Source organism: Scandinavium sp. NPDC088450 (genome assembly GCF_044900545.1).
Taxonomy (GTDB): domain Bacteria; phylum Pseudomonadota; class Gammaproteobacteria; order Enterobacterales; family Enterobacteriaceae; genus Scandinavium.
In genome coordinates this window covers 57,672-101,001 of record NZ_JBJDNI010000018.1, presented here as the reverse complement: position 1 = coordinate 101,001, position 43,330 = coordinate 57,672, and the positions used below count along the sequence as shown (strand labels likewise).

General features: G+C 52.4%; 46 protein-coding genes, 1 tRNA gene and 1 pseudogene (1 of these 48 running past the window's edge). 17 read left to right on the top strand and 31 right to left on the bottom strand.

The features are described from left to right. Positions 1-131: 131 nt before the first annotated feature. The 8 genes from proX to ACI2I2_RS16255 all read right to left on the bottom strand — a co-directional run bounded on the left by proX (position 132) and on the right by ACI2I2_RS16255 (position 8,157). Positions 132-1,127, bottom strand: a complete 996-nt coding sequence (gene proX, locus ACI2I2_RS16290; protein ID WP_404658826.1) for a glycine betaine/L-proline ABC transporter substrate-binding protein ProX — start codon at positions 1,125-1,127, stop codon at positions 132-134. Positions 1,128-1,187: 60 nt separating this feature from the next. Then, positions 1,188-2,252, bottom strand: coding sequence for a glycine betaine/L-proline ABC transporter permease ProW (gene proW / locus ACI2I2_RS16285; RefSeq protein ID WP_404658825.1), 1,065 nt, complete (start codon positions 2,250-2,252; stop codon positions 1,188-1,190). Then, on the bottom strand, positions 2,245-3,447 hold the full coding sequence (proV, locus tag ACI2I2_RS16280) for a glycine betaine/L-proline ABC transporter ATP-binding protein ProV (protein ID WP_404658824.1): 1,203 nt from the start codon (positions 3,445-3,447) through the stop codon (positions 2,245-2,247). Before proV ends, proW begins: the two co-directional genes overlap by 8 nt. 355 nt (positions 3,448-3,802) lie before the next feature. Next, on the bottom strand, positions 3,803-4,765 hold the full coding sequence (nrdF, locus tag ACI2I2_RS16275; RefSeq protein WP_404658823.1) for a class 1b ribonucleoside-diphosphate reductase subunit beta: 963 nt from the start codon (positions 4,763-4,765) through the stop codon (positions 3,803-3,805). 10 nt (positions 4,766-4,775) lie between these two features. After that, a complete protein-coding gene (nrdE, locus tag ACI2I2_RS16270) occupies positions 4,776-6,920 on the bottom strand; it encodes a class 1b ribonucleoside-diphosphate reductase subunit alpha (protein WP_404658822.1) in 2,145 nt (714 codons plus the stop codon). Beyond that, positions 6,893-7,303: a class Ib ribonucleoside-diphosphate reductase assembly flavoprotein NrdI gene (nrdI, locus tag ACI2I2_RS16265; protein ID WP_404658821.1), complete on the bottom strand. Its 411-nt coding sequence runs from the start codon at positions 7,301-7,303 to the stop codon at positions 6,893-6,895. The genes nrdE and nrdI overlap by 28 nt, the downstream gene beginning before the upstream one ends. After that, entirely contained in the window at positions 7,300-7,545 is a 246-nt protein-coding gene (gene nrdH, locus ACI2I2_RS16260; protein WP_404658820.1) for a glutaredoxin-like protein NrdH, read from the bottom strand. The genes nrdI and nrdH overlap by 4 nt, the downstream gene beginning before the upstream one ends. A gap of 180 nt (positions 7,546-7,725) precedes the next feature. After that, positions 7,726-8,157: a carboxymuconolactone decarboxylase family protein gene (locus tag ACI2I2_RS16255; protein ID WP_404658819.1), complete on the bottom strand. Its 432-nt coding sequence runs from the start codon at positions 8,155-8,157 to the stop codon at positions 7,726-7,728. An 85-nt stretch (positions 8,158-8,242) separates the two neighbouring features. On the opposite strand from ACI2I2_RS16255, the gene ACI2I2_RS16250 reads away from it, so the two are divergent. After that, positions 8,243-9,595: a PLP-dependent aminotransferase family protein gene (locus ACI2I2_RS16250; protein ID WP_404658818.1), complete on the top strand. Its 1,353-nt coding sequence runs from the start codon at positions 8,243-8,245 to the stop codon at positions 9,593-9,595. Between the two features lie 131 nt (positions 9,596-9,726). Here the strand turns inward: ACI2I2_RS16250 and ACI2I2_RS16245 are convergent, their stop codons facing one another. Continuing rightward, positions 9,727-10,053, bottom strand: coding sequence for a DUF883 domain-containing protein (locus ACI2I2_RS16245; RefSeq protein WP_404658817.1), 327 nt, complete (start codon positions 10,051-10,053; stop codon positions 9,727-9,729). A 150-nt stretch (positions 10,054-10,203) separates the two neighbouring features. On the opposite strand from ACI2I2_RS16245, the gene ACI2I2_RS16240 reads away from it, so the two are divergent. After that, positions 10,204-10,548: a DUF2002 family protein gene (locus ACI2I2_RS16240; RefSeq protein WP_404658816.1), complete on the top strand. Its 345-nt coding sequence runs from the start codon at positions 10,204-10,206 to the stop codon at positions 10,546-10,548. Positions 10,549-10,588: 40 nt separating this feature from the next. Here the strand turns inward: ACI2I2_RS16240 and alaE are convergent, their stop codons facing one another. Further along, complete coding sequence (gene alaE / locus ACI2I2_RS16235) at positions 10,589-11,026, bottom strand: L-alanine exporter AlaE (protein ID WP_404658815.1); 438 nt, start codon at positions 11,024-11,026, stop codon at positions 10,589-10,591. 691 nt (positions 11,027-11,717) lie between these two features. Between alaE and stpA the strand changes: the two genes are divergently transcribed. Further along, complete coding sequence (gene stpA, locus ACI2I2_RS16230; RefSeq protein ID WP_404658814.1) at positions 11,718-12,116, top strand: DNA-binding protein StpA; 399 nt, start codon at positions 11,718-11,720, stop codon at positions 12,114-12,116. 36 nt (positions 12,117-12,152) lie between these two features. Here stpA and ACI2I2_RS16225 read toward each other — a convergent pair whose 3' ends face one another. Then, positions 12,153-12,332 (bottom strand): hypothetical protein, encoded by a 180-nt coding sequence (locus ACI2I2_RS16225; protein ID WP_404658813.1) that lies wholly within the window; start codon positions 12,330-12,332, stop codon positions 12,153-12,155. Between the two features lie 158 nt (positions 12,333-12,490). Here ACI2I2_RS16225 and ACI2I2_RS16220 point away from each other — a divergent pair, with 158 nt between their 5' ends. Then, entirely contained in the window at positions 12,491-12,649 is a 159-nt protein-coding gene (locus ACI2I2_RS16220) for a YqaE/Pmp3 family membrane protein (RefSeq protein WP_404658812.1), read from the top strand. Positions 12,650-12,683: 34 nt separating this feature from the next. Here the strand turns inward: ACI2I2_RS16220 and ACI2I2_RS16215 are convergent, their stop codons facing one another. Further along, positions 12,684-13,292 carry a short chain dehydrogenase gene (locus tag ACI2I2_RS16215; RefSeq protein ID WP_404658811.1) on the bottom strand — a complete coding sequence of 203 codons (609 nt, stop codon included), beginning with the start codon at positions 13,290-13,292 and terminating at the stop codon, positions 12,684-12,686. Positions 13,293-13,390: 98 nt separating this feature from the next. Here ACI2I2_RS16215 and ACI2I2_RS16210 point away from each other — a divergent pair, with 98 nt between their 5' ends. Further along, on the top strand, positions 13,391-14,290 hold the full coding sequence (locus ACI2I2_RS16210) for a LysR substrate-binding domain-containing protein (protein WP_404658810.1): 900 nt from the start codon (positions 13,391-13,393) through the stop codon (positions 14,288-14,290). 1 nt (position 14,291) lies between these two features. Here ACI2I2_RS16210 and ACI2I2_RS16205 read toward each other — a convergent pair whose 3' ends face one another. Then, on the bottom strand, positions 14,292-14,564 hold the full coding sequence (locus ACI2I2_RS16205) for a GNAT family N-acetyltransferase (protein WP_404658809.1): 273 nt from the start codon (positions 14,562-14,564) through the stop codon (positions 14,292-14,294). A 250-nt stretch (positions 14,565-14,814) separates the two neighbouring features. Here ACI2I2_RS16205 and ACI2I2_RS16200 point away from each other — a divergent pair. The 3 genes from ACI2I2_RS16200 to ACI2I2_RS16190 all read left to right on the top strand — a co-directional run bounded on the left by ACI2I2_RS16200 (position 14,815) and on the right by ACI2I2_RS16190 (position 15,586). Beyond that, positions 14,815-14,890 (top strand) — tRNA-Thr (locus ACI2I2_RS16200). Between the two features lie 152 nt (positions 14,891-15,042). Continuing rightward, the gene (locus ACI2I2_RS16195) at positions 15,043-15,321 is read left to right on the top strand and encodes a hypothetical protein (protein WP_404658808.1); all 279 of its coding nucleotides are present in this window, start codon (positions 15,043-15,045) and stop codon (positions 15,319-15,321) included. A 16-nt stretch (positions 15,322-15,337) separates the two neighbouring features. Next, complete coding sequence (locus tag ACI2I2_RS16190) at positions 15,338-15,586, top strand: DUF333 domain-containing protein (protein WP_404658807.1); 249 nt, start codon at positions 15,338-15,340, stop codon at positions 15,584-15,586. Positions 15,587-15,616: 30 nt separating this feature from the next. On the opposite strand, the gene yjdI is transcribed toward ACI2I2_RS16190, so the two are convergent. Then, positions 15,617-15,847 carry a 4Fe-4S mono-cluster protein YjdI gene (gene yjdI, locus ACI2I2_RS16185; protein WP_404658806.1) on the bottom strand — a complete coding sequence of 77 codons (231 nt, stop codon included), beginning with the start codon at positions 15,845-15,847 and terminating at the stop codon, positions 15,617-15,619. Positions 15,848-15,947: 100 nt separating this feature from the next. Further along, positions 15,948-16,814 carry a hypothetical protein gene (locus ACI2I2_RS16180; protein ID WP_404658805.1) on the bottom strand — a complete coding sequence of 289 codons (867 nt, stop codon included), beginning with the start codon at positions 16,812-16,814 and terminating at the stop codon, positions 15,948-15,950. A gap of 189 nt (positions 16,815-17,003) precedes the next feature. On the opposite strand from ACI2I2_RS16180, the gene ACI2I2_RS16175 reads away from it, so the two are divergent. Then, positions 17,004-17,342, top strand: a complete 339-nt coding sequence (locus ACI2I2_RS16175) for a DUF1294 domain-containing protein (protein ID WP_404658804.1) — start codon at positions 17,004-17,006, stop codon at positions 17,340-17,342. Positions 17,343-17,376: 34 nt separating this feature from the next. Here the strand turns inward: ACI2I2_RS16175 and ACI2I2_RS16170 are convergent, their stop codons facing one another. The 3 genes from ACI2I2_RS16170 to ACI2I2_RS16160 form a co-directional block, all read right to left on the bottom strand. Next, positions 17,377-18,447, bottom strand: coding sequence for an ABC transporter ATP-binding protein (locus tag ACI2I2_RS16170; RefSeq protein ID WP_404658803.1), 1,071 nt, complete (start codon positions 18,445-18,447; stop codon positions 17,377-17,379). Then, complete coding sequence (locus tag ACI2I2_RS16165; RefSeq protein WP_404658802.1) at positions 18,440-20,209, bottom strand: ABC transporter permease; 1,770 nt, start codon at positions 20,207-20,209, stop codon at positions 18,440-18,442. The genes ACI2I2_RS16170 and ACI2I2_RS16165 overlap by 8 nt, the downstream gene beginning before the upstream one ends. 139 nt (positions 20,210-20,348) lie before the next feature. Continuing rightward, on the bottom strand, positions 20,349-21,440 hold the full coding sequence (locus tag ACI2I2_RS16160) for an ABC transporter substrate-binding protein (protein WP_404658801.1): 1,092 nt from the start codon (positions 21,438-21,440) through the stop codon (positions 20,349-20,351). 400 nt (positions 21,441-21,840) lie between these two features. Between ACI2I2_RS16160 and ACI2I2_RS16155 the strand changes: the two genes are divergently transcribed. Next, a complete protein-coding gene (locus ACI2I2_RS16155; protein ID WP_404658800.1) occupies positions 21,841-22,335 on the top strand; it encodes a molybdopterin-dependent oxidoreductase in 495 nt (164 codons plus the stop codon). Positions 22,336-22,352: 17 nt separating this feature from the next. After that, positions 22,353-24,281 (top strand): putative bifunctional diguanylate cyclase/phosphodiesterase, encoded by a 1,929-nt coding sequence (locus tag ACI2I2_RS16150; RefSeq protein WP_404658799.1) that lies wholly within the window; start codon positions 22,353-22,355, stop codon positions 24,279-24,281. Positions 24,282-24,318: 37 nt separating this feature from the next. On the opposite strand, the gene catA is transcribed toward ACI2I2_RS16150, so the two are convergent. From catA to ACI2I2_RS16110, 8 genes are all read right to left on the bottom strand, one after another. Then, positions 24,319-24,996, bottom strand: a complete 678-nt coding sequence (catA, locus tag ACI2I2_RS16145) for a type A chloramphenicol O-acetyltransferase (RefSeq protein ID WP_404658798.1) — start codon at positions 24,994-24,996, stop codon at positions 24,319-24,321. Positions 24,997-25,096: 100 nt separating this feature from the next. Next, positions 25,097-25,798 (bottom strand): response regulator, encoded by a 702-nt coding sequence (locus ACI2I2_RS16140; protein ID WP_404658797.1) that lies wholly within the window; start codon positions 25,796-25,798, stop codon positions 25,097-25,099. Continuing rightward, positions 25,776-27,419 (bottom strand): ATP-binding protein, encoded by a 1,644-nt coding sequence (locus ACI2I2_RS16135; protein ID WP_404658796.1) that lies wholly within the window; start codon positions 27,417-27,419, stop codon positions 25,776-25,778. Before ACI2I2_RS16135 ends, ACI2I2_RS16140 begins: the two co-directional genes overlap by 23 nt. Positions 27,420-27,576: 157 nt before the next feature. Beyond that, positions 27,577-28,053 (bottom strand): WbuC family cupin fold metalloprotein, encoded by a 477-nt coding sequence (locus ACI2I2_RS16130; protein WP_404658795.1) that lies wholly within the window; start codon positions 28,051-28,053, stop codon positions 27,577-27,579. Between the two features lie 98 nt (positions 28,054-28,151). Beyond that, positions 28,152-29,177: an ABC transporter ATP-binding protein gene (locus tag ACI2I2_RS16125; protein ID WP_404658794.1), complete on the bottom strand. Its 1,026-nt coding sequence runs from the start codon at positions 29,175-29,177 to the stop codon at positions 28,152-28,154. A gap of 1 nt (position 29,178) precedes the next feature. Next, positions 29,179-30,753, bottom strand: a complete 1,575-nt coding sequence (locus ACI2I2_RS16120; RefSeq protein ID WP_404658793.1) for an ABC transporter permease — start codon at positions 30,751-30,753, stop codon at positions 29,179-29,181. 25 nt (positions 30,754-30,778) lie between these two features. Beyond that, a complete protein-coding gene (locus ACI2I2_RS16115) occupies positions 30,779-31,795 on the bottom strand; it encodes an iron ABC transporter substrate-binding protein (protein WP_404658792.1) in 1,017 nt (338 codons plus the stop codon). 288 nt (positions 31,796-32,083) lie between these two features. Beyond that, positions 32,084-32,530 carry an ester cyclase gene (locus tag ACI2I2_RS16110; protein ID WP_404658791.1) on the bottom strand — a complete coding sequence of 149 codons (447 nt, stop codon included), beginning with the start codon at positions 32,528-32,530 and terminating at the stop codon, positions 32,084-32,086. Between the two features lie 229 nt (positions 32,531-32,759). Here ACI2I2_RS16110 and ACI2I2_RS16105 point away from each other — a divergent pair, with 229 nt between their 5' ends. Further along, the gene (locus ACI2I2_RS16105; RefSeq protein WP_404658790.1) at positions 32,760-32,909 is read left to right on the top strand and encodes a hypothetical protein; all 150 of its coding nucleotides are present in this window, start codon (positions 32,760-32,762) and stop codon (positions 32,907-32,909) included. Between the two features lie 204 nt (positions 32,910-33,113). After that, positions 33,114-33,749, top strand: a complete 636-nt coding sequence (locus ACI2I2_RS16100) for a carbonic anhydrase (RefSeq protein ID WP_404658789.1) — start codon at positions 33,114-33,116, stop codon at positions 33,747-33,749. Between the two features lie 123 nt (positions 33,750-33,872). On the opposite strand, the pseudogene ACI2I2_RS16095 reads toward ACI2I2_RS16100, so the two are convergent. From ACI2I2_RS16095 to ACI2I2_RS16075, 5 genes and pseudogenes are all read right to left on the bottom strand, one after another. Further along, positions 33,873-33,986, bottom strand: a pseudogene (locus tag ACI2I2_RS16095) (IS3 family transposase); the annotation flags it as partial. Beyond that, positions 33,940-34,470 carry a Na+/H+ antiporter NhaC family protein gene (locus ACI2I2_RS16090; protein ID WP_404658830.1) on the bottom strand — a complete coding sequence of 177 codons (531 nt, stop codon included), beginning with the start codon at positions 34,468-34,470 and terminating at the stop codon, positions 33,940-33,942. The gene ACI2I2_RS16090 and the pseudogene ACI2I2_RS16095, both read right to left, overlap by 47 nt. A gap of 36 nt (positions 34,471-34,506) precedes the next feature. Further along, positions 34,507-34,986, bottom strand: a complete 480-nt coding sequence (locus ACI2I2_RS16085) for an Hcp family type VI secretion system effector (RefSeq protein WP_404658788.1) — start codon at positions 34,984-34,986, stop codon at positions 34,507-34,509. Positions 34,987-35,180: 194 nt separating this feature from the next. Further along, on the bottom strand, positions 35,181-35,894 hold the full coding sequence (locus ACI2I2_RS16080) for a hypothetical protein (protein ID WP_404658787.1): 714 nt from the start codon (positions 35,892-35,894) through the stop codon (positions 35,181-35,183). A 208-nt stretch (positions 35,895-36,102) separates the two neighbouring features. Then, positions 36,103-36,279 carry a hypothetical protein gene (locus ACI2I2_RS16075; RefSeq protein WP_404658786.1) on the bottom strand — a complete coding sequence of 59 codons (177 nt, stop codon included), beginning with the start codon at positions 36,277-36,279 and terminating at the stop codon, positions 36,103-36,105. Between the two features lie 713 nt (positions 36,280-36,992). On the opposite strand from ACI2I2_RS16075, the gene ACI2I2_RS16070 reads away from it, so the two are divergent. The 4 genes from ACI2I2_RS16070 to ptsP all read left to right on the top strand — a co-directional run. After that, the gene (locus ACI2I2_RS16070; protein ID WP_404658785.1) at positions 36,993-37,307 is read left to right on the top strand and encodes a PTS fructose transporter subunit IIB; all 315 of its coding nucleotides are present in this window, start codon (positions 36,993-36,995) and stop codon (positions 37,305-37,307) included. Further along, positions 37,300-38,415, top strand: a complete 1,116-nt coding sequence (locus tag ACI2I2_RS16065) for a PTS fructose transporter subunit IIC (RefSeq protein ID WP_404658784.1) — start codon at positions 37,300-37,302, stop codon at positions 38,413-38,415. The genes ACI2I2_RS16070 and ACI2I2_RS16065 overlap by 8 nt, the downstream gene beginning before the upstream one ends. A gap of 104 nt (positions 38,416-38,519) precedes the next feature. Further along, positions 38,520-41,111 carry a glycoside hydrolase family 38 C-terminal domain-containing protein gene (locus ACI2I2_RS16060; protein WP_404658783.1) on the top strand — a complete coding sequence of 864 codons (2,592 nt, stop codon included), beginning with the start codon at positions 38,520-38,522 and terminating at the stop codon, positions 41,109-41,111. A 4-nt stretch (positions 41,112-41,115) separates the two neighbouring features. Continuing rightward, positions 41,116-43,330, top strand: partial view of a phosphoenolpyruvate--protein phosphotransferase gene (gene ptsP / locus ACI2I2_RS16055; protein ID WP_404658782.1) — the 5' portion only. 275 nt of this gene lie beyond the right edge of the window; the window shows 2,215 of its 2,490 coding nt (coding positions 1-2,215); it begins with the start codon at positions 41,116-41,118; its stop codon lies off the right edge, out of view.

Here is a 43,330-nt window from a genome sequence, read left to right as displayed (position 1 = left end):
TCTGTAAAGGCACGATGAGGTCTCTTCTGTTTTGTTAGCGCAACCAGTAGATCACACTTCATCGTGCTTTTCACTTTTGTGGGGATACCTCAGCCACGTGGGAGAGGGTTAGGGAGAGGGGCTGGCACAGATTATTTCTGCGCAGCCAGCGCTTCTTTTACCCAGCCGTCAAACTGCTGCTGGTGGCCTTTGATCCAACCATCAACGTGGCCCTGGATATCCGCTTCTGACGAATGACCTTCGTGCATCATGGCGTTTTGGGCGTTGATATCTGCCAGCGGCAGTTTCATCAGCGAGAACAGCTTCGCGGCCGCCGGGTTTTTCTCAGCCCAGGCAAGGTTGGCCACAATGTGCATGGTGTTCACCGGGAAACCGTAGTTAGCGCCGTTTGGCAGTTTGGTGTCGATGTCTTTCTGCTCACCCGGCATGGAGGAGAACGGCACCTGCAGCCACACCACATCTTTCCCTGGCTTGAGCACATCGCTGACCCAGTAAGGCGTCCAGGTGTAATAGATAACCGGTTTGCCTTCTTTATAACGGGCGATAGTGTCCGCCATCATTGCGGAGTAGTTGCCGTGGCTAACGTCAACGGTTTTCGCCAGGTCGAACGCTTTGTTCTGGTGATTAATCACCGCTTCACAACCCCAGCCCGGTGAGCAACCCATCATGTCGGCTTTACCGTCGCCGTTGCTGTCAAAGAGTTTGGCAATCTTCGGGTCTTTGAGCTGGGCGATATTGGTGATGTGGTACTGATCGGCGGTTTTTTTGTCGATCAGATAACCCTGTGCTGCACCTGTTACGTACACGCCTTCACGGTAAAATTTCTTGTCGCCGCCCGCGGCCTTGTACATGTCGTCATGCAATGGCTGCCAGTTGACGGCGGTAAATGTGGCATCGCCAGAGGCAATGGAGGTGTAACCCACGTTGTAATCGACTTCGCTCGGTGCGTTCACCGTGTAGCCAAGTTTTTCCAGTGCGCGGCTGACCAGCAGCGTCTGGAAGGTTTCTTCAGAAATGGTGCTCTGCACCGGTTGCACGGTAATGCCTTTACCCGGCAGGTCGGCGGCAAAAGTGCTGGTGGAGACAAGCGTGGCAAACGCTGTGGCAAACATTACGCGATGTCGCATCGTTGTTCCTTTTATAAGTTGTAGGCCCGGTAAGCGTAGCGCCACCGGGCAATCGAGGGATTATTTGGTGAAAGGACGAAGGATCAGCCCAAGTGGCCCGGTGGTGTACCAGCGGCGGTTGCCACGGCTGCGTGAATCGCGGCCGACGGCCTGTGTCAGACGGTCAAGAATGATTGCCAGGATGACAATTCCCACACCGCCGACGCTCGCCAGGCCCATGTCGAGACGGCCAATACCGCGCAGGACCATTTGACCCAGACCGCCTACGGCGATCATCGAGGCGATAACCACCATCGACAGCGCCAGCATCAGCGTCTGGTTCACCCCGGCCATAATGGTCGGCATCGCCAGCGGGAGCTGGACTTTGAACAGCATCTGGCGTGGGCTGGCACCGAATGAGCGCGAAGCTTCAATCAAGTCCGCCGGCACCTGGTTAATGCCAAGGATTGTCAGACGCACTATCGGTGGCAGGGCGAAGATAATCGTCACCACCACGCCCGGCACGTTACCGATGCCGAACAGCATAACGATAGGCACCAGATACACGAACGCCGGTGTGGTCTGCATTGCATCCAGCAGCGGGCGAACAATCTTCGATGCCCGAGGACTGCGCGCCAGCCAAATTCCCAGCGGTAGGCCGATAACCACGCAGAAGAACAGCGCGGTCAGCACCAGCGCCAGGGTGATCATCGCCTGTGTCCAGGCTCCGATAGCCCCGATCAGAATCAGTGAAATCAGCGTGGCAACGCCCATTCCCGTGCCACCAATCTGCCAGGCTATCAGCGCGAACAGCGCAATGGCCATCGGCGCAGGCATGCCGGTCAGCAGGTGCTGAAAACCGCCAAGGATGTAGTCCACTGGCATACGGATGCCCTGAAAAACCGGACGGAAGTTGCTGACGATCCAGTCGATACCGTGGGTCACCCAGTTATCGAGGGGGATCAGCGTTTTATGGAACGGGTCCATAATGTTGAAATGTTCAGCCTGTGGCGCGGGTGCGCTGTGCAGCCAGTCAGCACCACTGCCCTCTGTTGGCGCTGGCGCAGGCGTTCCCCATGCGTCAGCCGATTGTGCAGCGCTGTCTGCTGCCGGTGTGGTTGCCCACGGATTGGATTGATCAGCCATTGTTTGTTCCCTCTCGATCTAAAGCCTGCAGCAGCACACTTTTGGAAATGATGCCCACATACTGCTGGTTCTCGTCGACCACCGGCACCGCACAAGGCGCCTGACCGACATGAGAAAGCATTTCGCTCAGTGAAGTCTGAGCATCAACCGCCAGCGGTGTTTCAAGCAGCGCAGCGTCAATGCTCTGGCCTTCCGCCAGCGCGGCTTTCAGGGAATCGATAGAGACAATGCCAACAAATTTATTCCCGCGTTCAATGACATAGCCATATTCACGGTCTTCATCCTGCAGCAGTTTGATGGCAGAACGAGGGCCAAAGCCCGGCGCTTTACGCAGCAGGCCTTTCGGCGTACGGCGGGCGATATCTTTTGCGCTAAAGACCTGGCTAATATCCACGCCACGGAAGAAAGTCCGCACGTAGTCATTGGCCGGATTATTCAGAATTTCATCCGGTGTACCGACCTGAACCACTTCGCCATTTTGCATAATGGCAATGCGATCGCCGATGCGCATGGCTTCATCAAGATCGTGGGAAATAAAGACAATGGTGCGTTGATGTTTAGCCTGTAATTTCACCAGTTCATCCTGCATCTCGGTACGAATTAAGGGATCGAGCGCAGAGAAGGCTTCGTCCATTAATAAGATGTCAGGGTTGATGGCTAATGCACGGGCCAGGCCAACGCGCTGGCGCATCCCGCCAGATAATTCATCCGGCCAGGCGTGAGCGTAATTATCCAGACCGACCTGACGCAGGGCATCGAGGGCTTTTTCCTGACGTTCCTGCGGCGCAATACCGGCTAATTCCATACCGAACGCCGTATTGTCCAGCACGTTCATATGAGGCATCAGCGCAAAGGACTGGAAGACCATCGCAATTTTCTTACGGCGTACTTCACGCAGCTCGGCGTCGGATATTTTGGCGATATCGATACCGTCGATCAGTACCTGCCCGCGAGTGGGTTCAATCAGGCGATTGAGAAGGCGTACCAGGGTGGATTTACCGGAACCGGATAACCCCATGATGACAAAAATCTCGCCTTCTTCAATGGCCAGACTGGCGTCAATAACGCCAAGAGATAAACCTGTTTTTTCCAGGATCTGCTCTTTGTTGAGACCCTTTTCGATATATTTGAATGCGCGCTGTGGATGTTCGCCAAATATTTTATAAAGATTTTTAATTTCTAATTTAATTGCCATGCAATAAACGGATTCCCATTATTTAATTATGTCGATATGTTACCTGATGAAAATAATTGACTGGCCATACCCTAACATACTCAGATTCTGAGACAACCCTCAATTTCCCACTGATTCCTGTCTTTCTGGTGCCCTGGTGGCGCGATGCCCCCATGATATAAGGGCTGAGGGGAAATGAAATCTGGACGATATTTTTTGTCAATGCAGAGAATTTTGGGCGGATTCTGGAAAGTTCAGGCGATATCAGGCGGGAAATTAGGTCAAAGTGCTGAAAGCGATATTTGCGGGTCTTTTAACGGTGTTGAGGTAAATATCCGGGAGGAAAATATGGATATATTTCCTCCCGATATTACCGTCAAAAACTCCAGTCTTCGTCTTCTGTCTCGACTGCCTTCCCCATCACGTACGAGGAGCCCGAGCCTGAGAAGAAATCATGGTTTTCATCGGCGTTTGGCGACAGCGCCGCAAGAATTGCCGGGTTCACGTCTGCCATCTCTGGCGGGAACAGCGCTTCAAACCCAAGGTTCATCAGCGCCTTATTGGCGTTGTAACACAGGAATGCTTTGACATCGTCTTCCCAGCCCGTTCCCGCATACAGCGCCTCGGTATAGGCCAGTTCGTTGTCGTAGAGATCCATCAGCAGATCGAGGGCGAAATTTTTCAGTGCTTCGCGTTCGCTCGGGCTCACCAGCTCCAGCCCTTTCTGGAATTTATAGCCAATGTAGTAACCGTGAACGGCTTCATCGCGGATAATCAGGCGAATCAGATCTGCGGTATTGGTCAGTTTGCCGCGACTGGACCAGTACATGGGCAGCCAGAAACCGGAATAGAAGAGGAACGATTCCAGGAACACGCTGGCGATTTTCTTCTTCAACGGCGCATCTGCTGCATAGTGTTCCAGCATCAACTGTGCTTTGCGCTGCAACGGCCCGTTCTCTTCACTCCAGACGTAGGCCGCATCCACGTCTTTAGTCTGGCAAAGTGTTGAAAAAATGGAGCTATAGGAGCGCGCATGGACAGCTTCCATAAAACTGATGTTCGACATCACTGCTTCTTCATGCGGCGTAAGCGAATCTGGCATTAACGCCGGTGCGCCAACCGTATTCTGGATGGTGTCGAGCAGCGTTAACCCGGTGAAGACGCGGATCGTCAGCTGTTGTTCCTCCGGGCTTAATGACTGCCAGGCCGGAATATCGTTCGACAGCGGCACTTTCTCCGGCAGCCAGAAATTGCTGGTTAAGCGGTTCCAGACTTCCAGATCTTTGTCGTCCTGGAGGGTGTTCCAGTTGATGGCGCTGACCGGTGATAAACGCTTCATCCTTTTCTCCTTACAATGCGCACGACACGCAGCCTTCAATTTCTGTACCCTCGAGCGCCAGCTGGCGCAGGCGGATGTAGTACAGCGTCTTAATGCCTTTCTTCCACGCGTAAATCTGGGCTTTGTTGATATCGCGAGTGGTGGCGGTGTCCGGGAAAAACAGCGTCAGCGACAAGCCCTGATCGACGTGCTTTGTCGCTTCGGCATAGGTGTCGATGATTTTTTCAGGCCCAATCTCATAGGCGTCCTGATACAGCGCCAGGTTGTCGTTGGTCATAAACGGGGCCGGGTAATAGACGCGCCCGGTTTTCCCTTCCTTGCGAATCTCAATTTTCGAGACAATCGGGTGAATACTTGAGGTCGCATGGTTGATATAGGATATCGACCCGGTCGGCGGTACGGCCTGCAAATTCTGGTTATAGATGCCGTAACGCATGACGTCATCCCGCAGCTGCTGCCACATTTCGCGTGTGGGCAGCGTGATGCCAGCTTGTGCAAATAGCGTGCGGACACGTTCCGTTTTCGGCTGCCACTCCTGCTCCAGATACTGGCGGAAATACTCGCCGCTGGCATAACGAGACTGCTCAAACCCGGCAAAACGCTGGTGCCGTTCGCGCGCCATCTGCATTGAAGTGTGCAGCGCATGCCAGGTGATGGTGTAAAAATAGAAGTTGGTGAAATCCAGCCCTTCTTCGCTGCCGTAGGCAATTCCCTCACGAGCCAGATAACCGTGAAGATTCATCTGCCCAAGTCCAATAGCGTGTGACGCAGCATTTCCCGCTTCAACAGACGGTACCGAGCGAATGTGGCTCATCTCCGATACGGCCGACAGGCCACGGATCGCGGTTTCAACCGTGCGGCCGAAGTCCGGTGAATCCATCGTGTGAGCAATGTTCAGCGAGCCTAAATTGCAGGAGATGTCGTGTCCGGTGGCGGCGTAATCCAGGTTCTCATCAAAGGTTGAGGCGCTGTTGACCTGCAAAATTTCGGAACACAGGTTGCTCATATTGATGCGCCCGGCAATCGGGTTCGCGCGGTTGACCGTATCTTCAAACATGATGTACGGATAGCCGGATTCGAACTGAATTTCGGCAAGCCGCTGGAAGAAATCACGAGCGTTGATCCAGGTTTTTCGCACGCGTTCGTCTGCGACTAACCGGTCATATATTTCGCTCACCGCAATATCACCAAACGGTTTGCCGTACAGGCGCTCAACGTCATACGGGGAAAACAGCGCCATCTGCGCATTTTCTTTCGCCAGGCGGAAGGTGACATCCGGGATCACCACGCCAAGCGACAGCGTTTTGATGCGAATTTTTTCGTCGGCGTTTTCACGTTTGGTATCCAGAAAACGCAGGATGTCCGGGTGATGGGCATGCAGATACACCGCGCCTGCACCCTGACGAGCCCCAAGCTGGTTCGCATAGGAGAAAGCATCTTCCAGCATCTTCATCACCGGGATCACCCCGGAAGACTGGTTTTCGATACGCTTAATGGGCGCACCCGCTTCGCGCAGGTTTGAAAGCAAAAAGGCGACGCCGCCGCCGCGTTTGGAGAGCTGCAACGCCGAATTTACCGAGCGGCCAATCGACTCCATATTGTCTTCAATGCGCAGCAGGAAGCAGGAGACTAATTCACCCCGCTGTTGTTTGCCGCAGTTGAGGAAGGTTGGCGTGGCAGGCTGGAAGCGGCCAGAGAGCATTTCGTCAGTGAGCTGACGCGCGAGGGATTCATTGCCCTGTGCCAGCGTCAACGCCACCATCACCACGCGGTCTTCAAAGTGTTCGAGGAACTGTTTGCCGTCGAACGTTTTCAGGGTGTAGCTGGTGTAAAACTTCCAGGCCCCGAGAAACGTTTTGAACTGAAACTGGCTGGCGTGAGCGTGGGCAAAGAGATCGGCAATAAACGCACGGTTGAAGCGTGCCAGAACGCGTTCGTCGTAATAGCCTTCTGCCACCAGCCAGTCCAGGCGCGCGTCCTGATTGGCGAAGGTGCGTGAGTTAGGGCGCACGTAGGCGGCCATAAAAGCGCTCACGGCTTCGGCATCTTTCTCAAACTGAATGCGGCCGTCTTTATCGTACAGATTCAGCATCGCATTGAGCGCATGGTAGTCCGGGGCGCTGTGGATCACACGTTCTGCGGTTGTCGTTGCCAAAATTCGCTCACTCCTTTTCGCACATTGTCGATATCGCTTTGGGTGCCCATCAGTTCAAACCTGTAGAGGTAAGGCACGCTGCATTTCTGCGCGATGACATCTCCGGCGCGGCCAAAAGCTTCGCCGAAATTTCGGTTGCCCGAGGCAATCACGCCGCGTATCAGGGCGCGATTGTGCGGGTCATTTAAAAAGCGGATCACCTGGCGAGGCACCGCGCCTGCCGTGCCGCCTCCGCCGTAGCTGGGCACCACCAAAATATAGGGTTCGTCTACCTGAATGCGTTCCCGTTCATTGAGCGGAATACGCACGGCAGGCAGCCCCAGCCGCTCGATAAAGCGCAGCGTGTTTTCGGAGCTGCTGGAGAAATAGACGAGGGGATTCATGCTCGTGCCGCAATGGCCTCAGGGCGCAGGCGGTTGATCATGTCCGGACGAAAACCAGACCAGCTAACGTCGCCAGCAATTACCACTGGCAGAGAACGAAAGCCTTGCGCACGCAGAGTGTCTGCGGCATCAGGATGGTGGTCGATATTGATCATCTCAAAGTCAAACCCGCGGGACTCCATTGCCCGTTTGGTGGCATGGCACTGAACGCAGTCATTTCGAGTGTAAATAGTAATGCGCATGATTCGTATTTCCGTTTAAAATGAAAAGCGGCGCAAAAATCAGCGTCGGTTTGGGTCAGTCATCTCTAAAGGGAATACTAGATGTAGTTAAGAAAAACATCAACCATACAATATATAGATATTTTATCTTGATTTGCCCCCGCTAACGAGCGTAGCGAGGGCGAGGGGTTTTGGCCGTAATTACATGCGCATACTGACGGCGAGGCGGTTAAAGGCGTTCATCAGGCTAATGGCAAACGTCAGGTCGCTTATCTCTCTGGCGCTGAAGTAAGCCAGCAAAGGTTGATAGACTTCATCTTCCGCGCGGTTGCGGGCAATGTCCGTCAAATCTTCCGCCCAGGCCAGCGCAGCACGTTCGCGATCGGAGAAGTGATGACTCACTCTCCAGCCTGCCAGCGCGTCCAGTTTCACCTGTTCCACACCGCGTTTACGCAGCGCTTTGCTGTGCATTTCCAGGCAGAAGGCGCAGCCGTTGATTTGTGAAATCCGCAGATACACCAGTTCGATAACGGACAAATCCAGTTCGCTGTGTTCCAGCGCTTTTTTCGCCTGGCCCAGGGCGGCATACACTTCAGGGCTCAGTTCATAGTAGGGTTGGCGTAATGTTGTCATGGCAGGTCTCCTCTTTTCGATGAGCACAGTCTGTCACTATAATGGTCTGGTGTAGAGAGCCATCTTTTGAGTAAAAAACCAGACCATGAATTCACACTCCGCAGGGCCACGCTATCAGAGTATTGCGCGTCAGCTTAAAGCAGCCATTGAACAAGGCGAGTTGCTCCCCGGCAAACGGCTGCCCGCCAGCCGGGTGTATGCCCAGGAACTTGGCGTGTCGCGGGCGACCGTGGAATCTGCTTACGGTGAGCTTGTCGCGCAGGGCTGGCTGGAGCGCCAGGGGCAGAAGGGCACTTTCGTCAGCGCCGGTGTCGTTCGTGGGCCAACCGCGCCAGAACCGACGTGGTTTGGCGGCGAACAGCCAGAGCCGCAGCCCTTCCAGATGGGCTTGCCCGCCTTAGATCTTTTTCCTCGGGCTATCTGGGCGCGGGTGATGGGCCGCCGCTTAAGGACGCAAACGCGTTTTGATCTTGCGCTCGGCGATGTGTGCGGTGAAATGAACCTACGCAACGCCATCGTGGAGTATCTGCGTTTTTCCCGCAGCATTGATTGCATGCCTGAGCAGGTTTTTGTGACCACGGGCTACGCGGCTTCGATGACGCTTATCCTGCAAACACTCAGCAACCCCGGTGATCAAATCTGGCTGGAAGATCCCGGCTTTCCCTTGATTCGCCCGTTGATCAGCAGCCAGCGGCTGGAGTTTTGTCCTGTGCCGGTGGACGATGACGGTATGCAGATTGAAGAGGGGATACGGCTTGCGCCTGATGCTCGTTTTGCCTTGCTCACGCCAGCACACCAAAGCCCATTGGGCGTGGCGCTCTCCCTGCCTCGTCGCCACCAATTATTAGACTGGGCGGCTCATCGGCAAGCGTGGATCATTGAGGATGATTACGACAGTGAATTTCGCTATCAGGGCAAACCGCTCCCACCCATCAAAAGTCTGGATGCGCCACAGCGCGTGATTTACGCCGGAACGTTTAGCAAATCGCTGTTCCCGGCGCTGCGCTGTGCCTGGCTGGTGGTTCCCGCGCCGCTGGTGGCGCAATTTCGGCAGCAGGCCTCGTATGCCGCCTGCGGGGTGCCGCTGCTCTGGCAACAAACGTTGGCCGATTTTATCCATGAAGGGCATTTCTGGCGGCATCTTAAGAAAATGCGTCAGCACTATGCACAGCGTCGCCAATGGCTGGAGCAGGCACTGGCCGCGCACGGTTTTCAGGTGGTGCCGCAGCAGGGCGGAATTCAACTGGTGATGACGGTGGAGGGTGACGACCGGGAACTGGCGGTACGTGGCCGCCGGGCCGGGCTTGCGGTGCAAGCGCTGAGCGACTGGCGAATGAACAGCCAGGGAGCCAATGGATTGCTGATGAGCTTCACGAATATCTCCAGCCCGGCAATGGCACAACAGCAGGCCAAAATGCTTCAACTGGCCATCAAATAAATATCGAGCTATCAAGCGGCCTGTAGGCCGGTGCAAGCGTAGCGCCGCCCGGCAATCAAGCAAATAAAAGCCCCGGCAGGTCAGAAACCTGTCGGGGCAGACGCGTATTTATTATCAGCATGACACCGTCATTATCGGCGCAAACTCAATAATGCGCCAACAAAGATCCCAACGGCAGCCGCAGCGCCCACGCTGTGCCAGGGTTTGTCTCGCACGAAGCTGTCCGCGCAACCTACCGCATCGCGAGCGGCTTGCTGAACGCGAGTGCGGCCATACATTCTGGCTCGGGTTTCGCGAAGCAGGGACTGCGCTTTACGTCGCGCGGCATCTGCTTCGTCTTTGGCATCGCTGCCCCAGGATTTCAACACGTCTTCCAGCGAATCGGCCAGTTGACTGACATCGTTCTGAATATCCTGAACGCCTTCATCCACTTCGTTACGATTGGGTCTGTTAAACATGGGTTCCTCCCCTGAGTGACGGTGAAATTAAGTTTAGGACAGATTGAAGTGAATCACGCCTTATTCGCCCGTTTATGGATTTTTCTGAAAGCGATGCTATTGCTGAATACTGTAAGGTGGCGTGGCTGTTGAGGACAACGAGGATAAAATATGTATTTACGACCTGATGAGGTGGCGCGCGTTCTTGAAAAAGTCGGCTTTACGATGGACGAAGTGACGCAGAAAATTTACGGTTACCGCCGTGGCGATAATTATGTTTATGTGAATCGCGAAGCCAGAATGGGCAGAACCGCGCTTATCATTCATCCGGGCCTGAAAGAGCGCAGCTATTTGCTGGCAGATCCGGCGTCTGAAATCAAAACCTGCGATCACTATCAGCAGTTTCCGCTTTATTTAGGCGGTGATGCGCAGGAGCATTACGGCATTCCGCACGGCTTCAGCTCACGCATTGCCCTTGAGCGTTTTCTGACAGGATTATTTGGCGAAGGGAACTAAGCGAACGACTGGCACGCGGCCAGTCGTGTCAGGCTGAGCGTCAGGCATACTGGCTGACGCGAAACAGACGACGGCAGTAATCAAGGAAATAGCCGTACACCGCACCCATCATCATTGACACCACGATATTCGAACTGACCGCAGCAGCAATCTGGTGCCAGTCGGCGCCCACAGTCAGCAAAATCACCACATACACCGGCGACTGAAACGTCACATAAGCCAGCACATCGGCCAGGTTTTTTACCCATTTTGCCGGGCTCAGTCGGCGAGCATACTGCATCACCCAATCGCGATATAACCCATAGGGCCATGCAATGATTATGTTGACCGGGATAGCCACCAGTCGCGACGAAAGTGACTGCTCAAAGCTCATACCGGAGAGAAAAATTTCAATCAACATGTTCACGACGGAACAGTAGACCACCATGGCGAAAGTGTCTGCTGCCGCATGACGCAGGCGTGACTGCGCAGAGAACATCGGTATGCTCCTTGGAAAAGGGAATATCATTGGGAAAGAACGTTTCTGACAGTGCTTTGGGTTGGCTCTGTTTTCGAGTATAGATTATCCATCTGGCTATGAAGTAACAACTAGCTTAAAATTTTTATTTGCTCGCCTTTTGTTAATAAAATACTCTGTCGATAGGCGTTTTTCCGATGGTACGCTATTTTTGTTGCTGATTGTTTTATTTATTCATATAAATCATTGTGTTACTGTTTTTTGATAGTGCAGCGATTTTATCCGTCGCCCATCTGAAGACATTTCGTATGAGCCTTATCCTCTCTGATTTCGTTTTTAGCATTAACATCTGTGTAATTGTCATTTTGTGGTGTTTGAGGCTGTTTTTCCGTAATGGGTGATCATGCGGTAGAGGTGACTGGTTATGCATAAGGTGTGAGGGGGGATGTTCTCGCTAATCGCCTGACGCGGCAGAAATAATCTTCTTTCTGTAGTTATTATGGTCTGTGGGCAGCGTATTGATTTATTCAATCAGTAAAAATGACAAATGCGGATATTTAATGTTTAGTGCGGTGTCACTGTTCTATCAATTTTAAATAACATTAAAATGAAGCGATATCTCTTGATTTGTGGGTGGAAAAGGCAGACTGGATATAATACACTTATTCTCGTTATGCCATTTTAGTTCGTTGCAAAGGAATTTAAAAAATATATGTCTAGCCTGTTACAGAAACTTAATAATATTCGTACATTACGTGCCATGTCGCGTGAATTCTCCATTGACGTTCTTGAAGAGATGCTGGAAAAATTCAGGGTTGTGACTGAAGAAAAACGTGCAGAGGAAGCGAGCCTGCAAGAAAGCCAGGCTGAGAAGCGCGAAAAAATTAATGCCTTGCTCGAAATGATGCAGGCTGATGGCATCTCGCCGGATGACATTTTTGGCAAATCAGCTGGGGTGGTTAGCACCCGTAAACGTGCTGCTCGTCCGGCGAAATATCGTTATACCGACCTGGACGGGGCACAGAAAACCTGGACTGGCCAGGGACGTACACCGAAGCCGATTGCGAAAGCACTGGCGGAAGGAAAATCGCTGAATGATTTTCTGATCTAATGAAGAAACGGTGAGGCTCAGCCCTCACCGTTTTTATTAGCACACGCCAAAATCATCATCTTCGTGATAGTGCGACACCTCCGTCGCCTTCAGCGTGTATTTCTTTCCTTCCTCATCACTGGCCGCAACGGTCACAATCTCATCGCCGCGTAGTTCTATAATCTTCATTTTTGGTCCGCCGAGTTTAGGCTGCACCAGATCACCCACTGAATACATTTTCTTCTCCTTAGTGATTATCCGGATAAAGCGTAGTGCAAAAATCCGTAAAAGGTAAAAGAGGGTAAACCCGATAGAGGAAAATGGCGACTCAGGCGACAATGGCTATGCTTAGTATTAATACTTTTTTATCATTTGCCTCATTGCATGGAGTTTTTATGGGTTTCTGGCGTGTTGTCTTTACCATTCTGATCCCACCACTCGGGGTTTTACTGGGTAAAGGATTCGGTTGGGCCTTTATCATTAATATCGTGCTGACGCTGCTGGGTTATATTCCGGGCCTGATTCACGCGTTCTGGGTGCAGACCCGAGATTAATGTGTAAAAGGGTCGCCCAGGCGACCCTCCTCAACTAATAACCGACCTTAAACACCTGCCCGCTTTGCACCCCTTCCACACTGCGTCGATACGCTAGCGCCACGCGCGCGGCTGGCACGCTTTCAAATCCAGGGAAGAACGGGGCGTAGGCTTCCTCCGCTTCGGTTAACAGCGTTGGGCTCACCAGATTGATTCGAATCCCGCGTGGTAATTCACAAGCCGCTGCCTTCACGAAACCGGCCAGGGCGGTATTCACTGCGGTGGCATTCCCCCCTTGTGCAATGGGCACATCGGCAATGATGCCGCTGGTGAGGGTAATTGAACCGCCATCGTTCAACACATGCTGGGCTTTCAGGGCGAGCCGCACCTGGCCCAGAAGCTTGTCCTGCAAACCCTGATTGAAATTCTCTGCTGTCATCTCACTCAATGGCCCGAAAAAGACGTTGCCGGTGGTCGCGATAATGGCGTCGATGTTCCCGGTGCGGGCAAACAGGGCGTCCACGCTGGCGTCATCAGTGAGATCCACCTGAAGGTCTCCGTGATGACGACCGACACGGATGAGTTCGTGCTGCGTTTGTTTTTCCAGTTCTGCCACGACCGCGCGGCCAACGGTGCCGCTTGCGCCTACGATAACAATTTTCATCTCACTCTCCTCACTGGGGTTTAACGCTATTCTTTACTTAATTTTTTATGGGATAAACTGTCCTCAGGTTAGAACATTACTAATGGGTGGTTAGGAATATGGACAAGCTACGCAGTATGGAAATTTTTGTGGCGGTGGTGGAGCGGGGAAGCTTCACGGAGGCCGCCGCAAGCCTTGAGCTTTCCGCTGTGATGGTCGGGAAATACATCAACCATCTTGAAGCCGAACTCGGTGCCCGTTTGCTGGATCGCACCACTCGTCGCCAGAGCCTGACGGAAGCGGGAAGAGTGTATGAGCAAGAGTGTCGGCGAGTGCTGGAACAAGTGGCAGCGGCAGACGCGGCTGTTGAACGCCTGCGCTCAGCCCCTTCGGGAACATTGCGTATCAGTGCGCCAACCACTTTTGGGGCGTGCGTTGTGGCCCCCATTCTCGCGACTTTTTTGCAGCAGTATCCGGACGTGCGCGCGGAGCTCGATCTTAGCAATCGGGTGGTCAATTTGCTGGAAGAGGGATTTGACCTGGCGATTCGGATTGGTGACGTGCGTGATAACGATCTGGTCGCCAAATCGTTATGCCGGTATCGCATGGCGGTGTGTGCTTCGCCTGCGTATCTGGCGCAGTACGGAACGCCTGAGAGACCTCACGATCTCGCTAAGCACCGCTGTTTGTCGCATATGGTCTGGACGGCCCGCAACGAATGGCGGCTGGCGGGAAGTGAAACGGAAAGCCCGTGGCGGCGCGATCCGGTTCTGGCGTGTAATGATGGACTGGGGCTGAAAATGGCGGCGCTGGCAGGCGCGGGATTACTGCTACAGCCCGAGATCCTGCTGACGGAAGAACTCGCCAGCGGCAGGCTGGTTCGGGTCATGGAGGCGTGGCTACCAGAGCCGCGCCCCGTGCACCTGCTGTACCGCCAGGATTTGCGCCCGTTACCCAAACTCAGTCATTTTATCCGCCATTTGCAGGCTGAAGTTCAGCAACTGGGCTATCTGAGCTAACTCAGGCGCGGATATCCGCATACTCCGGCGTAGTATCAAATTCATGTTTGGCAAAAGGGCAAAGTGGGATGATTTTGCGATTTTCCCGGCGCATCCTTTCCACCACTTTTGCTACCAGCTGCTTGCCGACGCCTTGCCCCTTCAGGCTTTCATCAACGTCGGTATGTTCGATGATGGTCAAGTGCTCGCCGGTCGGAACGAAAACCACTTCTGCGACCCGGTTGCCCTCGGCATCGTTGACATAAAAGCTGTTATTGCCTTCCAGAATGTCCATTTTATCTCCTTCAGTATCCCGAACAGGGTGAAATTTTACACCAGTAAAGGATAGTCTCTTTGCGGAAAATCGCTTTTTAGAATGAGCCATTTTAACCAATTTGCATCAAGAGACCTTCAGCTTTATCAGGGCAAATATCTACAGTGACAGACAGTTACTGATGTTTTTAGATTTTTCCTTAGTCCGTATTTAATATTTTATGGGTTGCCAGGTGGCATATTGCTGATAGTATTCTTCCCAGCCAAACAACGCCGGCTTAGCTCAGTTGGTAGAGCAACTGACTTGTAATCAGTAGGTCCCCAGTTCGATTCCGGGAGTCGGCACCAGCGCATTTTCGGCAGTAATAACGGCAATGTGCAGCATAGAAATTGGCGTTAAAAATAGGTTGGCAGGTTTTTATCAACTGTTAATGATGCTGTAATAAAAATTAAAATAACACGACACTCAGCCGATGATATCACTGCTCAAGGAAAGAGGCATGCCGCTTGGCATAGGATTGCTGTTGCTTATTTCATTTTCCTCTCTCGGAAATATGCGCTGCATCTCAATTATAGAAAAGGAAAAGACAGCGCAGCCTCTAAAAATAATTACTTATAAGAGTAAGAAAAATATCGATCGAGATGATAACATGGAAGTGTTATGGGATTTTTTTGGCAATGATTTAAAACAACACTACAGAGTGAAGTATCTTGGCAAGAACGTATCCGCGAAAAAAAGTAAATTGAAAAAAGGGCGCGAGTACGAATGCTTTAAATGAGGTAACACGAAGTCTAATGAGCAAAATGACAAGGACAGGATGTATTTTGCTGGCGCTACTGACGTTGGCCGGTTGCCGGCCCCACGATCGACAGGCAAACATTGCAGGAGCATCCAACCCTGCATCGGTCTACTGTACCCAGCAAGGCGGGATGCGGGACACGGTCAGAGAGCATGGCGTTAACGTAACCTATTGCCTCTTCCCGGAGGGTAATCGAGTCGATGAATGGACCTTTTATCGGGAAAGGGCCCATAATTTCCACTGACCTTAAGGTGAGCTCAGGCCGCGCAATCGCTCATTTCACCCGGTATTTCAGCGCGCCGCTTGGGCACGTATCAATCACCCGCTGGACGGTTTGCACATCAACGCTATCCGGCATAATCCAGGGTTTACGCTTGAGATTAAAAAGTTGGCTGTTACCGCGCACGCAGTTGCCGGAGTGCTGGCAAATCTCCGTGTTGAAATAAACGTCGATCTTTTCACCGCTGTACAGGCGGTACCCTGCCTCAATCAATTCTTTATCCACGACATTACCTCTGTTTTTATACTGACGTTCAGAGCTAAGCATAGACCTGTGAATGAGCAGGGGAAAGGGGATGCTGAGCATTGCACCCCCCCGTTAAGGGCTAAACCAGTTTCAGCAGAACGCGAAGCGGTTTCAGGTTGGTGATGAAATGCCATATTTTGTGCAAATCGACCACCCCAGCCAGAGCCAACAGTGCCAGCGTGATGAGCAGCGTCGCGGCGGTGATCACCAGCATCAGACGCACGATGTTGCGCTGCATTTTCATCTGCTGCAGTGTACGGCGCTCTTCTTTTTCATACTCGACGATGGTGGCGATTGACTTCGGCTGCACAAAATAACGATCGTCTTGTTGCGTCAAATCTTCAGTAATCACCAGCGATTTCAGCAGCAGCGTCACCTTACGGCGAAACTCCTCATTGCGGATGTGGCGGTACCATAATTTGCCATACAGCAACTCAATAACCTCATCCACCGTCACGCCGGTATTGAGCTTCGACGGCCGCTGCTGGATGTACTCATTGACCAGCAGGTTCAGCAGTGAAATGCGATCACGACTTTTCAGCTCTTTATTGGCAAAAAAGGTTGAAACCAGCTTTCCTTTTCCACGGCTGATCAACGTCTTAAGATATTTAAGGCGAGTGCGGTAGTGAAAGCTAAAACCAATGATACCGTCGAAACTGACCGGGCCGTATTTTCGGTGATGGATAATTTCAGGCTGCATTTCATCGAGCCCGGAAAGTGAAATCCGACGTTTTTCTTTATAGCTGCAGGTATCGTAATCCCAACGGGCAATCACCACGGTATCATCATGAAAATCAAGCAACTGATAGCGGTAATGATCAACATCGACCAGATGGACCGAATAATAGTTGTAGGGGTTTCCTGTTCGCGCATCCTGCGTCACTAACAGGGGAAGACGCTTTTTCCACAGCTTCTGGCGTAGAGACGCAAGAGTATTGTCCAGCATAGAGCTTCCACCCGCAAAAGTGCGGAAATAAAAAGGGATGATAAAGAAGATCTTAGTCGAGAGCGTTTAAATGCGACAACCGTGGAGTTGTTTAAAAATAACCAGCTGCGAAGCGGGCAGGGCAGCGTTGCACCAGTCTGTAAAACGCGGCATATTGCCTTCGAATCGGTGTAAAGGACGTCTGGCACGATGAGAATTACCCTGTTTTGCGCTGTGCTGCTGGCACTGTTATTGGCCGTCAGTCTCTTTTATTTTCAGTCTCTTGTGGCCTGGTTACTGTTGGTTAATAGCCTGACGTGGCTGGTCTACGGGGCGGACAAACACGCGGCACGCAAAAGCTGGCAGCGCGTACCGGAAAAAACGCTGCTGCTGTTAGGCGTGGTGGGCGGTTGGGTTGGCGCTTTAGTGGCGCAGGAAGTGTTTCGACATAAAACGCAGAAACAGCCGTTCCGCACCTGGTTTATGCTCAGCGTTATTCTCAACGTGGCGGTGCTGGTGGGCGTTGGATACTGGCGCGTCAGTGGTTAATTACAGGGAGCGGCCATACCGCTCCCTTGTTGAATCAGGCTTTCGGGAAGATCCAAAGATGGTTTTCCGGTAACGCCAGATGGCAATGCTGCGGATCGCGAACTTCTGCGCCGTACGCACGAATCACAAAATCATCGCCCGACGTGCGGAACAGGTATTCCCAACGATCGCCGAGATACATGCTGGTCAGCAGCGGCAGCTCAAGCTGATTTTCCCCTGGCCCTTCAACCAGCGTTACGCGTTCCACACGGATGACCGCCGTGCCTTCCTGACCGCTTTGCACGCCTTCCGCTGCTTTGCCCCACAGTGACCAACCGCTGCCTTCAATGCGCGCTTTGCCGTCTCTCACTTCCGTAATTTTGCCGTGCAGACGGTTGTTGCTGCCCATGAACTCGGCGGTGAACAACGTTTTTGGCGAGCCGTACATTTCCTGCGGCGTGCCCTGTTGCTCAATTTTGCCGTTGTTGAGCAGCAAAATGCGGTCGGAAATCGCCATCGCTTCGTTCTGATCGTGCGTTACCATCAGCGCCGATAACCCCAGCTTGATGATCAGCTCGCGCAAGAACACGCGGGCCTCTTCACGCAGCTTGGCGTCAAGGTTCGACAGCGGCTCATCCAGCAAAATCACCGGCGGGTTATAAACCAGCGCACGGCCAATCGCCACGCGCTGTTGCTGCCCACCGGAAAGCTGGTGCGGATGGCGTTTGCCCAGATGCCCGAGACCCAGTTGATCCAGCACATCCTGCACACGCTGGGTGATTTCTTTCGCAGGCACTTTGCGCAGCTTCAGCGGATAGGCCACGTTCTCAAACACGGTTTTGTGCGGCCACAGGGCGTAAGACTGAAACACCAGCCCGAGGTTACGTTCTTCGGCAGGCACTTCGCTGCGCGGTGTGCCGTCATAAACTTTGTTGTTGCCGATGACGATGGCACCTTGCGTAGGCTTTTCCAGCCCGGCCACCGCGCGCAGCAGGGTGGTTTTGCCGCTGCCCGAAGGCCCCAGCAATGACACCACTTCGCCGCGTTTCAGGTTCATCGACACGCCCTTCAACACAGGATTGTCGCCGTAGGTTAAATGCAGATTATCGACCGTTAACTCAATCATGTAATTTGACTCCAAAACGAAGGGCAATCCCCAGACCGACCACGACCAGCAGGATGTTGATGAAAGAGAGCGCTGCCACGATATCAATCGCGCCTGCTGCCCACAGGGAAACCAGCATTGAGCCGATGGTTTCTGTACCCGGCGAAAGCAGATACACGCCGGTGGAGTATTCGCGTTCGAAAATCAGGAACATCAGCAGCCAGGAGCCAATCAGCCCATAGCGAGACAGCGGAATGGTGACGTGGCGGGTAATTTGCCCGCGCGTCGCCCCGGTGCTGCGGGCCGCTTCTTCCAGTTCCGGTGCCACCTGCAACAGCGTGGAGGAAATCAGCCGCAGGCCGTAAGCCATCCACACCACGGTGTAAGCCAGCCACACACTGAAGATGGTGCTGCGAAGCCCGCGCAGCCAGACAATCAGGTTATCGCGCAGCCACTGCGACCACGGCATGCCGGAAAGCCAGCCGGATTTCAGGGCGTTATCCAGCCACATCGGCAGGAACAGGAACACCCACAGGAACGCCAGCCCGGCGAGCAGGCCAGGCACCGCGCGCGGCACCAGTACGCTGTAATCAAGGAAGCGGGTAGTGTTGTCCGGTTTACGGTGCATGGCGATGCCGATAAACAAATAGCAGCCCACCGCCAGCGCGCCGCCCAGTACGCCAATCGACATCGAGTTGACGATAGCGCGCAGCAGGTTCGGCTGCTGCCAGATGGTGCGGAAAGTATTGAGCGACAGCTCATCCCAAAGGGACACGCCCACGCCCCAGTTAGAGATAAACGCACGCAGCACCACGCCCAGCAGCGGCACGCCAATCGTCACCGTCAGCCAGAAGGCGACCACGGCACCGGCGACCCAGCGCCATTTACCCAGCGGTAACGCACGCGCCTGCGAGGCTTTGCCTTTCATGGTGACGAAGCGGTTAGCGGTACGCATCAGGCGGCGTTGCAACATCACCAGCGGGATGGTGATACAAATCAACACCACGGCCACGGCGGCCATCAAGTGATACGACGGCGTACCGAGTTTATTGGTCAACTGGTACAGGTAAGTCGCCAGCACCATGTTGCCTTCCGGATCGCCCAAAACCAGCATCAGGCCGAACACTTCCAGCCCAAGGAAAAACAGCAGCACGATGGCGTACAGAATAGAAGGGCGCACCATCGGCAGGCTGACGGCGGTCATCACCTGCAACGGCGAAGCGCCGGAAATGCGAGCGGCCTCTTCCACATCCGACCCGACGCTACGCAGCGCCGAGGAGATATAAAGATAAGCGTGCGGCACGTGCGTCAGGCCTGCAATCACCACGATGCTCGACATGTCGTAGATATTCCACGGCACGAAGCCAATCAGCGATTGCGCCCACAGCGACAGGAACCCGACCGGGCCTGCCGCCACCACGTAACCAAAGCCAAGGACCATCGGCGAAACAAAGATCGGCACGAGGATCAGCGGCTCAATCAGGCGGCGACCTGGCAGGTCGGTTCGCACCATCAAAAAGGCCAACACGCCGCCCAGAGGAATAGCGATAACTACCAGGCCGAAAGCGAGAATAAAGCCGCTCTTCAGCGCCTTATAAAAATCAGGATCGGTGAAAATAAAGCCAAAAGATTCCAGGCTCCACTCTTTGGCCGGGGCAAAGAACGGCGCGGATAAAAAGCTCTGTATCACAATGAACGACAGAGGAATGTAGATAACCAGCGCGGTTAATAACACGACTATGCCGCGTGGCAGGCTTTGCCACTTTCTGCTTAATGCGTTCATAGAAAATCCCTGGTCTGGCTGGGAAACACTGATATTGCTGTTTTTGTAGGCCCGGTAAGCGCGAGCGCCACCGGGCATTTTTTGCCGGATGCGCTGCGCTTATCCGGCCTACAACCATCAATACTTTTTGCCGTGAAGGTTATTTGGCGGCGGCTTCGCGCCACTGTTTGATGTAATCCAGACGTTTTTTCGGTTGCAGGTATTCCAGCAGGCTTTCATCGACCGGGATTGGCTTCAGCGCTTTGCCCAGCATTTTGGTCATGCCGTCGATGTCGTTTTTGCCTTCGATATCGTTACGGATGGACGGGATATCGGCCTGGTTTGCCAGGATGCTCTGGCCTTTTTCAGACAGCACGTAGTCCAGCCACAGTTTGGCGGCGTTGCTGTTTTGCGCCTGCTGGCTGATGAACGACACGCGAGACAGCACCAGGGTGTAATCCTTCGGATAGGAGATGCCCAGCGAAGGGTCAGTTTTGGCGCGGGCTTCAGCGTAGGAACCGAGGATGTTAAAGCCAATCAGGTTTTCGCCCGAAGACACGCGTTCCATCATGGTGCCAGTGGAAGACTGTACGGCTAAACCGCCTTTGGCGACGTCAGCCAGGGTTTTGAAGTAGTTCGGATCGGCTTTGGAATCCTGCACCGAGAGCATAAAGCCGAGGCCAGATTTCTCGATATCGTAAGTGGTGACTTTGCTCTTGAATTTATCGGCCTGGCTGGCGATCAGTTTTGCCAGCGCGGAGTGGGAATCCGGCACTTCATTCGCCGGGATCAGGCGTTTGTTATAGATAAACACCACCGGCTCATAGGTGGTGCCGTAGGCTTTGTTGTTCCAGACGGCCCATTTCGGCAACTGGCCTTGTTCCGGCGATTTGTATTCCTGCGCGTAGTCGGTCGCGAGCTTCAGGGCGGTGTCCATGGAAGAGCTCCAGACCACATCGCCGCTGCCACCGCCAGCCGCCTGTTCGCTGATAAAGCGGTTATACAGTTCGGTGCTGTTCATGTCGTTGTATTCGACTTTGATGCCCGGATAAGTGGCTTCGAAGCCCTGAATCAACGGCCCGGCCGCTTTGGTGTCAGTGGTGGAGTAAATCACCACTTTGCCTTCTTTGGTGGCGGCATCGACCACTTTTTGGTAGTCCGCCGGATAGCCTTGCGGCAGAGCCGACAGCGCAGACACAGAGAAAAGCACAGTAGCAGTAAGCACAGAGAGACGGAGTGTTGTGTTCGACATTGTAGTTAACCTTTCAGTTACATTTTATTAGTCAAAACTCAACATAGCGGATGGCGATAATCAGACAATAGGGGGCGACAGGCGACGTCACTGAAGTGTGATTGCTGGCCTTTTTTAAGCAATTAACACCATAAAAACCACGAAAAGAGCGCCGTGCTTATTTGTGCTGAGCCCATAAGTAGCTTGTTTTTTGCACAGATGTCACGCTGTTTGGCTTAGGTCAAATAACGGCGCCGATCTTTGTTAATCAGCAGAAAAAGAAGGGTTTATTTAACTGTTTGATTTTAATTGATTATAATATTGATACATTGATTGCATTAACAATAGCCGTGGGCCATATATAAATAGCGCAGTAACTAAATTATAATTCTTTAACATCCGGTTGATAGACGAGGTCAGAATGCGATTCATTGTCATGCTGTTAAGCTTTGTGCTCTCCACACAAGTCTGGGCGGGTGAATTTTCCAAACCTGCCGGTAAAGCTCTTTTAACGATCTCTGGTCATATCGAAAATACCAATGACGGTGGCAAAGCCGTTTTTGATCTCGCAAGCCTTGAGAAAATGGGGATGGTCAGCTTCCAGACTACGTCTCCCTGGTATAATGGCCGCACAACTTTTACGGGTATTTCGCTGCAAAAGCTGATGGATTATGTCGGGGCGAAAGGGACAGTGGTGAAAGTCACTGCGCTCAATGACTACACCACCGAAATCCCGCTCAGCGATTTCAAAAAATACAACGTTATCCTTGCTTTAAAAGTTAACGGAGAATACATGCGTGTCCGTGATAAGGGCCCGTTGTTTGTGGTTTACCCTTATGACAGCCTGCCTGAACTGAATAATCAGATTTATTATTCCAGGTCAGCCTGGCAGGTCAGCAGAATGAGTATTGAGTAAGGGGTCAGACGACCAACATGAACAGAATTCTGGCTGGCATCATTTGTTTCCTTTTTATCTCTACCGGATATATCTCTTTCCTTGTGCATGAAAGGCAGCAAGAGCTACAGAAACTGACGCACTACGCCGCTTCGTGGTCAGCGGCGCAGGTGGTTTCAGAGTATTACCGGTTTGAATCTTTACTGGGTCTTTACGCTGTCGATGAGACGATGACGCTGGATGATGTGCGCATGCGCCTCGACATTATGCTCAGCCAGAGTGATTTGATGAAACAGGGCGACCTGAGTAGTTACATTGAAAGCAGCAAAGCCCATCATGCGCTGGCGGTGCAGCTTGAGCAGACACTGGATTATCTGGACGGTCATCTTGAGAAAATGAACCGTCCACAGCTTCAGGCTTACCTCGAAACTATGCACACGCTTGATGCGCCGCTGGGGCGTTTGTCGTCCAGCGCGTTAGACAAAGACATCAACGCGATTAATGATGCCAACGTCAACATTAACACCCTGTACTATATTTACTCCGCAACGTCGGCCTTGCTGATTATCATGAGTGCGATATTGGGTGGGCTGATCTTTGTTCAAAACAGAAATATTCTGAAGGCACACCTTCAGGTAAAAAGCCTGGCTGAAGCATTGCAGGAATCGAAAGAACAACTGCAGGTCCAGAATGCCAAACTGGAGTATGACGTCTACCATGACTCGCTGACCGAAATGAATAACCGTCATTTCTTCTGGGAGAATTTAAATGAAACCATCGAAGCGGCCGTCAAAAGCAACAGCTCTGTCAGTGTGATGTTGTTTGATTTAGACCGGTTCAAAGAGGTCAATGATACTTATGGGCATGATGTCGGTGACATGTTATTACGCCAGATATCACACCGTCTTATTTCGAGGGGCCTGACGTCCGATTCACTTTATCGTTTAGGTGGGGATGAGTTTGCGTTTCTCTCAAGTGGCCTCACCGAAAGCAGTGCCGTGTCGCAAGCCCAAAAAATATGCGATGCTATCAATCATCCTTACACGATTAATAACACGATTATTAATATCACCACCTGCGTCGGGATTGTTATTTCAGACACAGAGCGCCGCTCCGACTACCTGTATAAATTTGCTGATCTGGCGCTTTATGAAGCCAAAAAAGAAGGCGCGGGTAAGATAAAAATCTTCCGTCAATGGATGCTGGATAAGCTGCAAGAAAGCCGAACGCTTGAGCATGATATGGCCACGGCGTTGGTGAATAAAGAATTTGTGGTTTACTACCAGCCGATTGTCGATTCTTTCAGCCAGCAAATTTACAGCTACGAAGCCCTTATTCGTTGGCTGCATCCTCTGAAGGGACTCCTGTCGCCGGACAGCTTTATTCCGGTGGCTGAAAAAACCGGTATGATTAACGAGATGGGGAAGTCGGTGCTTGAAATCGCCTGCCGGGAAGCCGCCTGCTGGGTCGTTCCGGCTAAAATTTCAGTTAACGTTTCGCCTGTTCAGCTCAGCAGCAAAGCCTTTGCCAGCATGGTGTTGTCTATTCTGAACGACAGCGGTCTTCCCGCTGATCGCCTTGAACTGGAAGTGACGGAATCCACTCTCTTTACTGAGAGCAGCATGCCGATGACGACGCTTAACAAGCTGCGGGCGATGGGGGTGAATATCTCCATTGATGATTTTGGTACCGGTTATTCTTCCCTTTCGCGCCTCAGTAGTCTTGCCTTCGATAAAATCAAAATCGATAAGTCCTTTGTGCGTGCCCTGTCGACGCAGCAAGATGCCCTTAATATCATCAGGCTGATCACCGGCATGGCGAAATCCCTCAACATGAAAGCCGTGGCGGAAGGGGTTGAAACGCAGGAACAGCTGGAAAGCCTTCAGGCTCTTGGCTGTGATTACGTACAAGGGTATTTGTTTGGTAAACCTCAGCCTTCTATCGATGCAAAAATCAGACACGGTTAAAGGGAAATCTTCTTCCTGAAATGAGGTCTTCAGGACCTCAGGTGTCGAGTTCCTTCGATATGTTCTGTATGTCATCGCACATCTCTTGCAACTCATTGAACAGTCTCGCCAAATGGAAGCCGTCGCACACGGCGTGATGCACTTGCGCGGCGAGGGGCAACAAGACTTTCCCCTCCTGAGGAGAGTATTTCCCAAACGTAAACATGGGGGCGAAAAAGTTCTGCATGTTGGCCACGTTGACATTAAAACTGGTGAAACTTACCCAGGGAATCGCGGAGACGAAAAATATGTTTTCGCGGGATTCTTCTTTCGGCCAATAAGAAAGATTATCACCGTAGCGTGCAGTGTCTTCTGAATACACTTGCTGGAAGTGCTGAATATTGCCATCGAAGTGGCTCCATAAAGAAGAAAAGGTCTCCGTTTCTTTATGGAAAATGGTATAGCTTGGATGAACCTCATTCCAGGTGACCAGCTCATTATTCTTCATCGCCATCCGAAATTCCGGATGACGGTTTACGACAACAGCAAGCAAGGAAATAATCGTCGGGTAAAACTTCCAGCCCACTTCCTTTATCTGTTTTAGCAGAGTGGTAATATCGACCAATACCGTTTGGTTAATGGTGCTTTGGGCAAAGGACTGAAACACCTCAAAATGCTCTTTTCTGGCCCAGCGAGATAAGTCAACAGGCGTATATTCTGCAGGTGTTTTTATCATTTTTTAACCTTTGAAAGAAAATGAGCGAACAGAGATCAGTGTAAAATTTTTTATGCATTAAGCAAACAGCTGCCAGCCACCCGTTTTGGTAGCTGGCGCGTTATTTTGCGTCGGGCCGCTTGCGGTAAAGCCTGCGCGGATGGCCGATACTGCCGTACTGAAGTTCTGCGCCAATAAACCCCGTTTCCACGCAATATTCGAGGTAGCGCCGACAGGTGGTTTTGCTGATACCGGTTTGTTCCACCACTTGTTCCACAGACCAGCTTCTGTCCGGATCTTCCGTGAAAGCCTGCTTCACTCGTTCGAGGGTATTCGGTTCAATGCCTTTAGTTGACGGCACGGCAGACGTTTCCGCGGCGGGCAGGTTAAACAGCTTATCCAGCGCGTGCTGATCGACCACCTTCTGTTGGCGCAGGGTGTGCACCAGCAGCATAAAGCGTTCCAGAGAAGCCCGCAGGCGCTGGAAAAAGACCGGTTTAATCAGGTAGTCAAAAGCCCCGCTGCGCATCGCGTGGCTGCAGGTCTGCATATCGCTGGCGGCGGTGATAAAAATCACCGAACACTCAAAGCTTTTCAGTAACGGGCTGTCGATTAAGTCCACGCCTTGTCCGTCTGGCAGATAGTTATCGAGCAGAATCAGCCGCGGCTGGTGGCGTTGCAGCAGCGTGCGGGCTTGTTCCAGCGTGCTCGCAATCCCCACTATGCGCAGATGGAAATTCTGCTCGATATACTCGCGATGCAGTTCGGCCAGATGCGGCTCATCTTCCACAATGACGACATCAAGCGGCTGGCTGTGAGTCATGAAGCTCTCCTGTCTCAAAAGGGATGAACACGGAAAACAGCGTGCCCTGCGGCGTGTTGTCCGTCACTTCAATGCTGCCCCCGGCATTATCGACATAGCCTGCCACCAGATAGAGACCAATACCGTGCTCGGCTCCGGCAATCTCATCGCCTGCCTGCGGTTTGCTGGTCACGCCCTGTTCAAACAGATACGGTTTCAGGGCATCTTCCACGCCGCAGCCCTGATCGGCGATTTCAATCAGCAGCTCCTGATTACGATCGGAGATATAGAGTTCAACCGGTGCATGGGGCAGGGGCGTTTTTAGCGTGGCATCCACGGCGTTATCCAGCAGATTGCCCACCACCGACATCAGCGCTGTTTCGGTGATCCTCTGCGGAATGCGCATCAACTGGCACGCTGGATCAAATTGCAGCTCAATGCCTTTTTCCCGCGCGCTGACGTATTTCCCCAGCAGCAGCCCGCACAGCGCCGGAGAGGTAAAGCGCGAGGAGACAAAATCCAGCACCTTCTGCGCGCCTTCCGACTGGGCCTGAATGTAGCGGATCGCATCGTCATAGCGCTGCATTTGCAGCAGGCCGACCAGCGTGGCCGTCCAGTTAAGCTGTTCGTGGCGCATGATGCGCAGGTTGTCGGCGTAACGCCTCACCTGGCTTAACTGGCTGCTCAAGGTGTTGATGTCGTTTTTATCGCGGAAACTGAACACCCAGCCGTTGGCCTCATTCGGCTCAAGCGCAATTGCCACGCGGTTGACGATCATCTGCTTCTGATTGAGCACCATAATCTGGTCGTGCTGCGCCAGGCTGCTATCGGCGAAAAACGCCGGGGGAAGGTGCACCACCTGATCCAGCGGTTTACCAATCAGCTTGTCTTCCGTCTGGGGTAAATCGAGCAGCTCGCGGGCCGCCCGATTGATTAGCAGGAGTTGCCGTTCGGCGTTGACGGCAAAAACACCTTCGTACATCGCTTCCAGCAGCGCCTTTTGCTGCCGCACCAGCAAGGCGATGTCTTTCGGCTCCAGCCAGAACATCTGCTTTTTCACGTTGCGGGTGAACATCCACGAAAAGAGAAACAGCAACAACAGCAGCGCCATGCCATAAAACGCCGCCTGCCACAGTAGACGCGCGTTAATGTTGGCGATGTAAGAGGTGAGATAGCCGACGGAAACAATGCCGATCACCCGATGCTGAACATCAAAAATGGGCGCTTTGCTGCGCAGTGAAACGCCAATGCCACCTTTGCGCATCGAGATAATAGTTTTGCCGCGCAGCACTTCGGCGTTGTCGCCGCCAATCATCGGCAGGTTCAGGCGCTCCGGCGTTTCAGAGTGGTACAGATGCTGTTCGTTGACGTCTCCGATAACGATATAGCTGGCATCGCTTTGCGCACGCAGCGGCTGGATCAGGTTCGCAATACCTTTTGTATCTCGCGCTTCGACTTTCTCCGCCAGCCCCGGCATCAGGGCTATTTCACTGGCCTGCACTCGCGCACGTTGCCCTAAATCGTGGTGCAACTGCTTGTCGATGACGTGATAAAGCACCCCGCCCAGAATCGCCAGCAGCAGGCAGGAAAACAGCACCAGCGACAGAAAAAGCTTCACCTGGAAAGGGAGTCTGGATTTCATGCGACCTGCAACGGAGAGGGCCAGAGACATGCTCGCAGCCTAGCATGTGGGCAGAAGCGCCGGAATCGGGATGTTGCAGAGTTGTGAACTGGTTTGCGTCTTAGGAAAGGATGTCAGTTGCGCGAAGGGGGAAGGCCACTTCGCGCAACAGAAGGGCTTAGGCTTTGAAACCGCTGTCGCCAATTTGCGCCATGGCAGACCAGCGCAACAGCTCGGCGGTGCCCGGTTCACCTTCAGCCGGAGACCAGGCGGCAAAATCTTCTGCCGCAACCGGCTGATAGCCGCCGTGTTTGACTTCAAAAATCACGCCGCCTTTGTCCAAAGACAGCACCGAGTGCCAGGTGCCTGCGTCCATCTCAACGACTTTGCAGTCTTCGCCCAGCACCACGCGATGGGTGACTTTGCCCTGATCATCAAAGTTCAGCACCAGGAAACGGCCACTCAGCGCAAACAGCAATTCAAAGGTGTGCGGATGGCGGTGAGGGCGGACGTAGGTGCCCGGCTCCATGGCAATCGCCAGACGCTGTACCGGGTCGCTTAATTCAGGGTGAAGATTACGGTGAGCGCGTAAACGGGGGGATTTGGCCGCCGCGTCGCTCTGCTGATGCATGTCACTGAGGGTGATCGTTTTCATTTGAGTTGCCTGACATTTTGCTGACGAGCACGAAGCTCCGAGGCTAAAGAGTAGCAGTAGCCCGTCACGCAGAAAAGTGGGCTACTGTAACTAGTGACTCAGGCGGCTAAAACACAGGCGTGGCCGTTCACTGCCACGTTGACCGGTGCGCCTTTCTGCCAGTGCTGCTGGCTGAGCGTTTTAACCTGCAACGCCATCGGCCAGCCGGGAGCCGTTAACGTCAGCGTCGAAAGATGGCCGGTAAAATCCACCTCGCTGATGATGGCGGTTGGCTGCTGGTGGGCCGCGGTAATCATCAGCTGTTCCGGGCGCAGCATAATGCGTCTCTCGCCCGTATGCTGAGGATTGTTCACCGATATATCACCCAGACAGCAACGCGCCACGCCGCCGTTCACCTGCGCAGGGAAGATCAACGCGTCGCCAAGGAACAGCGCGGTCTCTTCATCCACAGGCTGGGAATAAACGTCGACAGGGGAGCCCACTTGCGTGAAACGGCCATGACGAATCACCGCAATCTGGCTGGCAAACGAGAGCGCTTCTTGCTGATCGTGAGTCACCAGAATAGAGGCCACGCCAGCCTGTTCGAGCAAATCAGCCGTGGCTTTGCGCGTGGCGGCGCGAAGGCCGGTATCGAGCGCGGAGAACGGTTCATCCAGCAACATCAATGCGGGTTTTTGAGCGAGCGCCCGAGCCAGCGCCACGCGCTGTTGTTGCCCGCCGGATATCTCGTGCGGCCAGTGCGAGGCAAGACGAGTATCGAGCGACACCAGCTCCATCAGTTCCGCCACGCGAAGGTGATTTTCCTCTTTCGACCCTTTCAGGCCGTAAGCGATGTTGTCGCCGACTTTCATGTGCGGGAACAGCGCGCCTTCCTGCGGCACAAACCCAATGCCGCGTTCGTGGGCAGGAATAAACGTGTTCTGGTCGAACAGCACTTTATCGCCCAGCGTGATGTGCCCACCATCCGGAATTTCAAACCCGGCAAGAATGCGCAGCAGCGTGGTTTTGCCTGAGCCGGATGGCCCGACAATCGCCGTTCGGCTTCCGGCTTTCACCTTCAGGTTGATGTCGTCCAGCACCGTCGTCTGGCCAAATGTCTTCGAAATACCCGATAACTCAATCATCTTACAACCCTGCCAGTTTTTGTGACTGCACGTAAAGAATGCCGGTGAGCGGCAGCGAGATAAGGATCATCAGCAGGGCATAAGGCGCTGCGGCAACATAATCAATTTCGCTGGTCAGCGCCCAGAACCCGGTCGACAGCGTGCGAGTGCCGAGCGGAGAGAGCAACAGCGTGGCGGTTAACTCATTACAAATACCAAGGAACACCAGCGCAGCCCCGGCTGCGGCACCCGGTGCGGCAAGGCGCAGCGTCACGCTCCACAACGCGACGGCGGGTGTTTTCCCTAAGCTGCGAGCCACGTTTTCCAGTTCGACAGGCGCCTGAGCGATGCCCGCGCGCAGGTTAATTAACCCACGTGGGGCGAACATCAGCAAATAGGCCAGGAACAGCGTGATTTCAGTCTGGTAAATAGGGCGCGAGTAATGAATCGTGACCGTCACCAGCGCCAGTGCGACCACAATGCCGGGCAGCGAACTGGTGAAGTAATTACAGCCTTCCAGCACCCGGAACAGTGGGCGAGGATGACGAACCGACAGCCACGCAATCGGCACGCCAGCCAGCAGCGTTAAGATCGCGCCGCTGCCCGCAAGCACCAGCGTTTGCTGGAGTGACGTCCACAGATTGGCCTGATTCCAGTTTTCGATGCCGCCAAGCCACAGCCAGCGGCAAAGCACCGCCAAGGGCACCGCAAAGGCCAGCAGAATAACTATCAAAGCGAAGATCTGCCCGAAGCACTGGAAAGCTGGATTCAACTGCCAGCGTTTTTGTTCGCGAGGCGCTCCAGCCCCCACTCGCGCATAGCGTGCTTTGCCGCGTGTGGCGCCTTCCAGCGTCAGGATTGCCAGACAGCAAAGCGCCAGCACGCCCGCCAGCATATTGGCCGCCGGGCCGCTAAACGTGGACTGGAACTGGTCATAAATGGCGGTGGTAAAGGTGTCGAAGCGGATCATCGCATACAGCCCGTATTCCGCCAGCAGATGCAGCGCCACCAGCAGCGCACCGCCCCAAACCGGTAAGCGTAATTGCGGCAGAACAATGCGGTAAAAAACGCGAAGCGGCGGTGTGCCTAATGAAGCGGCAACGTCTTCGAGCGTGGGATCAAGACGGCGCAGCACAGCGGCGACGGGCAGGTAAATAAAGGGATAGTAAGCAAGCACGGAAAGAAAAACGCCAGCGCCCAGGCCGTGAATCGAGGGCACGGCGCTGACCCAGGCATAACTTTGCACGAACGCCGGAATGGCGAGCGGCGCAACCGCCAGCATCGACCAAAGCCGTCTGCCAGCAAGCGTGGTGCGTTCTGTCAGCCAGGCGAGCAGCACGCCGACAAACACACTCAGCGGAACGGTCACCAGCACTAACAGCAGCGTGTTGCTGAGAAGCTCAGCAACACGCGGGCGAAAGATGAGTGCTTTAACGGTCTCCCAACCGGTGTCAAAGCCAATGTAAATAACAAAGGCAGGCGGGAGAAGCGCCAGCAGCGAGACCATCACTGCCAGCATCACCATCACAGGCGCGGGGCGATGTGACGGCACCGGGCGTGGCGCGAGAGATTTCTCGCTAACATTCACAACGGACATTAAGCACTCACCACAGTCAGTTCAATCAGAGCAGGCCAGCCTGAGTCATCAGGTCGATAACCTTCTTGCTGTTCAGCGTAGAAGCTTCGACTTTTGGTGCATCCAGCTCTTTCAGTGGAACCAGTTTCGGGTTGGACGCAGCGTTCACACCCACCGCATATTCAAAGGCATCGTTGGTGCGCAGAGATTCCTGGCCTGCTTTACCGGTTATCCACTTGATAAAGGCCTGAGCCTGCTGCTGGTGTTTGCTGGAAGCCAGCACGCCGCCACCCGAGATGCTGACGAAGGCGCCCGGATCCTGATGTTTAAAGTAGTAGAGTTTGGTGTTTTTGCTGTTCTCGCCGGTTTTCGCCTGGTCAACAAAACGGTAGTAGTGATAGATAACGCCGCCATCAATCTGGCCTGCGTTCACCGCTTTCATCACCGTGCTGTTGCCTTTGTAGGCCACGAAGTTGGTTTTCATCGCCTTCAGCCAGTCCAGCGTGGCTTTCTCGCCTTTCAGCGCCAGCATCGCGCTGACGATAGCCTGGAAATCAGCACCAGATGGGGAAGCCGCCCAACGGCCTTTCCACTCAGGTTTCGCCAGATCCATCAGGGAATGGGGCAATTGGGATTCAGACAGTTTCGCCGGGTTGTAAACGAACACGGTGCTACGGGCAGCAATGCCAATCCAGCGGCCATGTTCAGGACGGTAAGCCGGAGCTACCTGAGCAAGGGTGGCGGCATCCAGCGGCGCAAACAATTTGGCGTTATCGACCAGCACCATCGCCGGGGAGTTTTCGGTCAGGAACACATCGGCAGGGGAAGCGCTGCCTTCCTGCACCAGCTGGTTACCCAGCTCGCTGTCGCCGCCGTTACGCAGCGTCACTTTAATGCCGGTTTCTTTGGTGAAGCCATCCACCCACGCCTGAACCAGGTTCTCATGCTGCGCGTTGTACACCACGATGCCTTCGTTGTTATCCGCCGCCTGCGCCAGCGGCGACAGCAGCATTGAGGAAGTCATCATCGCCAGCGAGCACAAAGACGATACGCCAAATTTCATAAGTTAATCCTTCATAAAAGTGAGTCATAAACACCAGAAAGCATAACGAGGCGGATTAAAACACAATACTTATGGAATGATAATGAAAGTGATTATCATTTGAATATAAAAATGGAATATCAGGCGGATTGCGCTTTTCGCGGCACAAAAAACCAGTGCGCCAGGTGCGACAGAAGGAAAGATTAAAAAAAGCTTAATATTGGCAAATTATTTGGATTCTGTGGGGGCTAACGGATTGGGAAATGCCGCGGTGACGCAGCATCTCCTGAAGCATGAAGAGCAGGGCGCTCAGAACATCCCGTTGCTGTTAGCGGACTTTTCCGGAACTGTCTGGGTCACATCCCAATGCTCAACAATTTTATGCTGCTTATCGAGACGGAAGATATCGATAATCGCCTTAGTGACGCCGGGCTCACGCCCTGAGGTCTTGACATGCAACACCACATAATCGCCATCCGTCAGCACACGCTTAATCTCACTGTGTGAGTCAGGGTATTTCGTTTTCAGGAACGCAATAAACTCTTTAAAGCCTTCTACGCCATCTTTCGCGGTAGGGTTGTGCTGCTTATATTCCTCGCCCAGGAAAGGCTTCGCAGCCTCAAAGTTTTTGTCATTTAGCGCGTAATCATAAAACTTCAGCACGTTCTCTTTGTTTTGCTGTTCATCCGGCACAGCAGCCAATGCCACGTTGGCGGCCAGCAGGAGCGTAAGGGGAAGCAGTGATTTCTTGAGCATAGGTTGACCTCGTTAAGGGCGACAATACTGGGTCTTTATAGAGCAAATACCCAAAGGATGCAGCCTTAATAAAATCCACGGCAACGCCACCGTGTATAAGAAGAAATAACCAGAGCGTGACGGGGAGTTTATTTCCCTGTCACGGTTAAAGTAACAAGCATTGAATTAAACTGCGGCTGTTATATACAGTACGTCGAAGTCAATCCCAAAAATAACGCCCCCGGCGGTGATGGGCCACGAGACGTCCATCGCGCAGACAGCGGCCATCAGCACCGCACCAGGGGTGCCGCAGATTACCCATCATCCAGTCAGCATCCCAACTGACAACAGCAGCGAAATGGCCGGAACGGTTCCCCGCCAGCGTCTTTCGACAAGCTAGCCCAATGAGTAACAACAATAATGCGAGCCTCTCTCCTGCGAATTTCGGGCTGCTGCCATGTTTACAAAACGAGTGCGGGCTACTGGAAAACGGCAGACAGGGGTTAACGGCTGGCAGGGAAATGCGAATGTTAAGCAGGTCTTACTGGACAGTAGCAGTGTGATCTTTATCATAACAATACGCATACAAAAAAGAGAGCACGCTATGCAGCATATCATCGAAGGTTTTCTTAACTTCCAGAAAGAAATTTTCCCGCAGCGTAAAGAGCTGTTCCGAAGCCTTGCCTCCAGCCAGAACCCCAAGGCGTTGTTCATCTCCTGCTCCGACAGCCGTCTGGTGCCTGAGCTGGTCACCCAGCAGGAGCCTGGACAGCTGTTTGTCATTCGTAACGCAGGGAACATCGTCCCGTCTTTCGGCCCGGAGCCGGGCGGCGTTTCCGCCACTATCGAGTACGCCGTGGTGGCGTTGGGCGTGACGGATATCGTGATTTGCGGCCATTCAAACTGCGGCGCGATGAAGGCGATTGCGACCTGTCAGTGTCTGGACCCCATGCCAGCCGTAGCACACTGGCTGCACTATGCCGATGCGGCAAGAGCGGTAGTCGAGAAGAAGACCTGGGATAACGAAACAGACAAAGTCAACGCGATGGTGGAAGAGAACGTTATCGCCCAGTTGAATAACATCAAAACGCATCCGTCGGTGGCAGTAGGCCTGCGTGATAACGCCCTGCGCCTGCACGGATGGGTGTACGACATCGAAAGCGGCGTCATCCGTACGCTGGATAAAAATACCAAAACCTTTGTTTCTCTGGCTGACAACCCTGACGTCTGCTTCGAATAGCACAGGCTTGAGTAAAAAAGGCCCCTGGTGATGAACGCCGGGGGCTTTTTATGCAAGCGCTATGAAACCCGTCAGTTTTGCAACTGACTGGTATGCTTACAACCCAACTGTAAGCACACCCGTTTAGTTCAATGTACTTTTTGAGTATTCCGGTTTTCCAGCCATCAGCCGGTACTCATCGGGTGTCAGATTATTCAGGGAATGATAAGGCTGTTCGCTGTTCTGTTCCGGCGGCCACATACCGTGTGCCAAAACTCGTCCATTTAGACAAGAAAGCATACAGGATCGCAATCAGCCAGCAGGACAAATTAAAGAGAACAAACGGCAGGTAATCGACCGTCGCCACCCCGAGCGTTTTCGCCATAAACATGCCGGAGATTGTCCACGGGAACAGGCCTTCAAGCAGCGTTGTGCCGGATTCCATGGCGCGAGACATATTCACCCGATGCAGTTTCTGTTTCTCATAACACGGCTCGTACATGCTTTTGACGATAAAAAAGCTGATCACCGCGTTGCCCGTGCAGGCAACCAGCACCGAACTGGTGAACATCGTCGCGAGGATGGTGCGAGTGACGGTATTGAGTTTTTGCACCAGCCGCCGGAGGATCACCGCCAGCGCCCCGGAAACATCCAGTGCGGAAGCAAACAGAAACGCGCACAGCATCACCACAATCGGCCCGACCATCGAATACATGCCGCCACGGTTCAACAGCACATCGATATTCTTCGCGGTGGAAGCATCTTTTTAACCCCTTATCTAGTACGTTGCACGTTCATTCCATGCGTCTGTATAGATAATATTTCCATCACAGTGTTTCCATGTGATTTTTTCATAACGCATGAGCACAGTTTCAAGGTGTGTTCCTGTATTCGCACCCGGATATAGGTCCGGGGTAATTGACGTTAACTTTACACCCTCAAGAATGATATTGAAGTACTCTTCTTCTAAGCCTGCTTCATTAACCTGATACATTTTAAATGTGGCGGATTGCAGAGTCTTCCCGGTGCTTAACGCACGGTAAAGCATGGGCGTTACGCGATCAAATTCTTTTTGGAACATGATCGGCATATGAACACGAGTCCCTGTTAGTTTACCCGTATTACCATCAACTGGAATGTTGACGTTATGAGTGAATGATTTCAGTTCAATAGCACCCTCGCGGCCCATCACAAGTGAGGGGCCTATCATAGGCGAACCATTTTCATCTGTTAGCCATAAATAAGCAGGGTTTGACATAAAAACTCCTTGTAAATTATTTGTCGTATTTATCGAATCTGGCTGTGAACTTCGGCAGAATGATAACAAGTATAATTGTTGATATTATTGTTAGTAGAAACCAGTATGTTGGAAAGAAATGAAGATAAAAGAACCCAGAAGCAATAATGCTCACGATAAGAATCACTTCATTAAACAGCAGTGATAAAATGCTCTTAAACATTATATTTACTCTTCAGTGCATCATAGATTTCATCAAAATCACGATAAACCTTCATCTGAACCTTTTTGATTACATCCGATAGGATCGGTTCAACGAAGTAATAAAGCATTTCTAATTGTGCGTTGTAAAGTATTGCATAATATTTGGGGTCTAATGCCTTTAGCCTGCGTGCCGCCATGGCACAATGTTGCTCTGTACCGAAGAGTTGAAAAGCCGTAACTACGTTCGGAACCCTTGCAGCTAAACGTTCAACAACGGCTTGAGCGACAGGGTTAGAGGAGGAAAGAGCCTCAGCAAAAGCAAGAGTTACGCCGGAACGCGCGACCCTGCTGGTAGCAATACCGGCAATGAATTTAGTCGCCTTTGTATCCACACTGCGAACATCGCCTTTATTATTGCCATTCCTGGTATCTTCTACGACCATTTCGAAATAGAGATGGAGCATTTGGCCGATCACATCCCGATAACGATAGATGGAATAGATATTCATCCACATTCGTTTTTCTTCTGAGAGCAGTTCCTGGCATACGTCCTGGTATTTCGGTAGCAGGCAGGATGAGTACCAACTTGCTCGCTCGACGCCCGAATAGAGATCTGAACCGATTCCTTGTAGCGCCTTCCATGTACTGGTAACACCTTGCTGCCCATATATGGCTAACTGGCGATCGCTCTGGAACTTCAACTTTAAATAATCTGACGCCTGCATGGCGGCATCCTTACTTTCCTTGTTGTTATTCTTGAATATACGCCGAAAAAACAACAGTTCAAAATGCTATTTCAACTTTTGAGTTATCCGATTATGGGCTGGCAGGGCAGATATTTCCCCTGCCAACGTTAAGCTAATTAAACGGGAGCCGTCAGATACCTTGTGCCGAAACGCGTCCATTTCGGCAAGAAGGCATACAGGATCTCTATCAACCAGCAGGACAAATTAAACAGCACAAACGGCAGGTAATCGACAGTTGCGACGCCGAGTAGCTGGTGGAGAAATCGCGGAACTCCGCCATGCTCTCACGAGAAGTGATCACCGCCCCGGCAATCAAATCACTGCGGCTGCCGAGATATTTGGTGCAGGTATGAATGGACTGCACACCAAAATTTTGTCATGAAGCCCCTGCCATAACCGCTCAACGTGTTTATCCGCTGCGAGTAAACAGGCTGGTCAATTACCCTGAACTTTTACTTTGCCCGGTAATGCCTTGTGTTGTTATTCAATTCAACAAATGTTCAATTTATTCAAAAATACTTTCTGGGGAGATTGACTGTTTTGTGCAACAGGTCACAGCTATATTACTATGAATGATTTATTTTTACGACGTTATTTATGACGGAGTTAATGGCATTATGCTCAGTATATCATTCATCAAAAGCATTATTTCCATTTTGTTGTCTGCGGACCGCAAAATGAAATTGATGCTTGATGGTTTATGCTGGTTTAATTCCATTAATTGTCTTACCGAAAACGACCTCCCTGAATCAGACTGTATGGACATGCAAATAGCCAAGGGATGGTCCCTGTTATGGGAATGCGCCAGTCAGTCCCTGTGTACCGGTATTCGTCAACGTTTTCGCCAGAAAACACCTTTTTGCCAACATTTTCAGCACTCACTGTTATGTCGCCGTAAACGTGACGAGCTCCTTTTTTGTTTCCGTAACACCAGTTTGCATCAGCTGCTAGTTTGCCGCCACGCCAGTGGTGCAGATGCTGATAATCAGATTGGTCAATCTGTTGTTTCTCAACAAAGCACAATGCGCGTTTTCGCCATTGTGCTTTTTTTATGGTCTGAATTTAAAAGGAATCAATATGTACATTGTTTGTGTTGCAGCGTGTCCAACCGGTGTCGCTCATACCTATATGGCTGCTGAGTCGCTGGAGATAACGGGTAAGCATCGTGGTCACGAAGTGAAGGTGGAAACACAGGGAAGTTTAGGGGCTGAAAACGAAATTACTGCGGACGATCTGGCGCGTGCAGATGCAGCCATTATTGCTGCGGATGTGGCCATCAGTGGTAAAGAGCGCTTTGAGGGCATGGTTAAGCTCGAATGCAGCGTTTCAGACCCCATTAAGTTTGGTGATGCCGTGTTTGAAGCGGTAGAGAAAGAGGTGGCAAATGGCTAAATTCCAGGGCGGGGGGAAGCAATCTGCTGGTGTAGAAGTCAAAAACGCCATTATGACCGGGGTATCGTGGATGCTGCCGTTTGTGATTGCCGGGGCGGTTCTGATGGGGATAGCCCGTATTGGAGCATCAATCTATGGCATTGATAATATTTGGGATGCCAGCTATGAGCAGGCCAGTACGGTCATACAGGTGCTACATAAATTTGATGGCTTTGGTGGGCTGGCGCTGTCGTTGATGCTACCGATTGTATCTGGATACATCAGTTTCGCACTGGCGAATAAACCTGGGCTAGCTCCTGGCATGGTTGGTGGCTTGCTGGCAAGTAACCTGGGAACCGGTTTTCTGGGTGCTCTGGCCGCAGGTTTTGTTGCCGGGTATATCGTTCGAGCTCTTAATCGTTATATCAAACTGCCGCGAGCACTGGCTTCTGCGGGGCCCATTTTTATTTTGCCTGTCGGCGGTACGTTACTGACGTGTGTCTGTATGGCCTTTTTGATTGGCTCCCCTTTAGCAGCCCTTAATCATGGAATGGAAAGCTGGTTGTTGTCGATGTCAGGGACAAACAAGATTGTGTTGGCTGCGGTCATTGGTGGCATGGTGGGATTTGATCTCGGAGGCCCGATTAACAAAGCCGCTGTGACCACCGCAATGGCATTACTGGCATCGGGGATTTACGACCCCAACACAGCTGCTCAGGTGGCGATTATTGTGCCGCCTATTGGTTTGGGCGTCGCGACTTTACTGTGGTCATCACATTTTCCGGAGTCTCTGCGCGAAGCAGGAAAAGCCTCTACATTAATGGGGCTGATTGGGGTATCTGAGGGGGCGATCCCCTTTGCATTATCAAACCCACGTATCATTATCGTGAATGTCATTGGGTCTGCCGTGGCTGCGGCCATGGCCGTGGGATTAGGGGCTGTAAATCATGCGCCTATTTCAGGGTTTTATGGCTGGCTGGCTGTAGATCAATGGCCCGTTTACGTACTGTCAATTGCCTGCGGGGCGGCCATTATTGCCTGTGGATCTCTTTTAATTTTCCATCAAACCACTGGACAATCGGCGATAAAAAAAGAAGTTAAGGCTCCGGAGTTTAAAGCCGGCCGCTAAAAAGATGTACCGCGGGTACATCTGAATGAATGAGTCCTGTGTTTAGCGTAGATAAATATCTGCGCGGGATACGCTCGTATAAAAACAGGAGCAGGAACAGAAAGATGAAAACGGTTCACTTAATTCAGCATACGCACTGGGATCGTGAGTGGTATTTCACAGAAAACGACTCTCAAGTGTTGCTTTATTACTTCATGGAAGATCTTCTTAATCGCCTTGAAGCCGATACATCATTAGGCCCATTTATTCTCGACGGGCAGACAGTCGTGCTGGAGGATTATTTCCAGTTCGCTCCGGAGAATCGTGAACGTGTACAAGCTTTGGTAGCAGCCGGTCGACTATTAATTGGCCCATGGTATACACAAACCGATTTTTTGGTGGTGGGTGCAGAGTCGATTACTCGCAATTTGTTACTGGGGCAACTGGACTGTGAGCGGTTAGGGTCACGTATGGCCGTTGGCTACGTACCTGATTCATTTGGTCAGAGTGCCCAGCTACCGATGTTCCTGAAGCAATTTGCTATCGACCATGCGGTTGTCTGGCGAGGCTGGAGTGAGTATGACACTCCGTTTACTGAATTTCGCTGGCGTAGCCTGGACGGCAGTTGCGTCACAACAGCCATACTGCCACAGGGGTATGGCTGTGCTAAATGGTTACAGACAGATCCGCATCAGGCATGGCCAGGACTCTCTGAGGTACTGGAGAAACAAGCCGCTTTCAGCCGCAGCACACAACTGATACTGCCAAATGGTAATGACCAGTCACCTTTCGAGTATGGCGTACCAGCGATGCTGGATGCCCTGAACACGCAACAAACAGTGTATCGCTTTGTTCGCAGTGATTTCGCTCGCTATTTCGAGGCGCTTGAAAGCACCCCGCTCGATATTTTCGAAGGTGAATTGCTGAGCCCGAAATACATGCGAGTCCATAGAGGTATTTTCTCAACTCGCATGGACATCAAGCAGACAAATGCCCGGCTGGAGAATTTTGTTAGTCGCCAACTGGAGCCATTGCTGAGTGTTAGCTGGTCACTGGGATTACCGTATCCTCAGCAGGTGGTGGAAAATATCTGGCGTGAAGCCATGAAGTCGCATGCACACGACAGTATAGGGGGATGTAACTCTGATCGGGTGAATGCGATTGTTAAAGACCGCCTGCTCTCGGGGCAGGAAAAGGCCAGCCAGCTTTTTGAGCTGAATATGCAGATGCTGGCAAACGGAATATCCGCACAGCAGGATGGCAAGAAAATCATCATTTTCAATGCACTGCCTTCCCCACGGGATGGGTTGGTGGCTTTAACGTTGTATTTGCCGGGTGAGGATTTCAGCATTGTCGATGAGCAAGGACACTCCTGCCGCTGGCAGATCCTGCAGGAAACGTCGCAGGACATGTCTGTCATTGTGCAGGAACTTTCCAACAGTCCTTATCCTGTTTTTTACCGTAAATGCCAGATTTTACTGGATGTTTTAGCGATACCTGCCAGTGGTTATAGCACCTTATACCTTCAGGAAGGGGTGCCTTCCTGCTTTACCCGCTCTTCTTCATTGACTCATGTCCTGGAAAATCAGTGGCTTCGGCTGACGCTGGAAGGTGATCAGGTTGTGCTCGTTGATAAACGTAGTGGTAAGCGCTGGGATAACCTGATTCTGCTGGTTGATGGGGGAGATGCTGGTGATACCTACAACTATTCACCACCCGAAGACGACTGGCGTGTAACCAGTGAAGGTTCACTACAGAAAGCTGAGTGGCAGCACGGCGCATTAGCCAGCACGTTAATGCTGAACTGGTCGATTGCAGCACCACAAACCCTGGAAGATCGGCGGCAGCGACGCTGTAACGGACTGCTGGATATCAGCATGGCTATCACGCTAACACACCAGAGTCCAGTGCTTGACATGAAAGTGACGGTCAATAACACCTTGCAGGATCACCGTTTGCAGGTCCATATCCCCAGCGAAGTGTGTGCGGATATGCATTTTGCCGACCAGCCATTTGGGTTGATCCGTCGCGAAAATCGCCCCTCCACACTGGATGTCTGGCAACAAGAAAACTGGGGAGAGTCACCAGCCTCTCTTTGGCCGATGCAAAGTCTTGTCATGATGCATGACGGCAGGCAAGGGATGTGTGTGGTGACTGATGGGTTACGCGAATATGAAATTCCGGATGACCGCCCATCAATTATGGCTGTTACCCTTCTGCGTAGCGTTGGCTGGCTGGGGCGTGCTGGTATGCCCTGGAGACCTGGCCGGGCATCAGGTATGGCTCTGCCTTCTCCGGATTCGCAAATCCCTGGTGAGTTCCATGCCAGTCTCGCCCTGGTTCCGATGCATGATGCAGAGAGTCCTGAATTCTGGCGTAGCGTTGAGAGATGGCGAACCCCTCTGGTGGGCTGGCTGGATTCGGGGTGGGCTCGCTTCAAAACAAATCCACATAATCTCGCGTTTCCATCGACATACAGTCTTCTGCGCTGGGATACACCCTTGCATTTCAGCACGCTGAAAAAGGCGCAACAAGGAGAGGCTCTGATCCTCCGGGGCTGGAATCCGGGTTCACGAGAGCTGATAAGCCCAGCCCCTGAAGCAAACGCAATACTCAGTGAAGTCGCTTTGTCAGAGATGCAGTCAGTGACATCTCACAACACAGTACCTGCATGTGCACCAGTCTCCTGGCGGATCACACCAATAATCAAAGGATAACGTCGTGTTAAAAGTTCATTTCACTTGCCCGCTTGAAAATGGCCTGCATGCCCGGCCAGCCAGCGCGCTTGAGCAACGTGTCAGTCAGTTTTGTTCGCGCGTTCAGATTGCCAATCTGCGCAACCAGCATCAGGCTGACGCGCGCAGCATTCTGGCGATGATTGGTGCTGACATTTTGTATCAGGATCCCTGCGAGTTAATTATTGAAGGCGAGGATGAAGCCTCTGCTCATCAATGCCTGTCCCGGTTTATCACTGAGGAGTTGACCGGTTGTGATGAACCTGTTGAGCATGATCAGAACCAAGGGGCACAACCATTACCCGTGTATCTGGCTCAGACAATGGCCGGGATCCTGCGAGGTAAAGGCGTCAGTGTGGGGATGGTGCAAGGCTATGCGATGCACCTGGGGGTGCCAGACCTTCATCGGCTGGCTGGAGAAGAGGCCAAGGCAACTTCTGTGACTCAACGCCAGGCATTGGAGGCCGCGTGGCATCAGGTACATACTCAACTTCACGACGAGTTGAGGCATGCACATGGGGAATCTGCCAGCGTGTTACAGGCACACATAAAACTGCTGGGTGATGCTTTGCTGAAAAAGTCGCTATTGGCTGAGCGGCCAACACGTAATGCACTGGAAGCGCTGGCTCAGACGCTGGATGAATTAAGTGCGCCTTTACGGGAAAGCCGCAGTATTTATTTACAGCAGCGGGTTCTGGATTTGCAGGATTTAGGGCTGCGCCTGGCAGCGAACCTGACTTCAAAACCTCTGATGCCGAAAACCGTATTACAACGGGACAGTATCGTGATAAGTCCTGTTCCGATCACTCCTGGGCAGTTTCTGGCACTCCGTGGCCCACATCTGAAAGGTGTGATCATGGGAGCGGGCGGGGAAACGTCCCATACGGTCATTCTGGCCCGATCATTCGGTATTCCTTTGCTGAGTGTTGAGGCTGCGGAAACCGGTCGCATTCGCAGCGATGAGTCACTGCTACTGGATACGCGCTATGGTGTAGTTGTCATATCTCCGGATGAACAGGCGCAGCGCTGGTATCAGCTGGAACAAGCAAAACAGCAACGCCTCGAACAACGCCTGCAGCCATTAACGCGGCGTCCAGGGCGTACGCAGGACGGTGAACATGTCACTGTGCTGGCAAATATCGCACTTGCGGCGGAAGCTGAATCCGCTTTTGCAGCGGGAGCAGAAGGTATTGGTTTGTTCCGCACTGAAATGCTGTTCTGTGAGCGGTCTGCACCACCTGATGAGGAAGAACAATACCAGGCGTACCGCCATGTTCTTGAGCAGGCTAAGGGGCGTAAAGTTGTGATCCGCACCCTGGATATCGGGGGGGACAAACCTTGTGATTACATGGAGATGCCACAGGAAGAGAATCCTTTTCTGGGCTGGCGTGGTATTCGCCTCTATCCGGCATTTATGGACATTGTCAGGTCGCAGATGCGTGCTCTGCTACGTGCTAGTGCTGCCGGGCCGCTACACATCATGGCCCCGATGGTGACAACGCTTGAGGAAGTGAAGTGGCTACGCGAGCAATTCCAGAAAACAGAAGCCGACCTGCATGAAGAAGGGTACCCCACTGGAGTGTGGTCATTGGGGATCATGGCTGAAGTTCCCTCTGTGTTGTATCTGCTGACCAAGGCTGCCGCATACATTGATTTCGTTTCTGTGGGCAGCAACGATCTGACGCAATATTTCCTGGCCTGTGATCGTGGCAACACGCAGGTGCGGCATTTGTACAATTACTTCGATCCCGCATTTTTGCAGTTACTGCGAGAGATGACCGCTCAGGCGAACAGGGCTGGCATTGACATCAGTTTATGTGGGGAGATGGGAGGAGATACGGCTGCGTTACCGCTTTTGTTAGGCATGGGGTTACGCCATATCAGCATGTCAGTCAGTCGGATCGCGCCGTTGAAAGCGCGTTTAGCGACATCAACCATTGCGGCTTGTGAGGAGGTTTTATGTCAGGCTCTGGAGTGTGAGAGCGCTCAGGCGGTCGCAGAACAACTCCAGTCACAGGTGGCTGATATCTCTAAACCTGTTTTTGATCCTGCGCTTATTTTACTGAATTACACGGTAGTCAGTAAGGCTGAGGCCATTAAAGTCATCACCGATAACCTTGAGATTGAACAGCGAACACTTTCTGGTTCTGAGGTGGAAACCGCTATCTGGCAACGAGAAGAAATATTTTCTACAGCACTCG

Coding starts and splice junctions, on each gene's coding strand:
- proX (WP_404658826.1), bottom strand. CDS start 1,127: ATGCGACATCGCGTAATGTTTGCCACAGCGTTTGCCACGCTTGTCTCC.
- proW (WP_404658825.1), bottom strand. CDS start 2,252: ATGGCTGATCAATCCAATCCGTGGGCAACCACACCGGCAGCAGACAGC.
- proV (WP_404658824.1), bottom strand. CDS start 3,447: ATGGCAATTAAATTAGAAATTAAAAATCTTTATAAAATATTTGGCGAA.
- nrdF (WP_404658823.1), bottom strand. CDS start 4,765: ATGAAGCGTTTATCACCGGTCAGCGCCATCAACTGGAACACCCTCCAG.
- nrdI (WP_404658821.1), bottom strand. CDS start 7,303: ATGAATCCCCTCGTCTATTTCTCCAGCAGCTCCGAAAACACGCTGCGC.
- nrdH (WP_404658820.1), bottom strand. CDS start 7,545: ATGCGCATTACTATTTACACTCGAAATGACTGCGTTCAGTGCCATGCC.
- ACI2I2_RS16255 (WP_404658819.1), bottom strand. CDS start 8,157: ATGACAACATTACGCCAACCCTACTATGAACTGAGCCCTGAAGTGTAT.
- ACI2I2_RS16250 (WP_404658818.1), top strand. CDS start 8,243: ATGAATTCACACTCCGCAGGGCCACGCTATCAGAGTATTGCGCGTCAG.
- ACI2I2_RS16245 (WP_404658817.1), bottom strand. CDS start 10,053: ATGTTTAACAGACCCAATCGTAACGAAGTGGATGAAGGCGTTCAGGAT.
- ACI2I2_RS16240 (WP_404658816.1), top strand. CDS start 10,204: ATGTATTTACGACCTGATGAGGTGGCGCGCGTTCTTGAAAAAGTCGGC.
- alaE (WP_404658815.1), bottom strand. CDS start 11,026: ATGTTCTCTGCGCAGTCACGCCTGCGTCATGCGGCAGCAGACACTTTC.
- stpA (WP_404658814.1), top strand. CDS start 11,718: ATGTCTAGCCTGTTACAGAAACTTAATAATATTCGTACATTACGTGCC.
- ACI2I2_RS16225 (WP_404658813.1), bottom strand. CDS start 12,332: ATGTATTCAGTGGGTGATCTGGTGCAGCCTAAACTCGGCGGACCAAAA.
- ACI2I2_RS16220 (WP_404658812.1), top strand. CDS start 12,491: ATGGGTTTCTGGCGTGTTGTCTTTACCATTCTGATCCCACCACTCGGG.
- ACI2I2_RS16215 (WP_404658811.1), bottom strand. CDS start 13,292: ATGAAAATTGTTATCGTAGGCGCAAGCGGCACCGTTGGCCGCGCGGTC.
- ACI2I2_RS16210 (WP_404658810.1), top strand. CDS start 13,391: ATGGACAAGCTACGCAGTATGGAAATTTTTGTGGCGGTGGTGGAGCGG.
- ACI2I2_RS16205 (WP_404658809.1), bottom strand. CDS start 14,564: ATGGACATTCTGGAAGGCAATAACAGCTTTTATGTCAACGATGCCGAG.
- ACI2I2_RS16195 (WP_404658808.1), top strand. CDS start 15,043: ATGCCGCTTGGCATAGGATTGCTGTTGCTTATTTCATTTTCCTCTCTC.
- ACI2I2_RS16190 (WP_404658807.1), top strand. CDS start 15,338: ATGAGCAAAATGACAAGGACAGGATGTATTTTGCTGGCGCTACTGACG.
- ACI2I2_RS16180 (WP_404658805.1), bottom strand. CDS start 16,814: ATGCTGGACAATACTCTTGCGTCTCTACGCCAGAAGCTGTGGAAAAAG.
- ACI2I2_RS16175 (WP_404658804.1), top strand. CDS start 17,004: ATGAGAATTACCCTGTTTTGCGCTGTGCTGCTGGCACTGTTATTGGCC.
- ACI2I2_RS16170 (WP_404658803.1), bottom strand. CDS start 18,447: ATGATTGAGTTAACGGTCGATAATCTGCATTTAACCTACGGCGACAAT.
- ACI2I2_RS16165 (WP_404658802.1), bottom strand. CDS start 20,209: ATGAACGCATTAAGCAGAAAGTGGCAAAGCCTGCCACGCGGCATAGTC.
- ACI2I2_RS16160 (WP_404658801.1), bottom strand. CDS start 21,440: ATGTCGAACACAACACTCCGTCTCTCTGTGCTTACTGCTACTGTGCTT.
- ACI2I2_RS16155 (WP_404658800.1), top strand. CDS start 21,841: ATGCGATTCATTGTCATGCTGTTAAGCTTTGTGCTCTCCACACAAGTC.
- ACI2I2_RS16150 (WP_404658799.1), top strand. CDS start 22,353: ATGAACAGAATTCTGGCTGGCATCATTTGTTTCCTTTTTATCTCTACC.
- catA (WP_404658798.1), bottom strand. CDS start 24,996: ATGATAAAAACACCTGCAGAATATACGCCTGTTGACTTATCTCGCTGG.
- ACI2I2_RS16140 (WP_404658797.1), bottom strand. CDS start 25,798: ATGACTCACAGCCAGCCGCTTGATGTCGTCATTGTGGAAGATGAGCCG.
- ACI2I2_RS16135 (WP_404658796.1), bottom strand. CDS start 27,419: ATGAAATCCAGACTCCCTTTCCAGGTGAAGCTTTTTCTGTCGCTGGTG.
- ACI2I2_RS16130 (WP_404658795.1), bottom strand. CDS start 28,053: ATGAAAACGATCACCCTCAGTGACATGCATCAGCAGAGCGACGCGGCG.
- ACI2I2_RS16125 (WP_404658794.1), bottom strand. CDS start 29,177: ATGATTGAGTTATCGGGTATTTCGAAGACATTTGGCCAGACGACGGTG.
- ACI2I2_RS16120 (WP_404658793.1), bottom strand. CDS start 30,753: ATGTCCGTTGTGAATGTTAGCGAGAAATCTCTCGCGCCACGCCCGGTG.
- ACI2I2_RS16115 (WP_404658792.1), bottom strand. CDS start 31,795: ATGAAATTTGGCGTATCGTCTTTGTGCTCGCTGGCGATGATGACTTCC.
- ACI2I2_RS16110 (WP_404658791.1), bottom strand. CDS start 32,530: ATGCTCAAGAAATCACTGCTTCCCCTTACGCTCCTGCTGGCCGCCAAC.
- ACI2I2_RS16105 (WP_404658790.1), top strand. CDS start 32,760: ATGGGCCACGAGACGTCCATCGCGCAGACAGCGGCCATCAGCACCGCA.
- ACI2I2_RS16100 (WP_404658789.1), top strand. CDS start 33,114: ATGCAGCATATCATCGAAGGTTTTCTTAACTTCCAGAAAGAAATTTTC.
- ACI2I2_RS16085 (WP_404658788.1), bottom strand. CDS start 34,986: ATGTCAAACCCTGCTTATTTATGGCTAACAGATGAAAATGGTTCGCCT.
- ACI2I2_RS16080 (WP_404658787.1), bottom strand. CDS start 35,894: ATGCAGGCGTCAGATTATTTAAAGTTGAAGTTCCAGAGCGATCGCCAG.
- ACI2I2_RS16070 (WP_404658785.1), top strand. CDS start 36,993: ATGTACATTGTTTGTGTTGCAGCGTGTCCAACCGGTGTCGCTCATACC.
- ACI2I2_RS16065 (WP_404658784.1), top strand. CDS start 37,300: ATGGCTAAATTCCAGGGCGGGGGGAAGCAATCTGCTGGTGTAGAAGTC.
- ACI2I2_RS16060 (WP_404658783.1), top strand. CDS start 38,520: ATGAAAACGGTTCACTTAATTCAGCATACGCACTGGGATCGTGAGTGG.